The sequence below is a fragment of the Sphaerospermopsis torques-reginae ITEP-024 genome, from assembly GCF_019598945.1.
Lineage (GTDB): Bacteria > Cyanobacteriota > Cyanobacteriia > Cyanobacteriales > Nostocaceae > Sphaerospermopsis.
This window is the reverse complement of the sequence record NZ_CP080598.1, coordinates 5072549-5130219: the sequence shown is the minus strand read 5'-3', so window position 1 is coordinate 5130219 and position 57671 is coordinate 5072549. Positions and strand designations below refer to the sequence as shown.

General features: G+C 36.9%; 56 protein-coding genes, 1 other RNA gene, 2 pseudogenes and 1 CRISPR repeat array (2 of these 60 running past the window's edge). Of the genes and pseudogenes, 33 read left to right on the top strand and 26 right to left on the bottom strand.

All coding sequences use genetic code 11. The features are described 5' to 3' along the window. Positions 1-96: the 3' portion of a type II toxin-antitoxin system tRNA(fMet)-specific endonuclease VapC gene (vapC, locus tag K2F26_RS23860; protein ID WP_220609766.1), read on the top strand. 306 nt of this gene lie to the left of the window's left edge; only the last 96 of its 402 coding nucleotides appear in the window; the start codon falls outside the window, past its left edge; its stop codon occupies positions 94-96. A gap of 131 nt (positions 97-227) precedes the next feature. Here the strand turns inward: vapC and ilvC are convergent, their stop codons facing one another. Then, positions 228-1223, bottom strand: coding sequence for a ketol-acid reductoisomerase (gene ilvC, locus K2F26_RS23855; RefSeq protein ID WP_220609765.1), 996 nt, complete (start codon positions 1221-1223; stop codon positions 228-230). A 279-nt stretch (positions 1224-1502) separates the two neighbouring features. On the opposite strand from ilvC, the gene K2F26_RS23850 reads away from it, so the two are divergent. The 4 genes from K2F26_RS23850 (at position 1503) to K2F26_RS23835 (ending at position 5116) form a co-directional block, all read left to right on the top strand. Continuing rightward, a complete protein-coding gene (locus tag K2F26_RS23850; protein ID WP_220609764.1) occupies positions 1503-2861 on the top strand; it encodes an NAD(P)/FAD-dependent oxidoreductase in 1359 nt (452 codons plus the stop codon). A 602-nt stretch (positions 2862-3463) separates the two neighbouring features. Then, positions 3464-3748, top strand: a complete 285-nt coding sequence (locus K2F26_RS23845) for a UPF0175 family protein (protein ID WP_220609763.1) — start codon at positions 3464-3466, stop codon at positions 3746-3748. Continuing rightward, on the top strand, positions 3749-4234 hold the full coding sequence (locus K2F26_RS23840; protein ID WP_220609762.1) for a PIN domain-containing protein: 486 nt from the start codon (positions 3749-3751) through the stop codon (positions 4232-4234). It begins immediately after the preceding gene. 93 nt (positions 4235-4327) lie between these two features. Continuing rightward, positions 4328-5116, top strand: a complete 789-nt coding sequence (locus tag K2F26_RS23835) for a DUF874 family protein (RefSeq protein WP_220609761.1) — start codon at positions 4328-4330, stop codon at positions 5114-5116. 88 nt (positions 5117-5204) lie between these two features. Here the strand turns inward: K2F26_RS23835 and K2F26_RS23830 are convergent, their stop codons facing one another. After that, positions 5205-6362 (bottom strand): acyltransferase family protein, encoded by a 1158-nt coding sequence (locus K2F26_RS23830; protein WP_220609760.1) that lies wholly within the window; start codon positions 6360-6362, stop codon positions 5205-5207. A 480-nt stretch (positions 6363-6842) separates the two neighbouring features. On the opposite strand from K2F26_RS23830, the gene K2F26_RS23825 reads away from it, so the two are divergent. The 9 genes from K2F26_RS23825 to K2F26_RS23785 all read left to right on the top strand — a co-directional run bounded on the left by K2F26_RS23825 (position 6843) and on the right by K2F26_RS23785 (position 16898). Beyond that, positions 6843-8129: an FAD-binding oxidoreductase gene (locus K2F26_RS23825; protein WP_220609759.1), complete on the top strand. Its 1287-nt coding sequence runs from the start codon at positions 6843-6845 to the stop codon at positions 8127-8129. Positions 8130-8191: 62 nt separating this feature from the next. Next, the gene (locus K2F26_RS23820) at positions 8192-9541 is read left to right on the top strand and encodes a (Fe-S)-binding protein (protein ID WP_220609758.1); all 1350 of its coding nucleotides are present in this window, start codon (positions 8192-8194) and stop codon (positions 9539-9541) included. Between the two features lie 306 nt (positions 9542-9847). After that, complete coding sequence (locus K2F26_RS23815; RefSeq protein WP_220609757.1) at positions 9848-11086, top strand: acetate kinase; 1239 nt, start codon at positions 9848-9850, stop codon at positions 11084-11086. 31 nt (positions 11087-11117) lie between these two features. After that, positions 11118-11903 carry a hypothetical protein gene (locus K2F26_RS23810; RefSeq protein WP_220609756.1) on the top strand — a complete coding sequence of 262 codons (786 nt, stop codon included), beginning with the start codon at positions 11118-11120 and terminating at the stop codon, positions 11901-11903. A gap of 86 nt (positions 11904-11989) precedes the next feature. Then, complete coding sequence (locus K2F26_RS23805; protein ID WP_220609755.1) at positions 11990-12781, top strand: aminotransferase class IV; 792 nt, start codon at positions 11990-11992, stop codon at positions 12779-12781. A gap of 113 nt (positions 12782-12894) precedes the next feature. After that, positions 12895-14736 (top strand): ATP-dependent zinc metalloprotease FtsH3, encoded by a 1842-nt coding sequence (gene ftsH3, locus K2F26_RS23800; RefSeq protein ID WP_220609754.1) that lies wholly within the window; start codon positions 12895-12897, stop codon positions 14734-14736. Between the two features lie 155 nt (positions 14737-14891). Continuing rightward, complete coding sequence (locus tag K2F26_RS23795) at positions 14892-15584, top strand: formylglycine-generating enzyme family protein (protein ID WP_367890318.1); 693 nt, start codon at positions 14892-14894, stop codon at positions 15582-15584. An 86-nt stretch (positions 15585-15670) separates the two neighbouring features. Beyond that, positions 15671-16291, top strand: coding sequence for a tetratricopeptide repeat protein (locus tag K2F26_RS23790; RefSeq protein WP_220609753.1), 621 nt, complete (start codon positions 15671-15673; stop codon positions 16289-16291). A 325-nt stretch (positions 16292-16616) separates the two neighbouring features. Continuing rightward, complete coding sequence (locus tag K2F26_RS23785) at positions 16617-16898, top strand: hypothetical protein (protein ID WP_220609752.1); 282 nt, start codon at positions 16617-16619, stop codon at positions 16896-16898. A 91-nt stretch (positions 16899-16989) separates the two neighbouring features. On the opposite strand, the gene uvrB is transcribed toward K2F26_RS23785, so the two are convergent. Then, positions 16990-18987, bottom strand: a complete 1998-nt coding sequence (gene uvrB, locus K2F26_RS23780; RefSeq protein ID WP_302850074.1) for an excinuclease ABC subunit UvrB — start codon at positions 18985-18987, stop codon at positions 16990-16992. A 299-nt stretch (positions 18988-19286) separates the two neighbouring features. Between uvrB and K2F26_RS23775 the strand changes: the two genes are divergently transcribed. From K2F26_RS23775 to K2F26_RS23760, 4 genes are all read left to right on the top strand, one after another. After that, the gene (locus K2F26_RS23775) at positions 19287-19640 is read left to right on the top strand and encodes a hypothetical protein (protein WP_220609751.1); all 354 of its coding nucleotides are present in this window, start codon (positions 19287-19289) and stop codon (positions 19638-19640) included. A 369-nt stretch (positions 19641-20009) separates the two neighbouring features. Continuing rightward, entirely contained in the window at positions 20010-20192 is a 183-nt protein-coding gene (locus K2F26_RS23770; protein WP_194052781.1) for a CsbD family protein, read from the top strand. Positions 20193-20336: 144 nt separating this feature from the next. Beyond that, positions 20337-20774, top strand: a complete 438-nt coding sequence (locus tag K2F26_RS23765) for a hypothetical protein (protein WP_220609750.1) — start codon at positions 20337-20339, stop codon at positions 20772-20774. A gap of 59 nt (positions 20775-20833) precedes the next feature. Then, on the top strand, positions 20834-21355 hold the full coding sequence (locus K2F26_RS23760; RefSeq protein ID WP_220609749.1) for a hypothetical protein: 522 nt from the start codon (positions 20834-20836) through the stop codon (positions 21353-21355). 100 nt (positions 21356-21455) lie between these two features. Here K2F26_RS23760 and K2F26_RS23755 read toward each other — a convergent pair whose 3' ends face one another. The 4 genes from K2F26_RS23755 to rpe form a co-directional block, all read right to left on the bottom strand. Then, positions 21456-22436, bottom strand: coding sequence for a hypothetical protein (locus tag K2F26_RS23755; protein WP_220609748.1), 981 nt, complete (start codon positions 22434-22436; stop codon positions 21456-21458). Then, positions 22437-24272 carry a DNA methyltransferase gene (locus tag K2F26_RS23750; protein ID WP_220609747.1) on the bottom strand — a complete coding sequence of 612 codons (1836 nt, stop codon included), beginning with the start codon at positions 24270-24272 and terminating at the stop codon, positions 22437-22439. Between the two features lie 220 nt (positions 24273-24492). Beyond that, positions 24493-24654, bottom strand: a complete 162-nt coding sequence (locus K2F26_RS25035; RefSeq protein ID WP_246605475.1) for a ribbon-helix-helix domain-containing protein — start codon at positions 24652-24654, stop codon at positions 24493-24495. A gap of 190 nt (positions 24655-24844) precedes the next feature. After that, complete coding sequence (gene rpe, locus K2F26_RS23740; RefSeq protein ID WP_220609746.1) at positions 24845-25552, bottom strand: ribulose-phosphate 3-epimerase; 708 nt, start codon at positions 25550-25552, stop codon at positions 24845-24847. 173 nt (positions 25553-25725) lie between these two features. Between rpe and K2F26_RS23735 the strand changes: the two genes are divergently transcribed. Further along, the gene (locus K2F26_RS23735; RefSeq protein WP_220609745.1) at positions 25726-27315 is read left to right on the top strand and encodes a S8 family serine peptidase; all 1590 of its coding nucleotides are present in this window, start codon (positions 25726-25728) and stop codon (positions 27313-27315) included. 251 nt (positions 27316-27566) lie between these two features. Here K2F26_RS23735 and K2F26_RS23730 read toward each other — a convergent pair whose 3' ends face one another. Then, positions 27567-28247 carry a Uma2 family endonuclease gene (locus tag K2F26_RS23730; RefSeq protein ID WP_220609744.1) on the bottom strand — a complete coding sequence of 227 codons (681 nt, stop codon included), beginning with the start codon at positions 28245-28247 and terminating at the stop codon, positions 27567-27569. A 330-nt stretch (positions 28248-28577) separates the two neighbouring features. Between K2F26_RS23730 and K2F26_RS23725 the strand changes: the two genes are divergently transcribed. Further along, positions 28578-28790: a proteinase inhibitor I4 serpin gene (locus tag K2F26_RS23725; RefSeq protein WP_220609743.1), complete on the top strand. Its 213-nt coding sequence runs from the start codon at positions 28578-28580 to the stop codon at positions 28788-28790. Positions 28791-28815: 25 nt separating this feature from the next. On the opposite strand, the gene K2F26_RS23720 is transcribed toward K2F26_RS23725, so the two are convergent. From K2F26_RS23720 to K2F26_RS23670, 11 genes are all read right to left on the bottom strand, one after another. Beyond that, entirely contained in the window at positions 28816-29757 is a 942-nt protein-coding gene (locus tag K2F26_RS23720; RefSeq protein WP_220609742.1) for a GNAT family N-acetyltransferase, read from the bottom strand. Positions 29758-30151: 394 nt separating this feature from the next. Then, on the bottom strand, positions 30152-31864 hold the full coding sequence (locus K2F26_RS23715) for a diflavin flavoprotein (protein WP_246605474.1): 1713 nt from the start codon (positions 31862-31864) through the stop codon (positions 30152-30154). Positions 31865-32046: 182 nt separating this feature from the next. Beyond that, on the bottom strand, positions 32047-33765 hold the full coding sequence (locus K2F26_RS23710; protein WP_220609740.1) for a diflavin flavoprotein: 1719 nt from the start codon (positions 33763-33765) through the stop codon (positions 32047-32049). Between the two features lie 331 nt (positions 33766-34096). Further along, positions 34097-34486, bottom strand: a transfer-messenger RNA (tmRNA) gene (gene ssrA, locus K2F26_RS23705). A 174-nt stretch (positions 34487-34660) separates the two neighbouring features. After that, positions 34661-35887: a bifunctional phosphopantothenoylcysteine decarboxylase/phosphopantothenate--cysteine ligase CoaBC gene (gene coaBC / locus K2F26_RS23700; RefSeq protein WP_220609739.1), complete on the bottom strand. Its 1227-nt coding sequence runs from the start codon at positions 35885-35887 to the stop codon at positions 34661-34663. Further along, entirely contained in the window at positions 35887-36675 is a 789-nt protein-coding gene (locus tag K2F26_RS23695) for a hypothetical protein (protein WP_220609738.1), read from the bottom strand. Before K2F26_RS23695 ends, coaBC begins: the two co-directional genes overlap by 1 nt. Then, positions 36676-37776 carry an AAA family ATPase gene (locus K2F26_RS23690; protein WP_220609737.1) on the bottom strand — a complete coding sequence of 367 codons (1101 nt, stop codon included), beginning with the start codon at positions 37774-37776 and terminating at the stop codon, positions 36676-36678. After that, positions 37770-38894, bottom strand: coding sequence for a DUF262 domain-containing protein (locus tag K2F26_RS23685; protein WP_220609736.1), 1125 nt, complete (start codon positions 38892-38894; stop codon positions 37770-37772). The genes K2F26_RS23690 and K2F26_RS23685 overlap by 7 nt, the downstream gene beginning before the upstream one ends. A gap of 253 nt (positions 38895-39147) precedes the next feature. Then, positions 39148-39360 (bottom strand): protein IsiD, encoded by a 213-nt coding sequence (gene isiD / locus K2F26_RS23680; RefSeq protein WP_220609735.1) that lies wholly within the window; start codon positions 39358-39360, stop codon positions 39148-39150. Between the two features lie 160 nt (positions 39361-39520). Continuing rightward, the gene (locus K2F26_RS23675) at positions 39521-40147 is read right to left on the bottom strand and encodes an alpha/beta hydrolase (RefSeq protein ID WP_220609734.1); all 627 of its coding nucleotides are present in this window, start codon (positions 40145-40147) and stop codon (positions 39521-39523) included. A 259-nt stretch (positions 40148-40406) separates the two neighbouring features. Next, positions 40407-41282, bottom strand: a complete 876-nt coding sequence (locus K2F26_RS23670; RefSeq protein ID WP_220609733.1) for a M48 family metallopeptidase — start codon at positions 41280-41282, stop codon at positions 40407-40409. 180 nt (positions 41283-41462) lie between these two features. On the opposite strand from K2F26_RS23670, the pseudogene K2F26_RS25270 reads away from it, so the two are divergent. The 4 genes and pseudogenes from K2F26_RS25270 to K2F26_RS23650 form a co-directional block, all read left to right on the top strand. Beyond that, positions 41463-41609: pseudogene (locus tag K2F26_RS25270) on the top strand (hydantoinase B/oxoprolinase family protein); the annotation flags it as partial. A 200-nt stretch (positions 41610-41809) separates the two neighbouring features. After that, positions 41810-42040 (top strand): annotated as a pseudogene (locus tag K2F26_RS23660) (pentapeptide repeat-containing protein); the annotation flags it as partial. Between the two features lie 396 nt (positions 42041-42436). Beyond that, complete coding sequence (locus tag K2F26_RS23655) at positions 42437-42853, top strand: XisH family protein (RefSeq protein WP_220609731.1); 417 nt, start codon at positions 42437-42439, stop codon at positions 42851-42853. Next, positions 42841-43176, top strand: a complete 336-nt coding sequence (locus K2F26_RS23650) for a XisI protein (protein ID WP_220609730.1) — start codon at positions 42841-42843, stop codon at positions 43174-43176. The genes K2F26_RS23655 and K2F26_RS23650 overlap by 13 nt, the downstream gene beginning before the upstream one ends. A 72-nt stretch (positions 43177-43248) precedes the next feature. Then, a CRISPR array of direct repeats spans positions 43249-44383; the repeat unit is 37 nt; unit sequence GTTTCAATCCCTAATAGGGATTATTTAATGTTGCAAC. Between the two features lie 241 nt (positions 44384-44624). Here the strand turns inward: K2F26_RS23650 and K2F26_RS23645 are convergent. Together K2F26_RS23645 and K2F26_RS23640 are read right to left on the bottom strand one after the other, a co-directional pair. Further along, positions 44625-45440: a DUF1838 domain-containing protein gene (locus tag K2F26_RS23645; RefSeq protein ID WP_220609729.1), complete on the bottom strand. Its 816-nt coding sequence runs from the start codon at positions 45438-45440 to the stop codon at positions 44625-44627. A 154-nt stretch (positions 45441-45594) separates the two neighbouring features. Then, on the bottom strand, positions 45595-46626 hold the full coding sequence (locus tag K2F26_RS23640) for a VOC family protein (protein ID WP_220609728.1): 1032 nt from the start codon (positions 46624-46626) through the stop codon (positions 45595-45597). Positions 46627-47024: 398 nt separating this feature from the next. Here K2F26_RS23640 and K2F26_RS23635 point away from each other — a divergent pair, with 398 nt between their 5' ends. The 6 genes from K2F26_RS23635 (at position 47025) to K2F26_RS23610 (ending at position 50704) form a co-directional block, all read left to right on the top strand. Then, on the top strand, positions 47025-48722 hold the full coding sequence (locus K2F26_RS23635; protein WP_220609727.1) for an NYN domain-containing protein: 1698 nt from the start codon (positions 47025-47027) through the stop codon (positions 48720-48722). Positions 48723-49049: 327 nt separating this feature from the next. Beyond that, a complete protein-coding gene (locus K2F26_RS23630; protein WP_220609726.1) occupies positions 49050-49367 on the top strand; it encodes a hypothetical protein in 318 nt (105 codons plus the stop codon). Positions 49368-49433: 66 nt separating this feature from the next. Then, entirely contained in the window at positions 49434-49766 is a 333-nt protein-coding gene (locus tag K2F26_RS23625; RefSeq protein ID WP_220609725.1) for a DUF433 domain-containing protein, read from the top strand. Further along, complete coding sequence (locus K2F26_RS23620; protein ID WP_220609724.1) at positions 49763-50011, top strand: hypothetical protein; 249 nt, start codon at positions 49763-49765, stop codon at positions 50009-50011. Before K2F26_RS23625 ends, K2F26_RS23620 begins: the two co-directional genes overlap by 4 nt. Before the next feature lie 40 nt (positions 50012-50051). Next, positions 50052-50273 carry a hypothetical protein gene (locus tag K2F26_RS23615; protein WP_220609723.1) on the top strand — a complete coding sequence of 74 codons (222 nt, stop codon included), beginning with the start codon at positions 50052-50054 and terminating at the stop codon, positions 50271-50273. Further along, positions 50270-50704, top strand: a complete 435-nt coding sequence (locus K2F26_RS23610) for a type II toxin-antitoxin system VapC family toxin (protein WP_220609722.1) — start codon at positions 50270-50272, stop codon at positions 50702-50704. The genes K2F26_RS23615 and K2F26_RS23610 overlap by 4 nt, the downstream gene beginning before the upstream one ends. 725 nt (positions 50705-51429) lie before the next feature. Here K2F26_RS23610 and K2F26_RS25030 read toward each other — a convergent pair. Next, positions 51430-53508 carry a protein kinase domain-containing protein gene (locus tag K2F26_RS25030; protein ID WP_246605473.1) on the bottom strand — a complete coding sequence of 693 codons (2079 nt, stop codon included), beginning with the start codon at positions 53506-53508 and terminating at the stop codon, positions 51430-51432. Positions 53509-53701: 193 nt separating this feature from the next. On the opposite strand from K2F26_RS25030, the gene K2F26_RS23600 reads away from it, so the two are divergent. After that, positions 53702-54016, top strand: a complete 315-nt coding sequence (locus K2F26_RS23600) for a hypothetical protein (protein ID WP_220609721.1) — start codon at positions 53702-53704, stop codon at positions 54014-54016. Positions 54017-54147: 131 nt separating this feature from the next. On the opposite strand, the gene K2F26_RS23595 is transcribed toward K2F26_RS23600, so the two are convergent. The 3 genes from K2F26_RS23595 to K2F26_RS23585 all read right to left on the bottom strand — a co-directional run bounded on the left by K2F26_RS23595 (position 54148) and on the right by K2F26_RS23585 (position 56281). Continuing rightward, the gene (locus K2F26_RS23595; RefSeq protein WP_220609720.1) at positions 54148-54378 is read right to left on the bottom strand and encodes a hypothetical protein; all 231 of its coding nucleotides are present in this window, start codon (positions 54376-54378) and stop codon (positions 54148-54150) included. 42 nt (positions 54379-54420) lie between these two features. Then, complete coding sequence (locus tag K2F26_RS23590; RefSeq protein WP_220609719.1) at positions 54421-55005, bottom strand: Uma2 family endonuclease; 585 nt, start codon at positions 55003-55005, stop codon at positions 54421-54423. 73 nt (positions 55006-55078) lie between these two features. Further along, positions 55079-56281, bottom strand: a complete 1203-nt coding sequence (locus K2F26_RS23585; protein WP_220609718.1) for a phosphoglycerate kinase — start codon at positions 56279-56281, stop codon at positions 55079-55081. Between the two features lie 89 nt (positions 56282-56370). Between K2F26_RS23585 and K2F26_RS23580 the strand changes: the two genes are divergently transcribed. Together K2F26_RS23580 and K2F26_RS23575 are read left to right on the top strand one after the other, a co-directional pair. Further along, positions 56371-56778 carry a universal stress protein gene (locus K2F26_RS23580; RefSeq protein WP_220609717.1) on the top strand — a complete coding sequence of 136 codons (408 nt, stop codon included), beginning with the start codon at positions 56371-56373 and terminating at the stop codon, positions 56776-56778. 240 nt (positions 56779-57018) lie between these two features. Next, positions 57019-57342 (top strand): DUF1825 family protein, encoded by a 324-nt coding sequence (locus tag K2F26_RS23575; RefSeq protein ID WP_220609716.1) that lies wholly within the window; start codon positions 57019-57021, stop codon positions 57340-57342. 149 nt (positions 57343-57491) lie between these two features. Here K2F26_RS23575 and K2F26_RS23570 read toward each other — a convergent pair whose 3' ends face one another. After that, positions 57492-57671, bottom strand: partial view of a transglycosylase domain-containing protein gene (locus tag K2F26_RS23570; RefSeq protein WP_220609715.1) — the final stretch only. Its footprint extends 1743 nt past the window's final position; the window shows 180 of its 1923 coding nt (coding positions 1744-1923); its start codon lies beyond the right edge, outside the window; its stop codon occupies positions 57492-57494.

Sequence of the window (57671 nt, the reverse complement as noted above, 5' to 3'; positions counted from 1 at the left end):
GCTATTGCTTTAGCTCATAATTTAATATTAGTCACACACAATACCAGAGAATTTTCACGTATTTCCGAATTACAATTAGAAGACTGGGAAATTTAATATAATCTCTATTTTCATACTTATCATATCTGTTGAGGCTGGTAATTGGTAATTGGTAATTGGTAATTGGTAAACAAGAGGTTATTGGTAATTAAAAAACCACCAATTACCCCTTTAAGAATTACCGAAAATTAAGCTTTCTTCAACCAGCTAAACATAGCGCGTAAATCTTTACCAACTTCCTCAATAGGATGTTCAGCTTCTTGACGACGCATAGCGGTGAAACCAGGTTTACCTGCTTGGTTTTCTAATACAAATTCCCGCGCAAATTGTCCAGATTGAATTTCACTTAAAATCTTCTTCATTTCTGCTTTGGTTTGAGCAGTAACAACGCGGGGACCACGGGTATAATCACCATATTCCGCAGTATTAGAAATACTATCACGCATTGTTGCTAAACCACCTTCAACTACTAAGTCAACGATGAGTTTAACTTCATGCAGACATTCAAAATATGCTAATTCTGGTTGATAACCTGCTTCAATTAAGGTTTCAAAACCGGCTTTAATTAAAGCACTTAAACCACCACACAATACTGCTTGTTCACCAAACAAGTCGGTTTCGGTTTCTTCGCGGAAGGTGGTTTCTAAGATACCTGCGCGTGTACCACCAATACCTTTAGCATAAGCCATTGCGCGATCGCGTGCCTTACCTGTAGCATCTTGATATACTGCAAATAACGCTGGTACACCTTGACCTTGTTCATAAGTACGACGTACTAAATGGCCAGGTCCTTTAGGTGCAACCATGATCACGTCAACATCCGCAGGGGGTACAACTTGCCCAAAGTGAATGTTAAAACCGTGTGCAAACGCTAAAATATTTCCTGCTTCTAAATTAGGTGCTATTTCATTTGTGTAAATAGTTTTCTGAACTTCATCAGGTAACAAAATCATGATCAAGTCAGCAGCTTTAGCAGCATCAGCAACATTTTTCACTGTTAAGCCAGCCGCTTCAGCTTTTGCAATAGATTTACTGCCGGGATATAGACCTACAATTACATTTACACCACTATCTTTTAAATTTAGCGCGTGGGCGTGACCTTGAGAACCGTAACCAATAATCGCAACGGTTTTTCCCGCTAAAAGGTCTAAATTAGCATCTTCATCATAATACATACGCGCCATAGAAGCATCTCCTGTTCACAAAGGTTGTTAAGAAATTGGCAGATTTATGATTGTACCGCAGATTGGTGATTGGTGATTGGGAAAAAAGGGAACAGGGAACAGGAAGAGGCAAAAGTTAATATTCTCCCCCTGCTTCCTCTTCTGTCACCTGTCACCAGTAACCAGCAATACTTTCCATTTTTTATCAAAAGTTCACAATAGCCAGAAAAATTTGTGACAACTTTGATACAAAAATGTTAAGAATAGTTACAGCATCAGTAATACAAGGAAACAATTCTTATGGTTGATTTACATGACAGAAAACCACCTCATCAGGTAGTTATCGTTGGTGGTGGCTTTGGTGGACTATATGCGGCTAAAGCACTGGCTAAGGCTAATGTCAACGTGACACTGATAGATAAACGGAATTTTCACCTGTTTCAACCTTTGTTGTACCAAGTAGCTACTGGTGCTTTGTCTCCGGCGGATATTTCTTCTCCCTTGCGTTCTGTTCTCAGCAAGAGCAAAAATACTACTGTGTTGCTGGGTGAGGTGAATGATATTGACACCACAGAACAAAAAGTGATGGTGGGTAATGAAGCCGTACCTTATGATACTTTGATTGTGGCTACAGGCGCGAAGCATTCTTATTTTGGTAAGGATAACTGGGAAGAGTTTGCACCTGGTTTGAAAACTGTAGAAGATGCCATTGAAATGCGCCGGCGAATTTTTATGGCGTTTGAAGCGGCGGAGAAAGAAACCGATCCTGCTAAACGTCGGGCTTTGTTAACTTTTGTAATTGTTGGTGGTGGTCCAACTGGGGTAGAATTAGCAGGGGCGATCGCCGAATTAGCAACCCAAACCCTGAAAGAAGACTTCCGCAACATTGACACCTCAGAAACCCAGGTTTTATTGTTAGAAGGTTTGGATAGAGTTCTCCCTCCCTTTGCACCAGAATTATCCCAAGAAGCGCAAGCATCTTTAGAAGCTTTGGGTGTAGATGTACAAACCAAAACCCTGGTAACGAATATTGAAAATGATATTGTTACGATTAAGCAAGGTGACGAAGTAAAAACTATTGCTTCTAAAACCGTATTATGGGCGGCTGGTGTGAAAGCCTCTGCAATGGGTAAAGTATTGATGGACAAGACTGGGGCGGAGTGTGATCGCGCTGGGCGTGTGATGGTTGAACCAAACCTCAGTATTAAAGGACACCCTAACATTTTTGTAGTGGGAGACTTAGCGAATTTTTCCCATCAAAATGGAAAACCCCTACCTGGAGTTGCGCCTGTAGCCATGCAAGAAGGGGAATATGTAGCAAAGCTGGTACAGAAACGCCTTAAAGGTGAAACCATGCCTCAATTTAACTATGTGGATAGAGGCAGTTTAGCAATGGTTGGGCAACACGCCGCCGTTGTGGACTTAGGGTTTATCAAACTTAAAGGTTTCCTAGCTTGGTTCTTCTGGTTATTTATTCACATCTACTTCCTGATTGAATTTGATAACAAATTAGTGGTCATGATTCAATGGGTTTGGAATTATTTTACCCGCAATCGTGGCGCGAGATTAATTACCGGGAAAGAAGTTGTTAAACCTGCACCAGTGGAAAGTAATGCACATTATCAGCCGGTGAATACTAGACAGCCATTGAACGTCTAACCCCCTCGCTCTTCGTTCCCAGTCTCCAGACTGGGAATGCGGTTTTACCCGCATTTCTCACAAACAATGCGATCGCAATCTATAGAATCCTTATAGAGAAGCGGTTTCGGGCATTTTTCATAGGGCTAATTTTTGACACAGTGTGAAAACCCAGAATCCAGATGTTATAAGGGTTTGAGGATCTTGGTGAGAAATCCGGGTTTTAGAGTCTCTGCCTCTACTGTAAATGTTTTTTGTCTGAATCAGGATGTTCAGGATGATAGGATTTACAGGATGTGATTTAATATTCTCCCCAGATACCGGACTTCTGGCATATCACAATTATGACAACTGTGAAACTTTTATGTTAAAATAGATAAGTATAACTTAAATTACATCAATCCTCAAATCCTGGTTATCCTGATTCTGACAAAATACAATTTCTGAAAATATCCACTAATCTTCAAATACCATATCATCTTGCTACATAATAGAAATAAAAGTTGTATCTTTAGGACTACCAATAATGTATCAAACAGATCCACCACTTTCCCCGAAAAAACATTATTAAGTTAAGCGGTTTAAAGATTAAAATAAAAATGTAGAATTAGGAGATTTTGGTAGTGGCTTTAACAATTTTAGATGAGCAGTTAGAAAGTATCCAGCTTGCGCCTGAGATTCGGGAAAAGGCTTTACAAAAAGCCAAGGAGGGTTATGTGATGACATTATTAGAGGCAGGAGAAATCACCAGTGGTAGGGCAGGAAAAATTCTTGGTGTTTCTCGTTTACAGGTAATAGAAATGATGAAAAAATGGGGTATTTCTCTTTTTGATGATTCTCAGGATTTGGAGGAATTACGTCAAGAAGTGGAACAGGCAGAGTTAATTTTAAATCAGCAGAATTATTAAATGATTATTGTTTCTGATACTACGCCAATTAGCGAGTTAGCAAAAGTAGATCATCTTGATTTGTTGCCAAAACTTTTTGGTAAAGTTGTGATTCCCCAAGGTGTATTTGATGAATTGCAGGTAGGTACGCATCCAGCAGCAAAACTCGTTCAGGATTTATCTTGGTTAGAGGTTGTAACAGTAAATAATCAGCAATTAGTTAGGGAGTTACAGCAGTCATTTAAGTTAGATTTAGGAGAGTCAGAAGCCATTGCTTTAGCGGAAGAAATAGATGCTTCTCAGTTGTTAATTGATGAAAGGGCTGCTAGGAAGGTGGCTATGACTCGAAAGTTACCTTTAATTGGGACTGTGGGGGTTTTACTGTTAGCAAAACGTCGGGGTTTGTTGGATAGTGTTAAGGATGTTTTAGATGAAATGCAAGCACAGGGAATGAGAATTTCAGATCATCTTTATGTACAGGTTTTGACTCTAGCACAGGAAAAGTAGGGGTAATACTGGATCAGTATTAAACCCACACTCTAAACTAAATCATCTTGCTACATAATAGAAATAATAGTTGTATCTTTAGGACTACCAATAATGTATCAAACAGATCCACCACTTTCCCCTAAAGAAACATTACCAACAATGTATGATCTTCCTAGCGAAGACCCGGAGGAGAAAGGTTTGCCAGATCAATTTCATCTACTACAACCACAATTATTAGCAGACACATTTCGTCCACCTAACTATCCTAGTGACCAAATATTTACAGCTAGTGATATGAATTTATATTATGATGGTCGTCATCCATTGTGGCATAAACGCCCAGATTGGTTTGCGGTTGTTGGTGTTTCTTCTCTGTATGAAGAACGAGATTTACGATTAAGTTATGTAATTTGGCAAGAATTTGTAAATCCTTATGTTGTGGTTGAGTTACTATCACCAGGAACAGAAAAAGAAGATTTAGGGCAAACTTTACGAGATGTGGAAAAACCCCCAACTAAATGGGAAGTTTACGAGCAAATTTTAAGAGTTCCCTATTACGCAATATTTGATCGTTATCAATCTGAATTTAAAATGTTTGAGTTAAAGGGCGATCGCTATACTCAAGTCACTTTATCAAATAACCGTTTTTGGATACCCAGCATAGAATTAGGTTTGGGAGTTTGGCAGGGCAGTTACAAAAATGTGAATATGCCTTGGTTACGTTGGTATGATAAAGATGGTAATTGGGTGTTAACTCCTGTGGAAGAAGAACGCCAAAAAGCTGAACAAGAACGCCAGAAAGCTGAACAGGAACGGCAAAAAGCTGAACAAGAACGACAAAAAACAGAAAAATTAATTACCCAACTCCGTGCGCTTGGTTTTGAACCTGAATTAGATTAAATGACAGAATTTATGATGTTTGTTTACCACATTTTATAAATGTGGTTTTTTTATGTTTTTAGTATTTAATAGCCAAACTCATCAACAACTAAATTTTCAGAAACCAACGCCGACGATACATAAAATAAAGCACCAACCACCATAATAAAAGATTGGTTATAGCAAACAATAAAGAACCATTCATATTTCCCGCCCACGCACTAAACCAATTATCATAAATCCAGGTTTTTGTAGAGATGGCATCTTTTCCACTACCTACAGAAGTTTTCACTAAAATTCTGCCCACAACCCCAGAACCAACAAAGAGAAAAATGGCATTTAAACCCATCACTTCCCAAGGAAAACCCCATTTTTTTAAACCCCGAACTTCCACCAATTCATAACACAAAGCTAATACTAATAAAGCCCAACCAACAGTATAAAATACATAGGAACTTGTCCACAAAGATTTATTAATCGGAAAGACAAAACCCCAAAGTATACCAATAATTAAACACCCCAAACCCCAAATTACTAAATTAACACTTGTCCTACTTTTCACCTGCTGTTTTTGCAACCATGAACCAGTAAAATAACCAATTAAAACCGTTACCACTGCGGGAATGGTGCTAAATAAACCTTCAGGATCAAAAGGTCCACCTTGATAAAGATGCTGACTTCCTAAAATCATCCGATCAATATAACCAGCAAAATTTCCTTCAGCAGATAAATTACCTGCACCAAAACCAGGAACAGGAATTAATTGCATTGCACACCAATAACCTAAAAGCGATATTCCTGAAAATATCCATAAACTACGTTGGGAAAGTTGCAAAACCAAAAAAGCAGCAATTACATAAGCTAAACTGATACGCTGCAACACTCCCATAATTCTGATTTTACCTAAATCAATGGGTATTCCTGTTAAAGTAAAATCGAGAAAAAAAGTAAACAATGCTAAAAATAAACCTAAAGCAAATAACACCAAACCTCTGCGAATTATCCGCAAATAAACTGGACGAGTGGGACGATTTTCTGGTGTGTTTTCTGATGTATATTTAGCAAAAGAAAAAGGCATTGCTACACCAACAATAAATAGAAAGAAAGGGAAAATTAAATCTGTGGGTGTACAACCATGCCATTTTGCGTGTTCTAACGGTGGATAAATGTAGTCCCAACTACCGGGATTATTAACTAAAATCATAGAGGCGATCGCAATTCCCCGAAATACATCCAGAGAAACAAGACGCGGAAACGAATCTTTCATTACTGTTGACACAAAAAATTTCCCATCACCATCACTTAGATATTAAATATAATACAATTTTTTGTAACTTATCAAATAACCAATTTTTCCTTTCATCCATATTTTTAACCCTGAAAATGACAGGTTTTAAACCTTGAATCAAAGGAAGCATCCCAATTTTTAACAAATAACCGTAGCAACACCAAAAACTCTCTTCTTCCTTCTTCCCTTTGTGTCCTTCGTACCTACCCTTCGGGAACTGCTTCGCAGAACGTGGTTCGTTCATTTCACGTCTTGACTTCAAGCAAAAAATAAACTTACACATTTGGGATGCTCCCGAATCAAACAATTATCAATTGTCAATTCTCAATTATCAATTGATCAGTTGGGTATTTGCACAAAATCAAAAATTCCTAAAAATTAAGTTACTAATTTTCCTCTGGTGTATGATTTTTGTTAAATTAACCAGTACATTAATAAGGAAGATAGGAAAACAAACCAATGAATGCGATCGCCTCTACCATAGCATCTATTATCAACACAGAAAACGCTGTCTTCCCTTGGGAAAATCTCGCACCCAGTCAGCAACAACGCATCCAAGCAGCGATAAACCCCAAAACCCATCCCAGTTGTATCGTTTATCCCCACACTCAAGAACAACTGGCCGCAGTCATGTCCGCTGCAAACAGCAATAAATGGTCTGTTCTTCCCTGCGGTAGTGCAAGTAAACTTCATTGGGGCAGTTTAAGTAAAAATATTGATATTGTCATCAGTACAGAACGTATTAACAGACTCATAGAACACGCGGTAGGTGATCTAACTGTCACCGTAGAAGCAGGAATGAAATTTGGCGAAATTCAAGAAATTTTAGCCCAATCTCGGCAAAATTTAGCCCTTGATCCTGCTTTTCCCGCTTCCGCTACCATTGGTGGTATTGTCGCTACTGCTGATACAGGTTCTCTGCGTCAACGCTATGGTGGTGTGCGTGACCAACTTTTAGGTATAACTTTTATCCGCGCTGATGGAAAAATTGCCAAAGCTGGGGGAAGGGTGGTAAAAAATGTTGCCGGTTACGATTTGATGAAATTGTTTACCGGTGCTTACGGTACATTGGGAATTATCAGTCAAGTCACTTTTCGAGTTTATCCTTTACCAGAAACATCGGGAACGGTAATATTAACTGGTAAAGCTGAAGCGATATCCCAAGCTGCTACAATTATTCAAGGTTCTGAGTTAACACCAACTCAAGCAGATTTAATATCCAGTCAATTAGTTTCTGATTTAAGTTTAGGTAGCGGAATTGGTTTAATTGTCCGGTTTCAAAGTATTAGCGAAAGTGTGCAGGAACAGTCTAACAGACTTTTGGCAATTGGTCAAAAATTGGGTTTAAACGGGGCAATTTATTCAGCCGAAAATGAGGCTAATTTATGGCAACAATTACCAGAAACAATACATAATTATGGTAATAATTCAGAAATTACTGCCAAAATAGGATTATTACCAACTGCTGCGGTGGAGGTGATTAATCAAATTAATTTCGGGTTGATTCATCTCAATAGCGGTTTGGGTTTGGTGCGGTTAGAAAATCAAAATCAGGTTTTGAAATTGCGTGATTTATGTCAATCTAATTCTGGGTTTTTAAGTGTTTTATCTGCACCTTTTGAAATAAAAGAAAAGTTGGATATCTGGGGTTATAATGGTAATGGTTTGGATATGATGCGGCGCATTAAGGAACAGTTTGATGGTAATTATATTTTAAGTCCTGGTCGGTTTGTTGGTGGGATTTAAGGTTTAAGAATAACGAACCACGAAGACACGAAGAACACGAAGAAAGAGGGGAAGAAAGAGTCATGCAAGTTTCGGAAAGTTCGGTGAATAAGACTGTTAGTGTTAAGAATTTACAGGGTTTTGATCCCAGTCATCCTCCTGATCCTAAGTTGATTGATAGTTGTGTTCATTGTGGGTTTTGTCTTTCTACTTGTCCTAGTTATCGGGTGATAGGAAAAGAAATGGATTCACCGAGGGGTAGAATCTATTTGATGGATGCTATTAATGAGGGAGAAATTGCTTTAAATACTGCTACTGTTCAACATTTTGATTCTTGTTTGGGTTGTCTTGCTTGTGTGTCAACTTGTCCTTCTGGTGTGCAGTATGATAAGTTGATTTCCGCAACTCGTCATCAGGTGGAAAGAAATTATAACCGCAGTTTCTCTGATAAGTTAATCCGTCAATTGATTTTTTCTCTGTTTCCTAATCCTGATGTTTTAAGAATTTTACTTTTCCCTTTATTTGTTTATCAAAAGTTGGGGGTTTCTCAGTTATTACGCGCTACTGGGTTAATGAAAAAAATCTCTCCCCGGTTAGCTGCTATGGAGTCTATTTTACCGGAAATTACTGTTAAGTCTTTTCAAAATAATTTACCCGATATCATTCCTGCAAAGGGTGAAAAAAGATATCGTGTTGGTGTAATTTTGGGATGTGTGCAACGTTTGTTTTTCTCTCCGGTAAATGAAGCAACAGTGAGGGTTTTAACTGCGAATGGTTGTGAAGTTGTAATTCCTAAATCTCAAGGTTGTTGTGCTGCACTTCCTGAACATCAAGGACAAACTGAACAAGCGAAAGCTTTAGCAAGACAAATGATTGATAGTTTTGCTGATAAAAATGTCGATTTTGTGATTATTAATGCTGCTGGTTGTGGTCATACTTTAAAAGAATATGGTCACATTTTAGCTGATGATCCAGAATATGCCCAAAGAGCTAAAGCATTTGCAGCAAAAGTAAAAGATGCACAGGAATTTTTAGCAAATGTGGGTTTAACTGCTCAACTTTCACCTTTAACAGATAAACCTTTAACTTTAGTTTATCAAGATGCTTGTCATTTATTACATGGTCAAAAAATTAGTGTCCAACCCCGTCAGTTATTAAGAAAAATTCCCGGAGTCACCTTAAAAGAACCCATAGATGCAGCTTTGTGTTGTGGTAGTGCAGGTATTTATAATATGCTGCAACCAGAAGTTGCTGAAGAATTAGGTGAACAAAAAGCCCAGAATTTAATCAATACTGGTGCTGATTTAATTGCTTCTCCTAACCCTGGTTGTAGTTTACAAATTAGTAAATATTTGCAAGGTAAGAAAATTTCTTTAATGCACCCGATGGAATTATTAGATTATTCTATTCGCGGAGAAAAACTAGAATTGTAAAACTTCAGATCCCCGAATCTTGGGGATCTTATTCCTAGATAGGAAAAATAACCGCCGAAAAACTAAAAAATCTCTTAAATTCTCTTACCTTTGTGATCTTTGCGCCCTTTGCGGTTCAATCATATAAAATTTACACATTTAAGATGCTCCCCAAAAATCACTATTTCATCATCTACCCCTACTGACTCCTAAATTTCTCAAATGTGCTTATTTTCAAACACTAATTTCATCTACTCGGTGGCAAACTTGCAAAAGCAATTGTAAAATCATGACAGCATCAGACCAGGTTATGTTTCCCATTATCCTATGAAGATTCTAGTCTTAAATGCCGGATCTAGTAGCCAAAAAAGTTGTCTGTATGACATTACAGATACAACTCTTCCCCAAGAAGCACCAAAACCTCTTTGGGAAGGGAAAGTTAACTGGACTCAAGACCGTGGTGTGGCAGAAATTGAGGTAAAAACCGCCACTGGTGAGACACTGCAAGAATCTATTTATGGTGACTCCCGCAAAGCGCACGTAGCATATATGCTGTATACTCTTACTCGTGGCGCTACTAAGGTACTGAGTAATTTATCAGAAATTGATGTGGTGGGACATCGGGTAGTACATGGTGGTCAAGAATACCGTAATAGTGTAGTAATTACAGAAGATGTAAAAAAGGCGATCGCTAATCTTTCTACCCTCGCTCCAGCCCATAACCCAGCAGCTTTAGAAGGCATAGAAGCCATTGAGCAAAGCTTGGGAGATGTTAAACAAGTCGCAGTTTTTGATACAGGGTTTCATAGCACTTTACCGGATGCAGCAGCCATCTATCCCGGTCCTTATGATTGGGTAGAGAAAGGTATCCGTCGCTACGGCTTTCATGGTATCAGTCACCAATACTGTGCGAACCGTGCAGCGCAAATTCTTGGTAGAGATTTGACCGACCTGCGTTTAATCACTTGCCATTTAGGTAATGGTTGTTCCTTAGCAGCAATTAAAGATGGTCGCAGTATTGATACCACTATGGGATTTACACCTTTAGATGGTTTGATGATGGGAAGTCGTTGCGGTTCACTTGATCCAGGGATTTTAATTTATCTATTGCGTCAGTCTGATTACTCAGCAGAAAGTTTAGATTATGTTTTAAATAAAGCTTCAGGATTACGGGGAATTTCGGGTGTTTCTAGTGATTTACCTCAAGTTCTGGCAGCAATTGAACAAGGTAACTATCGTGCTAAACTAGCTTGGGATATGTACGTACATCGGTTACGGACTGGTATTGGTTCAATGTTGGCTAGTTTAGGTGGTTTAGATGCATTAGTATTTACCGCTGGAGTGGGTGAAAAATCCGCATTAATACGTCAAGCAGCTTGTGAAGCTTGGCAATTTTTAGGATTGAAAATAGACTCTGAGAAAAATAAACAACAACCAGTTGATATAGATATTGCTACACCTGATTCAAATGTGCGAGTATTAGTTATACACACACAAGAAGATTGGGCGATAGCGAAGCTCGCCGCAGGTATCGCTCAACAATGTTGGCAATTATTACATCAATAGCGAATAGGGAATAGAGATTAAATATATGAATATGCTGTTATCTCGTGAATTTATTATTACGCCTTTGGTAGCTATTTTCTGTATTTTAGGAATTAGTTTAAGTCAATATCCCAGACTACAGAAATTGCTAAATAGTAAACAAGATATGTCTGTGGAAGCTTTAGAAAAAGAACAGCAAAAACAAGCTTTAAGTTTGGGTTTACTGCAAAAAATACCCACTTTTGGTTATGATAACCTCATTTCTAATTGGGTATATATTGACTTTTTGCAATACTTTGGTGATGATGAAGTTAGAGACAAAATAGGTTATAGTTTAAGTCCAGAATTTTTTGGAATCATACTTAAACATGATCCGAAATTTAGAGAAGCTTATCTTGCTCTTTCTGTTAGTAGTTCTTTATATGCAGGTATGCCAGAAAGAGCTATTAAATTAATGGATAAAAATTTAAAATCCTTATCACCTAAATTACCAGAAAAATCTTATTATATCTGGCGTTATAAAGGCACAGATGAATTATTATTTTTAGGTGACTCCCAAGCCGCAAGTAAGTCTTTTTTCAAAGCCGCAGAATGGGCTAGTGAATACGATGATCCAGAAAGTAAAAATGTAGTTTCTCTGTCCCAAGCTACTGCTAAATTTTTAGAAAGAAACCCTGATAGTAAGTATGCTAGAATTGCCAGTTGGAGCATGGTTTTACAAAATAATGTAGATGAAAAAACTCGCAACCGTGCTATTAAAGAAATTGAAAATTTAGGTGGTAAAATAGCTATTGATAACCAAGGAATACCTACTGTTACTTTCCGGGAAAAAGATTAAGGTAATTGATAATTGATTATTGATTATTGATTATTGTTCAATAAACTTCCCCTGCTTCCCCTGGTTACTGTCACCTGTCACCTGTCATGTACTGGTATTGTGGTAAATTAATAGAATCGCAAACGCTGGAATTAAATATTAATGATCCAGGTTTGATTTATGGAGCTACAGTTTTTACAACCTTGAGAGTTTATGATCATTCCCTTGATCATAGTTTAACTAACTGGAAAGCCCATTGTTCGCGTTTGCAATTAAGTTTACAAACCTTTGGTTGGCTAGAACCAGATTGGAATTTTGTGCGCCGTGGCGCACAAACTCTTTTACAGCATTTTCCCGTGATCAGAATTACTATTTTTCCTGATGGGAGAGAATGGATCACAGGTAGATTTTTACCGAAAACCTTGACAGAAAAACAAAATAATGGTATAATTGCTAGGCTTGCTAAACCAGAATTTGCTCGTTCTCTCCCCAACCATAAAACGGGCAATTATTTGAGTCCTTGGTTAGCGAAAAATAATGTCCAAGCTGTAAACGCCGAAGAAGCGATTTTAATAAATAGTGAGGGAAATTGGTTAGAAACCAGTACAGGTAATCTTTGGGGTTGGAAAGATGGCTGTTGGTGGACACCACCATTAGAAGTGGGAATATTGCCAGGAATAGAGCGATCGCACATTATCCAACATTTACAAAAGCTGGGAACTACCATCCACCAACAACCTTGGACACCACAGCTAGTAAAAGAATTTGCAGCGATCGCCTACACTAACAGCGTTGTCGAGATAATTCCCATTCATACCGTACATCAGCCCACCGGATCGTTAGAATATAATCCTAAGCATCCTTGCTTTTTAGAACTTAAAGGATTATTTCTACCATGACAGGAACGCCATTTTGGTATATCTTAAGATAAGTTAACATAATTCTCATAAAGCCCTCTCTTATTTTAGAGACCTTACACTAACGCCCAAAAAATACAGGAGGATAGACCTCAGTGAATAAAAGATGGAGAAATGCGGGGCTATATGCGCTGCTGTTTATTGTAGTAATCGCTTTAGGGACTGCGTTTTTTGACAACCAACCCCCCCAAGTAGAAACATGGCGCTATAGTCAATTTATTCAAGAAGTTGATCAAGGCAAAGTAGAAAGAGTCAGTCTCAGTTCAGATCGTTCTACAGCAATTGTTACACCTAAATACGACCCCAATAAAAAGCGCGTCACTTTAGTTAACGATCCAGAGTTAATCAATACTCTGACAGATAAAGGTGTTGATATTGCCGTATTACCCCAAACCGACGAAGGCTTTTGGTTTAAAGCACTGAGCAGCTTATTTTTCCCTGTATTGCTGTTGGTGGGTTTATTTTTCTTACTCCGTCGCGCTCAAACTGGTCCTGGTAGCCAAGCAATGAACTTTGGTAAGTCCAAAGCTAGGGTACAAATGGAACCCCAAACCCAAGTGACCTTTGGCGATGTGGCAGGTATTGACCAAGCTAAACTGGAATTAAACGAAGTTGTAGACTTTTTGAAAAACGCCGATCGCTTTACCGCTGTTGGTGCAAAAATTCCTAAAGGTGTATTATTAGTCGGACCTCCAGGAACAGGTAAAACCCTCCTCGCCCGTGCGGTAGCTGGGGAAGCTGGTGTACCCTTCTTTAGTATTTCCGGTTCTGAATTTGTGGAAATGTTCGTTGGTGTGGGTGCTTCCCGCGTCCGCGACTTATTTGAACAAGCCAAAACCAACGCTCCTTGTATCGTCTTCATTGATGAAATTGACGCAGTAGGTCGTCAACGGGGTGCGGGTTTAGGTGGTGGTAACGATGAACGGGAACAAACCCTTAACCAGCTATTAACAGAAATGGATGGTTTTGAAGGTAACACCGGCATCATCATCATTGCAGCTACCAACCGTCCTGATGTACTCGACGCTGCTTTATTGCGTCCTGGTCGTTTTGACCGTCAAGTGGTGGTAGACCGTCCCGACTACGGTGGCCGTAGCGAAATTCTCAAAGTTCACGCACGGGGTAAAACCTTATCTAAAGATGTGGACTTGGATAAAATCGCTCGTCGTACCCCAGGATTCACCGGTGCAGACTTATCTAACCTGTTAAACGAAGCCGCAATTTTAGCAGCACGTCGCAACTTAACCGAAATTGCGATGGATGAAATTAACGATGCTATTGACCGGGTGTTAGCAGGTCCAGAGAAGAAAGACCGGGTAATGAGCGAAAAGCGCAAAACCTTGGTTGCTTATCATGAAGCTGGTCACGCTTTAGTTGGTGCATTGATGCCTGACTATGACCCTGTACAGAAAATTAGCATTATTCCCCGTGGTCGTGCTGGTGGTTTGACTTGGTTTACTCCTAGCGAAGACCGCATGGATACAGGTTTATACAGCCGTGCATATCTGGAAAATCAGATGGCCGTGGCTTTGGGTGGTCGTTTAGCTGAAGAAATTATCTTTGGTGAAGAGGAAGTTACTACCGGTGCTTCTAATGACTTGCAACAAGTAGCGCGAGTTGCTAGACAAATGATTACTCGTTTTGGCATGAGCGATCGCTTGGGTCCTGTGGCTTTAGGTCGTCAACAAGGTAATATGTTCTTGGGTCGAGATATCATGTCTGAGCGTGATTTCTCCGAAGAAACTGCTGCTGCCATTGATGAAGAAGTGCGTAAATTAGTGGATGTTGCTTACGCACGGGCTAAGGAAGTTTTAGTAAGTAACCGTCACATTTTGGATCAAATTGCCCAAATGTTGATTGATAAGGAAACTGTTGACGCTGATGAATTGCAAGAAATTCTCGCTAATAATGATGTGAGAACTGCTGCTTTTGCATAGTAGTTAATCAGTTTAATCAGTTTTTTAGATTTAGATGGGGGTATTTCTGGGTGTTCTAGAAATACCCCGATTTTTTTGATAGGGAAGAGGGAAGAGGAAGATGGGGAAAAATTTTACCTTCTGACTCCTGACTCCTGTACGGGCGTTCGCGTAGCGTGCCGAAGGCTGAAATAGAAAGCGGAGATAGGGGCAGTCCTCAACATCAAGTTACTATTCAACCTTTTTTACTAGGCAAATATCCTATCACTCAAGCACAATGGCAAGCTGTTGCTAGTTTACCAAAAATTAAATTTGATTTGCATTCTAGCCCATCTCATTTTAAAGGTGCTAACCGGCCAGTAGAACAAGTATCATGGCATGAAGCTCAGGAATTTGGCGCAAAATTATCACGAAAAACAGGTAAATTATATCGTTTACCAAGCGAATCTGAATGGGAATATGCTTGTCGTGCAGCTACAACTACACCGTTTTATTTTGGCAATACTATTAGCACTGATTTAGCAAATTACAATGGTGAATATGTATATGCTAATGGACAAAAAGGTATTTACCGCAAAGAAACAACGAATGTCGGAACTTTTCCCGCTAATGCTTTTGGTTTATATGATATGCACGGGTTAGTTTGGGAATGGTGCGAAGATGGCTGGTATGATAATTATATAGGAGCGCCCACAGATGGTAGCGCGTGGTTAACAGGTAGTGATAATCACCCTCGTCGTGTATTGCGTGGTGGTTCTTGGTCCTATCGTCCAGTTTATTGCCGTTCTGCTTATCGAATCAATTATCCCGCAGTTAGTAAAGATAACAATCGTGGTTTTCGTGTTGCTTGTTCTGCTCAATGGAATTAATAATAATTTAGGAGTAGGGGTTTAGCACTAAGAAAACCATACAGAGATCAAAAGTCATTTTATGATAATTTTTCATCACAAAATCTATGTTTTTTATCAACTCTTTAGAAAGTCAACTGCAACGCTGGAACGAAACAATTATTAAGCAACCAAATAACCCTAATGTGTACATTCGTCGGGGAATGGTTTATTTTCAACTGAGTAAAATTGAGGAGTCAATTACAGATTTTGATACTGCTGAAAAATTAGATGATCGAATTACTCCTTATTTGTGGCAAAGGGGTTTATCTTATTATTACGCGGAAAGATTAGCCGAAGGTGCAAAACAATTTGAAATTGATTTAACTGTCAATGCACAGGATGTAGAAGAAACTGTGTGGAGATATCTTTGTATTGCTAGGTTATCGGGTGTGGAAGAAGCGAGAAATTATTTATTACCTGTGAAAAATGATCCGCGAAAAATCATGAGATGTGTATATGATTTATTTGCAGGTAATTGTACAACTGATGATGTTTTGATTGTGGGTAAATTAGAAGGTGTAAAGGGTAATTTTTACAGTCATCTTTATTTAGGTTTGTATTATGAAGCGGAGGGGAATGAAGAATTAGCAAAAGATTATATTGTTAAAGCTGCGGATAAATATAAAATTGATGATTATATGTGGTATTTATCACAAGTTCATAAAAACCTGAGAAAATGGTTTTGATAAAAAAAATACTGCAATTATAAACTTAACTCTGCATATCCTGTACTAAATACCGATATTTTAACATCATTAAACAGGAGGAAAAAAAGTGAATAGTACACAAAAATTCTCTCTGAAATTAGCTGAACCTTGTTATGAAAATTGGTTTCTACCTCCTGAAGATCCATTGGGATAACTTTCTCATTTAGAAATAGGATTAAGACGTTTTTGTTTTGAGCATAATCAAAAAGTATTACTAGAAATAGGAGACAAAAAACAAGAGCTTTTCTTAGATCCTGATATTATTCTAATTTTAGATGAACTACCAGATAAAATCTATCAACTTTTGGAAAATGAAAGAATTGAAGTAAGTTTTCCTGAAAGTTCGCTGGTGTTATATCTAGAAACCATAGACTTCATAAATGTGAAATGTATTTGGAAAAATTACGGGTTATTAGTGTCAGAAGAGACATTTATGTTAGAAAAATATGATGTTATTCAAATTTTCAAACATTTGCTACGAGAAATTTTAAATCAAGCAGTGCAAACAGGTTATATTACAGATAGTGAAAAGAAAGAATTCTGTAACAGAATAGTAATTGATGACAAAGAAGTATTAACTTCCTAACACTCACTAAAATTCCCTCATTCTCTCCGTATCCTCTGTGCTTCTGTGGTATGCTTTACGGCACGCTACGCGAAGGTTAAAAAAACCATAATTACCTACCCAACATTTTATCCCTTAAACTCTTAATCCTATCTCGTAACTTAGCAGCTTCTTCAAACTCCATCTTTTTCGCTGCTTCTTTCATCTGTTTTTCCAACACAGTAATTAACTCAGGAATATCCTCCAAAGCAAATTCATCAATATGTTCATCAACCACCTGTAAATCACTAGCATTCAACCTGCGGGAAGCATCCAAAAATGATAAAATTGCATTACTTGATTTCTTAACAATGGGTTGCGGTGTAATCCCGTGCATTTTATTATAAGCCATTTGAATACCCCTTCTTCTATCAGTTTCCTCAATGGCTTTAATCATACTATCTGTTAACTTATCAGCATACATAATTGCCTTTCCGTTGATATGACGCGCTGCACGTCCAATAGTTTGAATTAACGAACGTTCTGCACGCAAGAAACCCTCTTTATCTGCATCCATAATAGCAACTAACGAAACTTCCGGTAAATCCAAACCTTCCCGCAATAAATTCACCCCTACCAAAACATCAAACTTCCCATTTCTTAAATCTTGTAAAATTTCAATTCTTTCAATAGAATTAATCTCAGAATGTAAATATCTAACCTTTATTCCTCTCTCTTCCAAATATTCTGTTAAATCTTCCGCCATGCGTTTAGTTAACGTGGTAATTAACACCCGTTCTTTTTTATCAACTCTATCTTTAATTTCTCCTAATAAATCATCAACTTGACCTTCTGTGGGACGAACAAAAATTTCTGGATCAACTACTCCCGTCGGTCTAATAATTTGTTCTACAATATTATCTTCAGAAACTTCAACTTCCCAAATTCCCGGAGTTGCAGAAACGAAAATACATTGATTGACTTTTTGCCAAAATTCTTCAGCTTTTAAAGGACGATTATCAGCCGCACTAGGAAGACGAAAACCATGATCAATTAACACTTTCTTCCGTGCTTGATCACCGTTGTACATTCCGCGAATTTGGGGTACAGTCACATGAGATTCATCAATTACTAATAACCAATCTTTAGGAAAATAATCAATTAAACATTCTGGTGGTTCTCCCGCTTGTCTCCCTGCTAAATGACGAGAATAATTTTCTACACCGTTACAATATCCTACTTCTCTTAACATTTCAATATCATAACGAGTGCGTTGATCTATTCTTTGTGCTTCTACTAATTTTCCTAATTCTTCTAATTTTAATTTCTGTGATTTTAATTCCGCAGCGATATCTGCACAAGCAATTTCTAAACGTTCTTCTGGGGTGACAAAGTGACGTGCAGGATAGATATTCACTTTTTCTAAACTGCTGAGAATTTCTCCTGTTACCGGATCAATATAACGTATTGCGTCAATTTCATCGCCGAAAAATTCAATTCTAATTATTCTATCTTCGTAAGCTGGTCCAATTTCTACAACATCACCACGAACTCTAAATTTACCCCGTCCCATTTCTACATCATTGCGGCTATATTGCACAGATGTTAATTCTCTTAAAACTTGTCTTTGGTCAACTTCCATACCTATTTCTAGTTTAATTGCGGCTTTAAGGTATTCTGCGGGCATACCTAAACCGTAAATACAACTAATGGAAGCAACAACTATGACATCACGCCTTTCAAATAGAGAACGAGTTGCAGAATGTCGCAGCATATCTATTTCATCATTAATTGCTGCGGTTTTTTCTATATATGTATCGGTAACGGGAATGTATGCTTCTGGTTGGTAATAGTCGTAATAACTGACGAAATACTCAACAGCGTTATGGGGGAAAAATTCCCGTAACTCGTTACATAACTGCGCTGCTAGGGTTTTATTATGTGCCAGAACTAGGGTAGGTTTACCAACTTTTTCAATAACTGCGGCGATAGAAAACGTCTTACCCGTTCCCGTCGCACCGAGTAAAGTTTGATAACGATTACTCGCTTGGATGGTTTTCAAAAGTTGAGCGATCGCCTGTGGTTGATCACCTGTGGGAGTAAAAGGCGCTTTGAGACTAAATTCCATAATCACCGTTTTGTTAAATATACCTTTCTTATAGTAGCGACATCCTCTAAGGTCGAGATCCCCGACTTCTTCAAGAAGTCGGGGATCTGAAGAAAACATTTAGCAATACTTGTTTACATAAATTAATAGTTTAAGTTTACTTATGTATCACTTTTGCAGAAACTTATATATGTCGGTCGTTTTTTAGAGTTAAACTCTACATATATTAGGAAAAAATACCTTTCCTTAATTATTGTAAAATTCACGTAACCAGCTAGATGCGTTAGTTGACAAGGCATCTTAGCAGCAAAGGAGATCAAAAAGTGGAAGAAAATAACCAAGGTAATACAGAACAGGGTTCTCAAGGAACAATTGTAGTTGCTGGTGAGCGTCCCATTGGTAGCAGTGGCCTACAAGTTGCAGGAACAGTATCCATTGCGGGGTTACGTCCTATCAGTACCAGTAGCTTACAAGTAGTTGAAACATACAATGCAATGGGTATTCGTCCCATTGGTGCTAATACCTTCAGCGTTGTCAGCAGTATCAACTTATCTGGAAATCGTCCCATCGGTTCTAGTGCGTTGGTAGTTTCCGAAAACTATTCAATTTTTGGTAGTCGTCCAGTAGCATCAAATACCATTGATGATTCTGATATTTTGATGGGTTTTCTAGACTAATTTACCAAAATTATCCTCATACTTTTATCAATTGATAATTGACAATTGACAATTGATAATTGTTTCATTCAAGCTTTAAAAGCTCCCCTTTCCAGGGGAAAAAACCAAAAAAATCCGCTTTTTCAATCCTCTTCCTTTAAGAGAGAGGTCATTGTCAATTTTTCATTGTTAATTGTCCATTATTGAACAACCCAGTTTTATTCATAAACTGGGATTTTTTATGGGAAAAATGCCAAAATCAAGAATCAGAATATTTGCTTAAATATTCCTTTTTATATAGATATTTTATATCAACTGTCTACCTGATGATGGAAGTAATCAGCCTATATTTCCGTTAATTTAGGATAGTAATTGCAAAAAGGAAAACAAATGAGTTTAGAAGAAAGAGCAAAGGCTACAGCAAAAAATATTGAAGGTAAAGCACAAGAAGCATTAGGAAACGTTACTGGAGATCCAGAAGATAAAACAGAAGGTAAAGCTAAACAAGCAGAAAGCGAAGTGCGTCATGCTGTGGAAGATGTCAAAGATAATGTGAAGAAAAAGCTTGATTAAAAGTGACGACAAGATTAATTAAATAATACAAGTTCGTAGTTGCGATTTATCGCTAAATTACCAGGTTTTTTAGGGCTAAAGCCCTAACTACGAACCTTCATGAAAATAGGACTTAAATTTTGATTTATCTGAGGAGGTTGGATTATGATTATAATTCAGCAAAGTCGCAAAATATTGATGGCTTTTGTGTTGATTTTAATCTTAACTTTCACTACTGCTTGTGGTGGGGGAAGAGTTGCAGAGGTTGATCGCTCAACGACTCCAGCAGTGGGTAGAGATGTGACTTATGCTGAATTAGAACGTGGTAATACTCCCGCAGGGCAAAATTTTGGTGACTGGGTGGTACAAACTTCTAAAGGATTAGTCACAGATGCTTATGTGCGAGATAATAATAAACTAGGTGTGGTTATTTCGCCTCAAGTTAATCCTAATGAAGTGCGACCTTTAGCAAGTGCTTTGGTACAAGGTTTTAGAAAGAATTTTCCTAATCAGGATGTGAAGGTTTTGGTATATGGTCCTGATAAAAAACTAATTTTGACTGCTGATTATGTTGCTCAGACTAATCAAATTATGTATAGCTAGGAGGATTGTTTTTCAAAGATTAGGAAATTAACAACCCTAAAATATAGGAGATAATTAAAGTGAGAAGTAGTGAAGAATATAGACGTAATATTTTACAAGATTTGGCGCAGGGAAATGTGGAATCTTTGGATAATCCCAACGCCATGACAACGGATGAGTACGAAACTTTTGATGATTTTGCTCAACGCACAACCACAGATCAAAGACGACATTTATTTAATCAATCTTTGCATCCAGAGCGTATTCCTCCTAGTCAAATGGAGCCAGAATTACAAAAGGCAATTTCTCAAATTAAACCCAATGAACGGGATGATGTGGCAAAGGCATTTTTCAAACAATTAAAGGAACGAGGACTAGATGAGAAAAGGTTAGAACAACAGTTAAACCTTTCTACTCACCACCCTAACCGCATGACTGCTGATGATGTGAGTAAACTTGCATCTTTTACTTATCATAATCATCCTGATGTTTTCCGTGAGGTGTTAGCAGAACAACCAGGAATTATTAAGTTTTTAAGTAATCCTATTGTGGCGGGAATTATTGGTATTGCGGCGGCTAAATGGTTGGGTAATCGGAAGTGATAAGCTGTAGTTTTGTAGGGTGGGTAATGCTCACTCTACACTCAGATTAATCTATTTAGTAGTCGAGCATAAATGACGATAGCTAATCTTTTTTCTCTGTTTATTCATTTTGATGCTGCAAATATTGACTTAACAATCTAAAGCAATGTTCATCATTGACACCAGGTAATTTTTCTTGTAATGCAGCATAGGCTTCACTGGTTATAAGTAAAGAGTAACCAGTTTCAAAATTATCAAATTCAGCAGGTGATATTTCAGAAAGTTCAGCAACTACATCCAAAATGGTTTCACTAACCACTGTTATCTCAAGTGAACCAATTAGTCGCTCTAATTCTCTCTTAGTCCCTTCTGTTAACCAAACTCTAATCAAACCAGTATCTACAACTTCTCCAATTACAGTGAATAGATATATGTTGGGATCGGTTGGAGATGGAATATCAAAATATGGTTGAATTTTAGCACCTGCTGAAGTTGTTACAGAATATCGCTTTTTACCTGTTTCTGTTTCATAAATCCACAAATTTTTGCTCTCTTTTCTTGAACCTCCACCAGAAGGTTTCCATACAGCATAATAATCATCTGGATTAGGAATAAGCATTTCTTCTTCAAAATATAAAAACTGTCTTAAACTTTCCTGCCACAGTAACCATCCGACTCGCATATCAACATCTCCCAGAGAATTTGCCTGTTGACGAACTTTCTCTTTTCTTAGATTAATAAGTTCACCATATTGATTGAGAACATCACGCATTACTTCATTAGGGTCTGTATCATTTATGGGTATACGGATTGATCTTGTAGCTGCTGGGTGCATCAATGTTGTACCACAGGCATCTCTTAAGTCAGGCTTTGAACGATAGCAAAGCATTTTATGTTCTAAACCTAACAAACCATACATAACATCAATATTTAAATTTGACCAACCAACTTTTGGAATTCCCTTCGCTCGACAGTAAACATCAGACCAATCTCCTTCTTCAAATTTGCGACCCATCATATAAGCTACTTTAATAGCTAGAAATTTATGTACTTGCTCATATTCTTCTGTGGTAAAAGCTGGCATTGTTAGGGGGCGGCGCATTTATTTTTTCTCCAATTGTTGAGCAACTATTTCTTTAAACGTTGCAAAATCTATAGAAACTAAACTTTCTTGTACAGTTTTAGCCAGCCAAGCTGAATATAAACGTCGGTAATCAAATTCAGGCTGACGCTCAACGTGCAAAAAGTCTTTTATCAAAAAATTACCATTGGCTAAATATTCCTTAATAAACTCTTTTGCCTGATTTATCAATTTGTCAATAGGTTGATCAATAACTTTAAATGACTGCGATTTTTGGCAATGAATAATTAAATCATAGCCAACAGCATTATCAGAAACAAACATCTTAAAAGTACCATGTTTCTTGTCGAAAATCTGAGTTCCTTGAATTTTAAACCCAGCATCAGCTAAAGCTTCTTGCATCACAATCCATGCTTTTTCAGAGGAATTATGAAAAGCAACTGTTAACCAACTACCATCTTTCAAGACTCGCTTAATTTCAGAAAATGCTTTGGTAAGTAAATTTTTATATTCTGGATAACCTTTACCTTGAACGGAATTAACTATTGCTTCTTCTGTATTATTTGTCCAATGCTGAAGCCAACTTTCCCAAAGTAGATTCATTTCCGAGTAGTTGATATTAGCTCCGAAAGGCGGATCAGTGAAAACATAATCAACTGATTTATCAGGAATTTGCTTTAAGTTACACGCAGATTGTGTACTGATTTGAACTGTACGAGGAATATGAGCAGCTTCACGAAAGTACCAACTAATAGTTTGAGCTTTTCTTTTAAAGACCTGAAATACATTTTGCTCATTCATTAAAGTTGGTACATTAAAATTAGCAGTATTCCCACTGCCTCCCCAAAAACGAAATTCACTAAATACGGTAATCCTTTGGTATAAAGATGTAAGTGTGAATAAAAGTTTATCTCTGATTTCTTTATCAGGCCAATTTGATGCTTCATGCCAGAGAAATGATATAGCATATAAAGCACGACGAGTATAACATTGATCAATCGTTTTAATTCCTGCTCTAATTGGTTGGCGTGTATTTACTCCTTCAGGAATATTGTTTTGTGGATACCATAAATTTTGAGGTATTGGCGATTTTTCTATGGAGTTAATTAATTCACAATCAAAGTTATTTAAAGGTACGCAACTTTCTTTGAGTCTACTACCACAACATTTATAACCAACTGCTACAGGATAACGTTTTGTGCGCTTGAGATTACGTTTTTTAAGCAAGACATTACAGTGAGGACAGTTCACTTCTTTTTTGATTTTGCTTTCTTTAACTGATGCTTTTTCATCACGTCCAACTTCCCAAAATACAAACTCTTGCTGACAATTTTGGCATATTAAACCGTAGCTCCAAACTGTATATAAAACTTTGGCTGGTGAACCACAATCTCTACAGTAGGTTGTATAAAGTCTCTTTTCCAAAGATGCCGCACGATGTAAAATCTCATTGATTGCATTTAGATATAAATCCGCATCTATTGGAGTATTTAAGTTATAAGCTATAAACGCTGCTGCGGGAGACAAATCTGATAATAGGGCTTTACGTCCTAACTCTGTTGCTGCTACTCCTGTCATCCCTGAACCGCAAAATGGATCTAAAACAACATCACCAGGATTTGTATAATACTCAATTAGTGGTTTAATTCCTTGTGGTGGAACTTTAGTATGGTATGTATGAGCATCATAAACATACGTATTTTTTCCAGCAATAATATCTTTAGCAAAGGGTAATTTTACTTGTTTAGAAGATATATTACTATCAATTATATCTCCAAAGCGAGGATTCAAATCAAAGCTAAAACAGGCATCGTGATGAGTTTTATTAAACTCTAGCTTCATCTGATAGTTATCCATATATTTACAAAAATTTAGTTGTTGTATTTTTTGAGAAAAAATATTGAGATTGCTTTTTATAGAAAATTTCTATATTTCATAAATCACAAATATTTTTAGAGTGTAATAAAAGCGGAATCAACTAACTCCTTTATCACTAGAGTCTACACCCTGAAATATGTTGGAATTTTCAGTTTTCAGGGTTTGTCGTCTTTCAGATGTTGTGCTGGTTAAGCGATATCTAACTTTGTTTTTGATTTTCTTTGTTTTTCTCCTTAATAGCTTTGGTAACAATGTACGCCGCCAGGTTAGCTGGTGTACGCTCCTGTTCTTCAGCTATGTTTGTAAGCTCTTTATATATTTCTTCATCCAGTGTAATTGTCACTCTTGGTCTGATAGCCATAGGGGTAATGTTTAGCAGTAATACTATTACAGTGACACTATTTTAGACTCCTGTTGATCAAAAAATACTAAGCTGACTGATGACTCGATTAGCATCACAGGTCTACTATAGCATCATCAGCGGCAAAAATAAATCCCCGACTTCCCAAAGAAATCGAGGATTTAAGTATTATTCAGTTAACAGTATTCAATTACACAGCCGCTAATTCCTTAGTAGGACGCTTGCTGTTGCGAATATTATTGATTGCTTCCGCATAGTCAGGAGCGTTAAACACAGCAGAACCAGCTACAATAGCATTAGCTCCTGCTTCCAAAACTTGCCAGGTGTTATTAGCTTTGAGTCCACCATCAACTTCAATCCAAGGATCTAAACCGCGTTCATCACACATTTGACGCAGTTTGCGAATTTTGGGAACTACGCTAGGAATAAAGCTTTGTCCACCGAAACCGGGGTTAACGCTCATAATTAGCACTAAATCACACAGTTCCAGTACGTGTTCAATTAATTCTAAAGGTGTACCGGGGTTGAGTACAACACCAGCTTGTTTACCGAGTTCTTTGATTTGTCCCAAAGTCCGGTGTAGGTGAGGTGAAGCGTTATGTTCTGCGTGTACAGAAATGATGTCCGCACCAGCTTTAGCAAAACCTTCTACATACTTCTCTGGTTCCACGATCATTAAATGGACATCCAGGGGTTTGGTTGTTACAGGACGAATCGCCTCCACAACCAGAGGACCAATTGTAATATTAGGTACAAAACGTCCGTCCATTACATCAACGTGAATCCAATCTGCACCGGCTTTATCTACGGCGCGGATGTCATCACCTAAACGGCTAAAATCGGCTGATAGAATGGATGGAGCGATAACTATGGGCTTTTGAGATGGGTTCTGGGTCATGGCTAGTGGATTATTAATCGTCCTTGTCTGTAGGCATTGTAACAAAATATGGATTTTTTGGAAATTGGAAATTAGTCATTAGCCATTGGTCATTAGTTATTGGTTGTTGGTGGAAATATATTCTCCCGACTTTCGACTCCTGACTCCTGACTCCTCACTCCTGATAACTAACTATGAAAAAACTCTGGATCATCTGCGGTTTGGCTGTTTCCTGTTTAACTGTGCCAGTATTGGCTTCTGTAAAGTTGAGCAGTTCTTTAGGTAGTAGTGGTATTGATGCACTTAAATTACATCAACCACCATACAATTTAACTGGGCGCAAAATAGCCATCGGTCAGGTAGAAATCGGTCGTCCTGGTATGTTTGGGTTAGATAAAGCAGTCTCTAAAAATCGCGCTATTGCTCCTGTAGCAGTTTTTTTACGCACTACACCAGCTAAATCAAATTCTGGTGTTGACCCTCATGCTTATAATGTGGCTACGGTGATGATCAGTAAGGATAAAGCTTGGCCGGGAGTTGCACCAGACGCCAAATTATATTCTTCGGCGGTGGGATCTACCAGAAATATGGGTCAAGCGGAAGAGTGTTTATCAGCACAACATATAGCATTACAAAATGGTGGTGATGTTCGCGCTATTAACTTTAGTTTTGGTGAACCTTTGCACCGTGATCCTCGACCCAACGCTGTTTTAGATGGTCAAGCTTTGCTGACTTTATGTATTGACTGGTCAAGTCGGGTGCATAATGTTGTTTATGCGATCGCCGGTAATCAAGGCAAAGGCGGGATTCCCATTCCTACAGATAATTTTAACGCAATTAACGTGGCTTTTTCATCTGCCAGGGAGGGAATTTTTGATAAAGTTCATGTTTCTAATTTAGCAGGAAATAATCAAGGAGTAGGCGATCGCCTCGCAGGTAAAGAATTTAATATTGGTGGACGCAGATCCATCGGTTTAGTTGCTCCTGGTACTAACATTCCTGTGATTAATCCCGATGGTAAATTAAATAAAGCTACAGGTTCAAGTTTTGCCGCACCTCACCTAACAGCTACCATTGCATTATTACAAGAATTTGCCGATAGACAGTTAAGAATTAACCAGCCAAATTGGACTATTGATGCGAGAAATCATCAAGTTATGAAAGCTGTATTATTAAATTCAGCAGAGAAAATTCAAGATAGTGGTGATGGTTTGCGGTTGGGAATGACCAGGACTTTAGTTGATAAGCAAAATCGAGATTGGTTTATTTCCGATGCTTACAAAAATCCCAAAATTCCCTTAGATGATCAAATGGGTGCTGGACATTTAAATGCTTTTCGTGCCTATCAACAATTTATGTTTGGTCAATGGCAACCTACCGCACCTGTTCGGGCTATTGGTTGGGATTATAACACAATTAATGCTAATTCTGCTTTAGAATATAGATTAGAAAAACCATTAAAACAAAATAGTTTTGTAGCTATCACCTTAACTTGGGATCGATTAGTAGCATTAAATGATAAAAACCAAAATCAATTATATGATGAAGATGAAACTTTTATAGATAAAGGTTTAAATAATCTGGATTTATTCCTGGTATCAGCAGATTCACAAAAAACGGAAATTGCTACTTGTGCTTCTGTGAGTGAAATTGATAATGTAGAGCATATTTTTTGTCCTGTTACTACTAATGGTAAATATAAAATTCGTGTGCAGTTTAAACAACAAGTCAACGAACCAACTCAAGCTTATTCCTTAGCATGGTGGACTGTTCCCGGAAATTAGTTATAGAAAAGGGAACAGGGAACAGGTAACGGGAGCGTCCCAAATATGTAAGTTTATTTTTATCTAACAACAGCAAATTATCCCAGACTTAATTTGATTGAACCGCAAAGGACGCAAAGTACACAAAGGTAAGAGAGTTGGAGAGAGTTTCTGGTGTTGCTGCATTTATTTTTTCAAAATTGGGATGCTCTCCAGGGAACAGGGAACAGTGATAACCGATAACTGATAACTGATAACTGATAGCTGAATGCTTACATCAAACTTTCAGGATCAACTCCTAAATTCTTCAACATTTCAGCTAATTTTCTCGCTTTTTCTTCACTTTGTTGAATCCTTTCCTCTGGTGTTAAAAATCTTTTGCCATTTTCATCAAACCAATATAACCATTCTCTGGTTATTCCTTGATAAGTTCCCTTTTCTTTACCGATTCCTAAACCAATTTCTGGCAACCAAACGGGATTTCCAGGAATTAAAATATATTCCCCATCAACTAATTTATAAACCTCTAAAGTTTCTTTGATTTTCCGTTGGGGATTATATACCACATAATATAAAATCCCTAACTCATGGGCATAAGATTCTTTTTTAGTGCTATATTCATTTCTGTAGGTTTGGGAAACTACTTCTAACACTAAACTGGGTAGTTTTTGTTCTTCCCACAAGACATAACTAGAACGTAATTTTTCATGAATTACCCTGGGAATGCCAATACTTAAAAACCCATCTGGTACTATTGCAGGTTCATTTGGATCATAATATATTCCCATGTCCACACCAAAAAACCAATCCCATCTTTGAGACCAAATTAAGGCTAAAATACTTTCTAATAATCCGGGTATGAGATGCTGTAATTGATTATCCACTGGTGTTTCGTCGGAGTCGGGTAGTTCTTCTGATGAAGGTAAGCAATGCAAAGGATTGTAATTTAGCATAATTGATGCTACCAGTTCTATTTTTAGTATATATTAGGTAGGTGACTGGTGACTGGTGATTGGTGACTGGGGAAGAAAATTTGAGATTTTAGATTCTAGGTTTTAGATTTTAGATTGAAGTTGAAAAAATCCAAAATCCAAAATCCAAAATCCAAAATCCAAAATTAATAACTCCTGACTCTTGAATTAAGTTATGAAAACATAACGTAAAAATCCGTTACCAAAACTGTAACCAGCAAAGATTTATGTATTTTGTATGCGATAGTGAACATCTGACACATCATTAGCGTCTAACTTGATAGAAAGCTGAAACAACAAATGAGGTAGCAGATGAACCGACACAAGTTTATTGCTGTGCAAGGAAATTTCTTACAAAGACGGTACGGAGTTAGTTTGGGTAGACGCTACGTTTTAGCAGCAGCTAGTATTATGATGTTGAGTGTACTGGGATATTCACCAGTAGATAACAATACAAATTTAATCAGTAAATCTTCTCCAACTAACCCTGAATCTCTCTTAGCTGGAGATAATGATTATTTGTGATAGATTTTGGTTGTGTATTGGTGTCTTAACGCCAATCATCTATTACAAAAACATCACTACAGTTATATCCTGGTTGGTTAGGTCTGTGCATCGCTACACCTATCGTCTGACTGCGAAAACCACGGGATAGCATCTGCAAATAAGCGGTTTCTCTGCTGGTATTCACCCCAGCAACTAAGCTTGACATTCCCATAGTTACAGTCAAAACTTCACATAAATCTAACAACTGATCAAAATGTTTTTGTGCATGAGTGTCTGAACGCACAGCGCCAAACTTTACAAAGCAATTATTATCACCTGCTTCTGTACCAGCACCAATATGACAAACTGCAAATCCCGCTAAACCTGCATCTTCCCATAAAAAAATTGTATCACCTAAATTTTGTGATTCAACAGTTTGAATTTGTTGGGAAACATCTAAACCGGGAAAGATAGAATCAGTAAGTTGCATACTAGCTTTGAGACTTTCATAACGTTCATTTTCTGTCATCTGGGAGTATCTACTATTTTCTGGTAATAAGGAAGCTTTTTTTACAGACTTATTTAAAATGGTCGTTAAAAATCGCAGGTGAAAACCAAATTTTTGATACAGTAAATGATGTTTAGAACTGTTTGCAAAAGTATGGATTCCTGCTAGTTGAGTATTCCATTCATCAAAACAAGAAATAGCAGGTTCTATCAAACGTTTTGCTATTCCTTGATTCCAAAAGTCAGGATGAACACTCAATGGACCAAAAGATGCAAAACTTCCCCACTGTGTCACCAAGTTAGAACCAATTAATTTTCCGTCAACTTCCGCTGCAAAAGCTGATTGAGGATTAGTATACCATCTATGCTTAATATAATCAGCATCACCAGCAAAGTCTGTAGGTTTAGGTAGTCCGATAAAAGTACCAAAAGCTAACCTAAATATGTGATCAGCTAATTTTAATTCGGTTTCTTTTAGTAAACGGATCGCAAGATTCATATTTTTGAGATTTTAAATTACTTATTATATCTTTTATGTCATGTCACGAAAAAGCTGTTAAATAAAATAAGTGAAATAAAATAAAACCGCCTTGGTTATTACTAAAAGCGGTCGGAAATTTTAGAGGATTTTAGATCATCTATTAATTATATTAACTCAGAGGCACAGCATCTTTATAGCATTCCCAGTCTGAGACTGGGAACGAGTTCAACAATGGAAAATTAACAATGGACAATTGACAATTTCCTCTGGCTCATTTGTGAGAGGATTGGGAAATAGGAATTTTTGCTTTTCTTTCTCAGAGAAAGGAGAGGTTTTAAACCGTTCGGCTGACGCTCACGGCGGAAGCCTTGAATGAAATAATTGTCAATTATCAATACTCCTTGATATCCTTTTAATAATGTGTTCCTGTTTTGCGATGGTTAACCGCAGTTACAGTATCGGGTTTGAGTAATTTACCATTATCTACAGTGGCATATACTACCCAATGATCACCACATTCTAGACGTTGGTTAACGGAACATTCTAAATATGCAGCAGCATCAGTCAGGACTGCACAACCATTATCAGCTTCTACCGTTTGGAAATTAGTAAACCTGTCTTCTCCGGGGGCGAAATTTTTACGGAAATGTCTTATGTAGTCTACATGAACACCATTCGGAAGAATATTCAGGACAAACTTACCACCCGGATACATCAATGATTCAACTGCTCTTTCCTTGGCGATCGCCACTGTAATTCCTGGAGGATTAAAGGTAGCTTGAGATACCCACGTCCCCAGCATTGCTGTGGAAACTTCTCCTTGTTTCGCTGCAACTACACATACAGAACCAACTATTCTTCCTACCGCTTGTTCTACAGGGGTTGCAGGTTGTTGTGGTACACGAATTTTCTTGGCTTTTTTCAAACTTTGTGCAAAGTCTGTACCTATTTCTTCGCACATTTTCAGGGTGACTTCATCGGGTTTAAATTTGACTTTTAAAGTGTCAAAACCAAACCGATATCCTGCATCTCGCAGTTTTCCTTCTACCAAGTCTAAAGCTTCTCCACTCCAACCATAAGAACCAAACACACCTGCTAATTTACTATTATCACCAATAGCTAACACAATACCTAAAGCAGTGTGAATAGGTGTGGGAGCATGACCACCGATGGTAGGAGTACCAATAATAAACGCATCTGCTTGTTCTACAGTACCACGAATTTCTCCAGGGGTGGCAAATTCACAGTTAATTGATTTTACCGCAACTCCTCCTTTAGTTAATCCCCAAGCGATCGCCTGTGCTAAAGTGGCAGTGTTACCATAAGCGGAAGCATAAAGTAACGCTACGGAAATTTCCCGATCTTTTTGAGCGCGACTCCATTCAGAATATGCTTTAGTTAATTCTATCAACCTAGTGCGGATCAATGGACCATGACCCACTGCATACATCCTCACCTGCAAATCAGAAATTTTCTCTAATGCAGCTTCGACATGAGTTGCATGGGGAGCCATTAAGCAGTTAAAGTAATAACGCTGATCTTCTTTAAAAGCTTCTGAATTATCATCAAAAACTTCATCACCGCAGATATGCGACCCAAATAATTTATCAGTATAGAGAATTTGGGTTTGTTGATCATAGGTGCAAAGTGCTTCTGGCCAACGGGGACTAGGAGTAGGTAAGAATTTCAAAACATGACCTTTACCTAAATCTAAAGTTTCTTTCCCCCGCATAATCAAAACTTTAATATCTTGATCTGGGAAAGATGCACGCAAATTATTTGCACCAACCATAGAACAAACAAAAGTAATTTGCGGTGCAAGTTCTAACAGTGCTTTTAAAGTTGGTATACGATTAGGGCTAAAATGACCCAAAATCACATAATCCAACTTTCTCAAATTAACTGTATTCTGCAATGCTGCAAAATAAATATTAGTAAATCCTTCTCCCGGAGGATCAATTAATGCAGTTTTATCCGCTTCTATTAAATAGCAATTGGCGGTAGTTCCTCGACAAAGTGCATATTCAACTTCAAACCTTAGACGTGACCAACTCCTAGCTCTGAGAACTTTGGTATTGGTGGCGATCGGTAAAATTTGTACGTCCCGTGGTTTGGAATCTGTCATAGATTTTTCTGGTGAATAAAAAACTTGAGAAACCCAATGTTTAGCTGAGTTGAAAGCATTAGAAACAGAATCAGAAAAAGGCATACTATTTATCAAATATTCTTGCTAGATAAATATCTGTGTAGATAATTGACAATTGACAATTAACAATTAATTATCAATTATCAATTATCCATTATCAATTAGTAATAGTTTCCTACTTTGCGATGACGTACTGCTGTCAGTGCATCAGGTTTGGAAACTTTGCCATCTTCAACGATGCAATATAAAATCCAATGATCGCTACATTCAATGTTGCTGACTACTTGACATTCCATGTATGCAAGTGCATCGGTTAAAATTGGTGAACCGTTTTTAGCAGTTTGGGTTTTCACACCTGCAAATCTATCTGCACCGGGAAGTAAACGTTTGAGGAAGTGTTTTTTCAGGTCTTGATAATTACCTTCTTCTAACACATTTATCACAAAGCGATCGCCTATTTGTAATAAGTTATCAATCGCTCGATCTTTAGCAACAGCAATGGTAAATCCTAATGGTTGAAAACTAGCTTGTGCTACCCAAGAAGCCATCATAGCACCGCTAACTTCACCTTTTTTAGCAGTAACAATATATAATCCACTGCTAATTCTCCCTAACGCTTTTTCCATGTTTACGTCGAGAGATTTGATTTGTTTGATGTTGCGTTCTCGCACCACCTTTTGTCCCAAATCTGTACCCGCTTCTGTACAAAGTTGATAAGTTGCTTCGTTGGGAATTGATTTAATTCTAATTGCGGGAAATGCTTCTTTAATTCCTAAGTCAATAAACTTCCGTCTTAGAGTATCAATCGGTTCATCATCACCACCATAGCATTCAAATAAACCTACAACTTGTTTATTTTTAGCTACAGCTAATAAAGAACTAATACCAGCCTGTGCTACAATTGAAGAAGTAGGTGGCATTCCAATAATTAAACCTGCTGCTCTACCAGCTAATTCTTGAATTTCTTGAAAATCTGCTGTGTGTAAATCAACTACTTCTGAACCCACACCAGCTTTTTGTAAACCATCACCAATTGCATGAGCTAATTGCTCACTATAACCATAACCGGAAACATAAAACAACCCAACAGTAGTTTCTGTTTTCGCTTGTCTTTGACTCCAATTTTGATAATATTCGGTTAAAACATCGAGGTGATGATATAATAATGGTCCATGTCCATTGGCAATAATTTGAATGTTACCTAGTTCACCCATTCTCTTCATTGCATTCAATAAAGAGCGAGCATTGGGACCCATTAAGCAATCATAATAAAACCGGAAATCAGCTTCTATTGCTTCTAAATCTTCGTCAAATGTGCGATGATCACAAAAGTGCATCCCAAACGCATCACAAGTGTAAAGGATTTGGGTTTTGCGATCAAAACTAAAAATTGTATCAGGCCAGTGTAAATTTGGGGCGCTGACAAATTCTATTTCATGTCCTTTTCCGATGTTAATGCGATCGCCACTTTTAACGATTCTTTTGGAAAAAGGATCATGTACCAAACCTTCTAAAAATTGCAATGCTACTTTAGAAGCTAAAACAGTCGCTCTCGGTGCTAATTGTAGTACATCTTCTACTAAACCACTATGATCAGGTTCTGTATGACTAACAATTATATAATCAATTGTTTTCGGATTAACTAAACCTTTGAGAGTGTCTAAATATAATTGGCGAAACTTCTGATGAGAAGTATCAATTAAAACTGTTTGTTCACCCCTAATTAAATATGAATTATAGGTTGTACCGTTTTGCAATCCAAATTCAATATCAAAGCGATCGCGATCCCAATCCAGAGAACGAATCGCTGTAGTATTAGGAGCAATTTCTACAGTTTGTATAGTTAACCTTGGTTCAATTTTCTCTGATATTGCTACCATGATTTGTATCCAATTCTAAATAATATTCTTTTCTCCCCACCATTTTCTTCCTAAATTCTTTTTAAAGCTGTAATTAAGAATATATTTTGTAAAATTAAAGTTGTATCAAACAATGCTATTTTTCAGCATATTTTTTGACACGAAAATCTACGAACTCTGAACTATCTTCCAGATAATGAAACATAAACGACTTACAATTAATTGAAAGTGGATAGATCCCCGACTTCTCTGAGAAGTCGGGGATATGGGTAATACGTTTTTTAACATTGATTTACTTATAAACAAAATCCACCCACACATAATAGTGTCAGGTGGACTTGTTCAATATTTAAAGTGGAGCTTATGGGAATTGAACCCATGTCCAAACTGGGTATTAACCCCCCGCTCATTCACAGGTTTAGCCTTTCTGACCCTCAAGGCGGGAATCGTTCATTGTCCCGAACGTAGGATGCTCTGATTTAGTCTTAGCCAGCAAACCAACCAGAGAACGCTTACTGGAGCATCCGTTGGGGTTAGGTCTCTAGTCCTTAACGGAGTCAAACCAGAGACGCTCGGACCTATAAGAGGCTATTAGGCAGCAACTAGGGCTTCCTTACGAGCAAAGCTTACGATATTGTTCGCATTTACTTTTTGTTTGAGCCTTTGATTTGCGAGAGGAGACTCACTCTCGACCTGAATCACAGAGCAGCTTTCGCCAACCTGTCGAAACCGTTAAAGCCCCATGCGCTTTATATTTTTATTATAGTATACAATTTTGGGATTGTGTGGAGTTGATCAAAAAAATTTTATTGTCTTTGGGCATTGGGTTATTAATCTCCCCCTGCCTCCCCTGCCTCCCCTACTTCCCCTGGTTCCTGACTCCTGCCTCAAGAGGGCAACCACAGGGGGTTTGCCCCTACTGACTCCTGTTGTAAACAATAAAATCAAATAAATAATGCGCCATTTCCAATTTAGAACAAGGGGGAATTTCTATTTCTCTTCCTTCTTTATCTAAAAACACCGCTTGATTATGATCACTCCCAAAACCACTATCAACTTTATCAATAGGGTTCGCTACAATTGCATCTAATTTTTTCCTCTGTAATTTCTCTTTCGCAGGTGTGACAATATCCCCGGTTTGTGCTGCAAAACCGATTAATAATTGCTGGGGTTGTTTGATTTTTCCTAATTCAGCAACTATATCCGGTACTGGTGCAAGGGGTAAATTTTCGGGAAGCGATCGCTTGGGTAATTTCTCTGAACTATAATCTCTTGGTTTTACATCCGCAACCGCAGCAGACATAATAATAATATCTGCATTTAGTAACTTTTCTAACATCACGTGCTGCATTTGTTCCGCACTAACTACAGAAATTGCTTCTACTCCTAAAGGTGCATCCCAACTTGCTGGACAATGCACTAATGTAACTTCTGCGCCTCTGTGCAATGCTGCCTGTGCTAATGCTAATCCCATTTTACCAGTTGAAGGATTGCCTATAAACCGCACGGGGTCTAAATATTCTCGGGTTCCCCCAGCACTGATTAAAACCCGCTTCCCGCTTAAATCTTGAATTCCTTGGGTGTGTAATAAAGATTGAATATTAACAAATATTTCTTCCGGTTCGGCCATTCTTCCTGCACCGATGCGATCGCACGCTAATAACCCAGAACCTGTTTGCATACCATAAAATCTTTTATCTGTCAATAGTTGCTGCCAATTTCTTTGTACTGCTACCTGTTCCCACATATCCGTATTCATAGCGGGTGCTAACAACACAGGACAGGTAGAAGCCAAGACAGTATTTGTTAACAAATTATCTGCCATTCCATAAGCTAACTTAGCCAAAGTATTAGCAGTTAAAGGCGCAATGACAATTAAATCAGCCCATTCCCCCAACTCTATATGTAAAGGGCGAGAATAAATAGGTTGCCAAAAATGCTCATCTGTATAAGCCTGATGACGGGATAAAGTGGCAAAAGTCAAAGGTTTGATAAATTCCTGAGCAGAATTTGTGAGAATCACTCGTACTTCTACCCCAGATTTGAACAAACTAGAAACCAATTCACAAACTTTATAGGCGGCGATACCACCGCATATAGCAACAATAACTTTTTTGGATGGGAGATTTACAGATGATGGCATTATCTCTTTATTTTATTTAATACTTCTTTAGGGACTTGATCTTCAGAAATTGGAAATCCATGATAGGTTGGATAACCTTGTTCATCAAAAGTATTATCTGAATGAAATACATAGAATTTAACACTTTCCTTGTGATATCCATAACGTTTTTCACTATTGTTATTACTGCTACATATAGAACTATTTAAAATTTTTTGAGCTTCTTCATCTGTTAAATCCATAGGAGTAGCATTTTTCCAATATCCTTGAGGATCATGTTTAGAATGAAGTTGATAACGAGGACATATTTTTTTAGTCTGTTTAATAGTAGTCAAATTTGTGATAGTTATATTTTTTTGCGGAGAATTTATAGATTCTTGAAATTCAACTTCTATATTTTCGTGAATAAAATCAGGGTTATTTTGTAAACTAATTAATATACCTTCCAATTTAGCAGCACCAGCTAACGAACTCGATGAAACATCTTGTTTTTGATAGTGACATTTACAATCATTAAAAAAATCCTGTACATCTATAAAAGGTCCCTTGCTTAAAAGCCTCAGTAGAATCATAGCGATTTTTTGTTGTTCAGAATTTTTTGAAGTCTTATGTTTAAAAATCCATTGACTTACGGTGAAATCAGAAGATAGCTTTTGAGCAGCAAAACTACTGTGAGTCTGAATCGGAACACCATTTTGAAGAACACTGATTTCCTCTATAATTTCCAAGATATGTTTCATTAATTCATCAGCTTCATAATTATTAGATGCTTGTCCAATAAAAGAAAGCTCATTAATCAAAAAGTGCATTTATAGTAACTCCATTAAATCTTTTTCAGCTTGATCGAAAAAACCATCAGGCCATTTATCAATTCCTCCATCTGGATAAATTCGAGGAGTAATAATTTCTGTTGTTGGTTGTCCTTTTTTTAAATATCTTTCAAAGTAGTTAATTTGCACTTTTTGAGAATCAAGTTTCTGATGACGTACTGTTTTACGAATACCATTTAAAACATGATCGCTATGAGTTTCTAATATTATTTGAATACCACAACTTGCTGCTAAGGCAATTAATTCTCCCATCTTAGATTGTCCTCTAGGATGAAGATGAGCTTCTGGGTTCTCTAATAAAATTAATGTATCTGAAGTAGCAGATAATATAGCAACAATGATCGGTAAAGTATAGGTAATTCCAAAACCTACATTAGTTGAACGATAAGAATTATTATCTTCATAGGAATATTGTAAATTCGCTACATCCATTGCTGAATGTAATTTTATATCAATTCTTGTTCCAGGGCTAATTTCTCCTAACCAGGCTTCAACTTGACTTTTTAAAATATCAGACTGTGCTGATGGATGCGATAGTTGACTATGTGGAATTTTTTTATATTCATTTATGGATAGGAAATGGGGAGTAAATTCACCTTGACTGCCAATTTGCTGATGTTGTCTGACTTTAAAATCGGACATTTGGAAATAATTTCTCGGTGCAATTCTTTCTGCTTTTAAGTAATGAAATTTATCGTTAAAAAGACATGATTTATAAATTGCTACATCAGCACTTGACAATGGAGATATTTGCATTATATCTGATTCACGATCACAATCAAAAATCCAAGTACCTTTAATATCATTATTCATGCCAATTTCTAAAGTTATTAAATCCTCTTTGGCTCTTTTAAAAAGAGCATCTTGTCCAGTACCTATAGATACTAAATCACCGTTTAATACTAAACCTACCCTATCTAATAAATCATCCTGCTGAGAAGATTGACGTAATAGTAATAGAGATTGCAATACAGACGATTTACCAGTGCTATTTAATCCAGAAAGTAGAGTTAATGGTTTTAAAGAAAAAGATTGATTTTCAAATGGTTTGAAATTTTTTAAAGTTAAAGAACTTAACATGATAAAACCTCTTGAATTATTTGATTAATTTGTTCAAACCGATATTGAACTTTACTAGATGCTTGAGATACGGATTTCAGAAAATCAGCATCTTCTATCATTTTTTGTTTAAATATATTATTCAATTTCTCTTTATGATTGATTAATTTTTCAATTTCTTGAGAAGTTAATTTGCTTAAAGTAACTGACCAAACTTCAAACAGAGACTTATTAACTGGTGATTTTTGTGATTTACGAAAAGCCGAATTTCCAAATATTTTCTCAGATGCATTCATAGCTGTAATAAATTTATTCTCTACTTTCTCTATGTAATTAGTATCTATTTTATTTAATTGCTGCATTACTTCATTCAAGAAATAATTACGACCTTTATTGACAGGATAATATTCATAATCATTTAAAGTAAATGCTAGAAAACCAAGTATAAATTCATGGTCATCCATACGTTTCTTTTTTTTTGGACTCAAATTTGTGACTCTTTCAAATTCTGGTAATTTAGCGAATCTCTTCAGAATTTCTATTGCTGGTCCAGGGTTAATTGCTTGTCTAAGTTCTTGCTTATTAAGAGGTAATCCTCCTGTATTAACTCTTTCAAAAATATTATACTTAACTTCAGTAGGAGTTCCAGGTTCAATTAAATAAACTGTTAATTCTGTTTCATCTATACGTCTTTGATAATGACGAGGTAAATCATCATATTTATTCTTTTCTAAATCGCTTAAAAATTGTAATCCTGTTAATTTAAGAGATTTATCTAAAATAAAACTTTTGAATGTATTAATTCTTTGTAAACCATCTATAATAATCCATTTATCATCATCCGTCGCATCTATATAAAATGCTGGCAGCGGAATCCGAATCAAAAGAGATTCAATTAAGCGACTCTTGGCTTTAGTAGTCCAAATACCAGATTGTCGCTGAAAATCAGGAGCTAAGTCAATTTCATCATGTTTAATTCTTTTTAGTAGTAAATCCATTGTCATGGGTTTCGTTTTAACCCTAATTTTTGTAGGATCAAATGGTTCTAAGTTTTCATCCTCATCTTGTTCAAAATTAAAATCATCATCTAATTCATTTTCTTGATCTAATAATTCCGCCTGTTGATTATTTGTGATCATTATGACAACCGTTCCTAATTACTTAGATACAAAAAACTGTATATCATTCTCTAATGATACCAAATAATTCATCTACACAAATCATTTAGGTGTTGACTGATAGCATGGCTACCTTGGCATAAGCCTATATTGTTATTGCATCCATTTGTATGCTTCTATTTGAATCATGTAATGATTGTTCGCTTAAAATGATTTTTATAAGGGTTTAGCAAGGCCAAACCCTTACATAATTCTGAATTGTGAGGTAAAATCTCTATGCTTCGTCGTAGGGTTCTAAATCTAACAAGTAGATGTAAGGCTCAACTAATTCTGGACGCTGAAAGGCGATCGCTCGCAGTAGATGCCAATCATTTAAACCCTCAAAAGCATTGCTATAATTATCCAATTCCAGACGAGTAGCCAAATCTTTTACATCTGTTGCTGTCATGGCAGCAATTTCTTTCTTGGAAATGCTTAGAGTTGTCATAATGCTTGCCCCTCCCTTTTGCAGCACTCGCATTCAGCCGTGGGTGGAGTTGAGCTAAATGAGCTAGAATATTCCACCCAATCTATATTACTAATTAGTGGGCATGAAATATGTAAACATTTAGCTGATTTTTATCCTAAAATTGTAAAAAATTGATAACTTAACCCTCCGCAATTGTCTTGATCACAAATTTTCGCAATACCTCCAACATTTCTAAATTGATTTCATGTCCCATCACAAATTCATGATATTCCACTACCACTCCTAATGCTTCTGCCACTTCCTGAGCTTTGGTAGCGGCTGACAATGGTACAACTTGATCCTGTGTGCCGTGCATAATTAATGTGGGTGGAAAATTGCCTTTTTGTAAGTTAGCAAGTTGAGGATGTGGATACCCACTCATCACTACCAAACCAGCGAGAGGTAAAGTTAACCCCACATCCAACGTCATTGCACCACCTTGAGAAAACCCACTCAAAAAGGTGCGAGACAAAGGCACTCCTGTCATACTTTCTAAAGACTGCAACCAATCTATCAATAATTGACGACTTTCTGGCAATCCTTGATACATATTCTCATCCCGCAAATCATACCACTCCCTACCAACAGGGGAATAGGGATAGGGATAAGGAGCATTAGGAAACAAAAATTCACAATCAGGTAAATTGAAATAAGAGGATAAAGATTCAACATCCTCCGCATTTGCACCCCACCCGTGTAACGTAACGATTAAAGCGGATGGTGTTTTTTCTGTTTTTGGCGAAATTCTAATGAAATCTAATGTCATGATCAATTATGTTGTTAGTTATTTAGTTAGGGCTGGTAATTGGTAATTGGTAATTCAATACTGTTCGGTTAAGGATTTTTGTAGGTTGGGTTGAACGAAGTGAAACCCAACAAACCCTTGTAAATGTTGGGTTTCGTTCCTCAACCCAACCTACGTTATTTCGTTGTTTTGGGCTTAACCGAAAAGTATTGATTGGTAATTGGTAATTGCTAAAAACTCTTAACTGTCACCTGTCACCTGTCACCTGTCACCTAAACATTTACCAATTTCTCCATCCTCCCTTGGGTGCGGTTTCAGTTTCTCCTTTAAAACCGTGATTTTGCATAAGTTTATGGTATTCCGTACTACTTGCCCAACGGTCAATTTCCCTAGCTCGCAATACGGGTACTGGGTGGCTTAACTGGGCGGTGCGGGCTTCTTTCACCATTACACCCAGTTCCGTTTTACTAATGTCATCATAAGCACGGGCTTGGGCAACAAAAGCATCAAGATTTAATTGAGGTGCTAAGGTGGGAGAACCACCGGCTAACTTCATTAAAACTGACATGACAACTCTGGGGTTTTGGGTAGCTAACAAAGCAGCGCGATCGCAAGTAAACTCTGCACAACGTACCCATTCTAATAACTGTGCTTGTAATGTTTGAGCTAAAACCGCACCCACATTAGGTAAAATTGCAGCCGCTAAAATGAGTAAGTTCACAGGTGTTAAATAAACACTATGATCGCATTTGAGATGTCCTAACTCATGGGCAATAACCGCTTGTATTTCTTCTGGTGTGAGCATATCAATTAAAGAAGTATGCAACACCACAAATGGCTGTTTACCCCGCATGGCAAAAGTATAAGCATTAGGGGCGGGATGTTGACGCACGTATAATTGAGGTGGTTCAATATCTAAGATGTTGCAAGCATCTAATAATAATTTGTGTAAATCTGGTAATTGTTTTTCACCCACCAATACACTAGCAGCAATATTTTCTACATAAAAAACCTGTTCTGCCATTGGACCTAGCCAATTTCTGACCATCATATCTATACCAGGAATTTGCTTGAGAGTTCTTGTAGCTTCCAAGTCCAGAGGATGACGGAAAGAGTCAGCTTTTAAACCAATTAGAGAAGTTTTAACTAAAGACATAATGATGGCAATCAATAAAAAATATAATTCCCACAGCTAGTATAGCGATTTCAGACCCGTGATACTTGTGGGTACAGGCGATCGCCTCAAACTCACTCCTGGGAGTTTTACTCCTGACTCCTGAAGTGCGAAGCGTGGTGAAGCCGTACTCCTGAACTCCTGACTCCTGACTCCTATACGGGCAACCACGGGGGGTTTGCCCCTACTGCTGTATCTAAAAAAAGGCAAAATGGCACTGAGGAAATTTTAGGTAGTACCGCTACTGTAGAGATGCAACCAGGCGATATTTTTGTGATCGAAACTCCAGGAGGAGGAGGTTTTAGTTAAATAGTGCTAAAAACCAAGGTAGCTTTTTTCTAGTTGTGGTTTGTAGTGTGGATAACTTCTTACTTAAATGCTATTTGGTAATTAGTCATAGTTAATAGTTGATTGGGAAACCTAAAATTGATTACCCAGTCACCAGTCACCAGTCCCCAACTTTAGACTTTTTATACTAGTGCTATAAAATGTTTACTGTTTACCTTTGTCTGGCTAAGGCTAAACTGTGGGGTGCTAATTTGAGTAGGTCTAATTTAGCTAATGCTAATTTGACTAGGGCTAATTTGTGCGGTGTTAATCTCTCTGAAGCTAATCTTCGGGGTGCGAGGCTGCACTATACTAAGTTATATGGTGCGAATTTGAAGGGCGCTTGTTATGATGACAGCACGCGCTTTTCTAAGGGTTTTGATCCCGTTAGTCATGGTATGCGGAAATTTTGACGTTTTGGTTTTGTTGCTGGTTATGGGGATAAATTTGGCGATCGCTCTTGTTTTTATCTATAGCAGGAGTCAGAAGTAAAACCCTCTTTTAGTAACAGTTTCATTATCAATTAATGTCTTAACCAACCTGTCCAGGGCTATAAAATTTTAACCTATAGCTGTAGCCATTAAGATTGGGACATAAACCATAGGAATTACCAAATATAACAGGAGTCTGTAGGGGTTTAGCATTGCTAAACCTCTACAATATTCCGGTTTAGAACCTGAATTTTAGTACAAGTTTCCATCCCTAATAGGGATTATTCAATGTTGCAATAATTTGTTCTAAGATTGTAATTGACATACTACTCACCCTAAAAGGGCAGAGATTCTGGGCTAAACATTAAAAAGACAACAATGGCAGCTAAAGATAAATTTCATACTGTGGTGAGAAGAGCTTTAGAAAAGGAGGAGTGGAAGATCACTGATGATTCCCTACGACTGGAAGTTGGCGGAACCAAGTTTGAAATTGATTTAGGTGCAGAGCAACTTTTGGCCGCAGAGCGGGGTAAAGAAAAAATTGCAGTTGAGGTTAAAACGTTCCTAAGTGATTCACCACTAACCGATTATCATGCCGCATTAGGACAATTTTTGAATTATAGACTTGCTTTAGAAATCAGTGATCCAACTCGTATTCTCTATTTGGCAGTACCAATAGGTGTTTATGAATCTTTTTTTAAGCGGGAATTTGCCCAAATTTCAATAGAGAGATATCAGATTAAACAAATTATTTATGACCCAATTGAAGAGGTAATTTTACAATGGATACCATAGCATCTTATCGCAATATCATTCAGTCTTTGTTGACTGCTTATGCTGCCATCCCGATAGCCAATGGTAAGATTGATTGTTACACTGTTTTTGATACTAAACAAGATCATTACCAAGTCATGAATGTTGGATGGGATGGCCATCGGCGTGTCTATGGTTGTGTTTTACATTTGGATATTAAAGAGGGAAAAATCTGGATTGAGCAAAATATGACGGAAATGATGGTGGCTCAAGAACTTGTAGCGCGAGGGGTTGCAAAGGAAGATATTATTTTAGGTTTTCAAGCTCCTGAAATGCGGGAATATACAGGCTATGGAGTTGGTTGATTGTATTTTAATCATAATTATTTCATGTTGCAACTTTGCAATTTTATAGATTGATTTTGGGTACTATCTCCAGTTTCAATCCCTAATAGGGATTATTTAATGTTGCAACACCCAAATAATCAGGCTGATAATAATTTCAATTGCGGTTTCAATCCCTAATAGGGATTATTTAATGTTGCAACATAATTTAAATAGCCCTAAGTGGCAGAAAGAATTTCAGTTTCAATCCCTAATAGGGATTATTTAATGTTGCAACAAGAGATATTCTAAAGGAAGCTGGTCTATCGTATGTTTCAATCCCTAATAGGGATTATTTAATGTTGCAACCTTCAACTTTAATCCTCAATAGCACTGTCAGGAAAATGGTTTCAATCCCTAATAGGGATTATTTAATGTTGCAACTTATGTGTGGGATTGAGGTTAGAAACAGCAAGTTTCAATCCCTAATAGGGATTATTTAATGTTGCAACAAATTTTTTAGTGCAGATGATCATTTTTCTTATAGGGGTTTCAATCCCTAATAGGGATTATTTAATGTTGCAACAGAATTATGGTGGTGTTATAGAAAATTTGGTTTTGTTTCAATCCCTAATAGGGATTATTTAATGTTGCAACCTGTGACAGCTAATTGATTGAATGGTCCACCTATTTGGACTATAAAGTTTCAATCCCTAATAGGGATTATTTAATGTTGCAACACAGAATAATCATCAACTTTGTTAAATTCTGCTGATAAATGGTTTCAATCCCTAATAGGGATTATTTAATGTTGCAACTACTTATGGGCTATGGATGCCCACACTAGAGGTTAGTTTCAATCCCTAATAGGGATTATTTAATGTTGCAACATGAATATTTTTATTATTCTTATATATAATGAATTTACCTGTTTCAATCCCTAATAGGGATTATTTAATGTTGCAACCTGAATTAAGAAAATTTGTAAGCGATTTAAAAGAGTTTCAATCCCTAATAGGGATTATTTAATGTTGCAACCGTAAAAGCAATAAATTTTGGAGAATTGTTAGAGGTTTCAATCCCTAATAGGGATTATTTAATGTTGCAACAAAATAGGTCGTCTTCACTTGGTATCCACCGATGTTTCAATCCCTAATAGGGATTATTTAATGTTGCAACGTCATTTTCAGATTGAATATGCAGGTAGTTGAGGTTTCAATCCCTAATAGGGATTATTTAATGTTGCAACAGCGGCATCCTGGAAGCCTAGATATATGTAGTTTTCAAGGTTCGGTTGCGCGGATGTTCTAATGATAGTCCATTTCAGGAATTGCGTCAAGAGGGAAAAACGCTGAAACCAGGACAGCGTAAGGTGCGCGGGTGGTTGTTCTACACAAATAACTCCCAACCCTTGCATAGAGAGAGATCCAGGCATTTTTTTCAACACCTCAAAAATTACACCCACCCATCCGCGCATTTCGGACTAAAAACTAACCTTCCTCCGTTGCTGGTAAAGGAAAAACTTCCCCAGCCAAATAATCAGAAAAATGCTTCTGAAAATATAACCAAGAAGTCATATCTTCCCCTTCCATAAAAGCATTCGGCGCTTGCTTATACAAAGGCACACGGTTATTAATTTCCGCTTGTAACAGTGGGGGTAACTCTGTAAAACCGCCCACCTTGCCACCGGTAGCACTATATATAAGTTGTCCTGGTTGTTCACCCATCTTCATCCAAGGCAACCATTGACCAATTCTATCCCAACTTAATTTTAATTCTGTGACGGAATTAAGTTCTGAGTTGAGCAAATCTGCACTCTTGACAGAGATTTTAAATAACTCAGCCGCTTGATAAGTTGGAGATGGACAGTAGGAAGCAAACTGGGGATCTTCTGCCAAAGGGTTGGGATAATGGGGAAACAGATCAAAGACAAAGGTAGTATTTTCACCTTCCACCTGTACAGGCAGTTTACCTTTAAACTTACCTTGTACGGGATTATTAGCCACGTGCATCACCGTCACAGTTTCCCCAGTCCAAGGATTTTCCCATTTTCGCAAAATTTCATCAGTTTCTGGGTTGAGGTAATAAGTCAGTTCTCTAGAAGTAAAATCCCAACGACCTTCAGCAGTGGGAATACACCGACTTACGCTCATACCGATGATTTTAAATAAAAGTTGTCGCTTTTCCCCAGGGACAAAGCTATAAATTTTACCTGTCCAAACTAAAAAAGTCGATTCATTAGGATCTAAGGAAGAACGAGTTTTCACCCATTGTTGGGCATCAACTTCTTGGATGTGGGCTACCATATTCTGTATATTTTCTCCTTATGATTATAGTAGGGACTGGTGATACAATTTTGGATTTTGGATTTTGGATTTTGGATTTTGGATTGTATTTCATGAATCCAATCTAAAATCTAAAATCTAAAATCTAAAATTCTCCTGACTCCTGACTCCTGACTTAATTTTTTGCTACTAAAGTCCAGAAATAACCATCTGGGGCAACAAAAGAAAAACTCATTTCTCCAAATTCATTATTTACAATATTAGTAAACTTCTGTACATTACTTGCCCGAATTTTATCAAAATAATTGTGTATTCCCTGCACACGATAAGTGTAAAGACACATTCCTAAACTTCCTGGTTGAGCAAATGTAAAATGTGATTCTAAGGGGATATTTTCTGAAAAGCGTACAATATAAAGTCTACCGCTGCGAGCTTCCATTAAGTTGGTTTGAGAAGAACGGGGATCATCAAACGCTGTCACAATAAACTTTTCCCCTGGATGGAGGTCAAAAAAATCTCGTCCTGCAAAAGAAGATTCATAGCTGGTTTCTACATCATCTCGCACACGCAACAAACCCAAAACTTCTTCATAAAACCGCAGGGTTTCTTTGCTGTCGTCTTGAACTACTAACCCCAAATGGGTAAACTGACTGGTGCTAAAAGGTGCATTGTGATTTATTTTGCCATAGTAGGGCATGACATAACCAAAGCGTTGAAATAACACCTGTCGCGTCAAAGGTTGCAGCAGTAGCATTTCTCTGACTCCTACGGCTGGATCAACAAAGGGACGGTTTTTGTATTCTTTTTGATAAATGACTTCCCAGTAAGGGTAAGTATATCTAATTGTATGACCGGCGGCTCTGGCATTTTCCGCATGGTTTAAAATCCCTAATAAATCAGCGGTTAAAGTCGTAGTCCAGCGATTACCCTTGATTTTCATGGAACTGATACCCAAACCTTGATTTATGGGATTTTCCCAAGTCATCAATCTGATTAAACCATGATCTGCATCTTGGTGATTAAGACGAATTGCTTTTAAAGGGGAGTTTACCCCATATAATTGATACGCTGTTTCTGCGTTTAATTCTCCCACTGATCCAATGCGATAACCAAATTGTTGCCAATATTGAATTGCTAAAATCGGCTCTGTAACGCCAATACAAACTTCATAGATACCTTCAATTGTCGTAGTTTTTACTTGAGTCATGGCCAAATAAATTTGGGTGTAAACTGTTACTTATTGTATAAATTCCGTTAGAATAACAAACAAATCTGTTCAACTGGAAATGATATCAGAGATATGTAAGCGTTCAGCTATCAGCAGTCAGCTAAAACCGCTTTTTAGGCTAATTTTCCAGGAATTTTAGGAGAGACTGACACCAAAGATCAATTCCTAGCTCCTCGCTGAAAATGCTTATAAATCACAGATAATAGCTGATTACTGACGGCTGAATACTTACAGAGATATTTTGCATCAGTCCTCATACAGCTAGAGAGATGTTCCCACATCCAAAACCGCAAATTGGTATAAATTAGTATATTGTAGGATATTGAACAAAATTTTCAGTATTTTTAGTCAGGATGCTTTACTGTATTGTATAAGTTATGTCAAATCATGAGCGATCGCTTACTACCTCTGATTCTGCTTTATTAAATCAAATAGTCTCTCAGGTCTGCCAAGCCCTAATTACTATTCAACAACAGCAGCCAGAATTATTAATGGAAAAGTACAGAAAAGTCCAATGGCAAAAAACAGCTAATCAATCTGCTTTGAGTGCTAAATTTACAGAATTACTCAGTCAAACTCGCAGTAAGGAAGAACTAATAAATAAGCTACAACTATATTTAAAAGCTTTCCTAGTTCCCGCAGCTTTAAATGTACCAATTATATCAGAATTAATTGCTGAAATTAGAAATCACAATCCTGTTATATCTGATTTAGATAGATGTTTAAATTCTACATTGTTTCCGGCTTTAGTAACAGTAGGAATAGGGGTTTTACTTTTAGATGCGGAAAATTTACAACTTAATATCAATACAGAAAAATTTTTAGGAACTATTTGTCAATGTCCGATTCAAGTGAAAATTGCCTTTGCTAATTGGAGTAATCGAGGTAAACTAGATGTAGAATTACATGAACGTGGTTATGATTTGATTCATGTTCCTGCTGGTAGGGATAATGCAGATGGAAAAATGATTGCTTTTGGGTCTTCTATTCATGAACTTTATCCCAAAGCTAAAGAAGTTTTCGTTTGTTCATCTGATAAGGTAATGACGAATTTATGTAACAATTTACAGCAGCATGGATTAACTGTATATCAAGTCAGTCAGCACGGGGAAAATATCAATATCTTAAATAATACCACAGGTGAAACTATTATCCATAGCATTAAACCCTTACCAGAAATACCATCTATTGATCAATTTGTTCTGCAAGTCAAACATTTAATTAAAGAAGAACAAAAGCAAACAGCTAATTATTGGATTAAACTGTCTCAAATTTCTAAATTATATAAAACTCAATATCAAGTAAATATTAGTAATATCGTTGCTAAATATTTACCAGGTAAAAGGGCTAAAGATATTTTTATTAGCTATCCAGCAGATTTTGTGATTCATCAAGTTGATGATGTAGGAGAATTATACATCACGCTTTTTGAACAACAACATTTTTCCCAAAAAGAAGATATTAATCCAGCAGAAAATAATAAAAACTCTCAGGTTAAAAATAACTCATTAGTGAATAGTTTAACCACCAAATTAGATTTAGAAAAGGCTATAAAAAATATTTGGGCAGAGTTAAGCAAACAATCTAAAAATGAAAGTTTTGATATTAGTATTCTAGCCAGTAAATTTAAGCAAAAATATGGTAAACCGATTACTGAACAAATGAAAGAGTTACAGATAGGTGGTACATTTGCCAAGTTTTTACAATCTTGCAGTGATTTTCAAGTTCAACTCAAAGATAATAAATGGCAAGTAATTAAACTTAATTCTCCTAGCTCTGGATCTGTATTATCATCTGTTTCATCAACTAATATCAATTCTGCTGCTGACTTAGAAAAAGCACTAAAAATGATTCTTACAGAGTTAACGAAAACAGCAAACAACAACTATGTTGATATTGGAATTTTAGGAATTAAATTTCATCAACAATATGATAAACCTATTACTAAGCAAATGAAAGAGTTACAGATTAATGGTAGTTTTCTCAAATTTTTACAGTCTTGTAATTCTTTCCAGATCCAGCAGAAAGGGAATAAATATAAAATATTACCATCAGTCACTATGACATCAGGATAAGTATATGAGAACTCTCTGAAAAAGATGTAGGGACAATTCATGAATTGTCCCTACCAAGGGTTTCAAATTACGCATATTTAATTTTCGGAGATATCTAATAAGTTTTTGAATACTACTAGAACGTCGATTCAGTAATGCTAGGTAATCTGTTTTTACCTTGTAGGGGCGAAGCATTCGGGTGATAACCTATCACTGAAACCATTGATATTCTGTCCTAATGCTTCGCCCTTACGATTAATGAATCGGTGTTCTAGAGGGTTTAGGCTTTTGTAAGGATGTATGCTAAAATAAAGCCAAGTTTAGTTGCTTTTTTCACAAATACTATTTATGGAGATTGAAAAAATGCTAAACAATCAATCTATTACCGAAATTACTTTACAAGATTTAGAATCATTGATTGATAGAATTGTTGATCAAAAAATTAATCAGATTAATGTTGCTAAAAACAACATGGAGAAAAATATTGTCGCATCATTGACAACTGATGCTGCTATAAGTGTCGGTGAAGAAATTTTAAAAGATTTTCATCCATTAGTTCAATCTGATGGTATTTTTAAAGACGATCCTTTCTTTGATGATTTTGTTGAAGAAATGGCTAAAAATCGCCGTGAATTAGATGGAGAAATAGGTGAAAATGACGAATAAAACTGATATTCTTGATTTTGAAAATCAAATGTCCACTAAACTAATCTCAAGTATAAAGGTGAAATTATGCAACTAGAGGATTATTTTGAATTTTTAGATCCAGACGATATCCGTATTAAGGGGCATAGAATTGGTATTGATGATGTGATTGATTATTACTTCCAAGGGTTTACACCTGAACAAATTCTGGAAGAGTTGCCATCACTGAATTTAGAAAAAATTCATGCTACGATTACCTACTATCTCCATAATCGTGCGGAAATAGATGCTTATATGTTGCGTTTGGCTAGGTGGCGAGAACAGCGTTATCAAGAAGCTGCGGCTAATCCTTCACCTATGATACAGCGTTTGAGAGCAATAAAGGCACAACGAGAACAGGAGCGGCTTAATCTTGTATGAAGATCCGTTTCTTACTCGATGAAAATTTGTCACCAAAGATAAAGTTTGCTGTTTTGCGTCTTAACCCAGCAATAGATATAGTTCGTGTGGGTGATCCAGATGCTCCCCCTCTAGGAACACTAGATCCAGAACTCCTGCGTTATCTGGAAGTATTTCAACGGTTATTGGTAACATACCAAACATTTTATGAATTTTTCCTAATACGAATGTATGCTACAATAAAGCTCAGTTTAGTTCAATTCTAGCTTAAAAGAAATTGATATTACTACTGGAGGTAGATCAAATATGCTAAACCAGTCTATTACCGAAATGACTTTACAGGATTTAGAATCCTTAATTAATAGAATTGTTGATGAAAAAATTAATCAAATAAATTTCGCTAAACATAACAAAATAGAACAGTCTGAACTTGTTAAAAACATACATATTTTTCAAGAAAGCTTAAAGCAAAAATATGGTGAATTTTCTGATTTGACAGAATTATTACAAGAAGATAGAGACAGATGATCACAGATAAAGTTGTCATTGATAGTAGTGTAGCCATTAAATGGTTTATTGCTCAAGATTATTCATTAGAGGCAAATAAAATTCTTGATGCTTATCAATCACAACAAATTACCTTGATTGCTCCAGACTTAATTTATGCAGAAATTGGTAATATTGTCTGGAAAATACAGCGATTTCAAGGTTTAACAAATCAGGACGCTGAGATAATAATTGATTTATTTCAACAAATACAATTAAAAATATTTCCTGCCGATGAATTATTAAAAGATGCCTATCAGTTTGCAGTGAATTATCAAAGAACTGTCTACGATAGCCTTTACCTAGCTTTAAGCATTAGAGAAAACTGTAAATTTATCACTGCTGATGCAAAATTGTACAATGCTATTTATCCAAAAATACAAAATATTCAACTGATAAAAGATTGGATTTAAATATGAGCGATCGCTCAAAACAATTTATTTTCTCATCAAAGATCCACTCTACTTGTTGATTCTTTTGATTAAATGAAGGTCCTTTGATCATCTTATACGAAGTTGAATATTCAGTTCTCGCAGATATTGGTATATTTTTTAATTGAGCGCATTTATTTCGGAAGTTGTAAATTCCCTATGAAAAAACATTCTAAATGTAGGGTGCGTCAGTATGAATAATTTCTTGCTGTAGCCAGAGTTCATAGCACTGACGCACCCTACTAACTACCGACAGTGAAGAATGGATTGATAAATTAGATTGGATTCCGTTTTAGGAATTTCACAAAAATAAATATTACAGGTTTTCAGCATATAAGATATGAAGTTACGAACAATCGTAGTTGCGCCAGTTTTGCCGATTTCTGCTAGAGTATGATCGCACAAAGTTCTGCAATTCCTTGAGGATGGAAATATTTACTTAATATCAAGAGACATGAGACTATTTTTATATTCTACAATTATGCTTGAATTAGAAAGTTGAATAAGAAAATCAGCACTTTTATCTCAACTTGGAGTGTGTCAGTGCTATAAACCCCAACCATACCGATAAATTACTCATACTGACACACCCTACTAACTAAGAAAAGTAAACTAATCGCCATTAATTGTGAAACTCTGATTAACATAATCTCGTTGGATTACCTCCAAAATTCGAGTAATTTTGCTACAACTCTATATAAACAGTCTCACCAGTCTCTGACAACTTTTACCACAGCTACTTTTGACCATTTTTCCCAAATACTATTGGGAACTCTCAAAGTATATCGTCTTCTGTAGCCTCCTTGACCTTCTTTATCAAGGTTTTTCGCTCCTAAAAACACACCAGAACTATCTATAAATTCAGCCCTAAAGCCATGTTGCAATAATTCAAGTTTTAAGTAAGCCTCTCTCAGTGCAGGGCTTCTTTCTGCTTCTGGAGGAATTGAAAATTCAACAATCCACTCTACTTGTTGATTCTGTTGATTAAATGCAGGTTCTTCGATCATCCTATACGAAAATGCTGCATAATCTCCTACAGAACCAGAATTAAAAACACTATAATCCCATTTTGTATCTGATAAACTTGGAGTCCGTTCAGAAGGAGTTGATGGGAGAGTTACTGTAGGTGATGGTGTAGGTGATGGTGTTGGTGTTGGCTTCACCTCCCGAATTTTAGCATCTACTTTTTCCCTTTTTGATTGATAGCTTTCTTTGAGATTAGTAACCCTTGCTGAGATAAAAGTATCAGATGGAATATCATTTAAAATCGCCAGTGCCTTATCCCATTTCTCCTTAACCGCTTCATATTCACTAACCGTTTGCGCCTTTCCTATCTGTTTATCTGCATCTTTAGCCTGTTGTTCGGCTTCGTTAATGGAGTCAATCGCTTGATTTTCTTTATCTAAACGACGTTGTATCTTGGTTAATTGACTTTGATAATCGGAAAGTTCATTTTTGGCAGTATCATATACCTTAGCAGATGGTGGTATAGTTTTTAATTGAGCGATCGCATCTTGTAACTGCTGTTGAGATGCTCGTAATTCTTCCACATTCTTGGCATTTTCTGACAACTTTTGAGATGTAACAGCTATATCTTTTGCTTGTTGATATTGCGAACTAAACTTTTCATCAACAGCACAGTTATCCAGTGGCTTACAAATAATTGGAATATGAGCCGATTGAGTTCCTAAAAAAACTGTTCCCAGCAGGAAAATACCTATGGAACTCCACATAATTATCCGAGGTGAGTTATTTGGCTGAGAAATGCGGCTCTTTTGAACAACTGAATTTTGCTTTGATTTAATTTGAGTAGATGATGTTTGTGATGGTGACTTTTGTTGCTGAGATGTTACCTGAGAAGATTTGCTTGAAGACTGATAAGCTTTTTTAGTTGTTAATTGTGAAGTTTTTAAATCTTTTAAAACTTCTTCAGCAGATTGATAACGATCTTGATATTCCACTTCTAATAACTTATCTAAAATCTCACCTAATTCTTTACTAATAGGTTGGTTTAAATATCCTCGCCAAATTTTCACCCAACCGTATCCATATTTTTTCCAAAGATCCCAAGGATGAACTTCTGTTAGCAAATGAAGACAAGTCGCACCCAAACTATATAAATCACTGGCAGGATATACTTTCCCATCCTGCATTTGTTCTAAAGGTGCATAACCAAAAGTACCAATTGATGTTCCTGTTCTAACTGTTCCCTGGAGTTGTTTTGACGCACCAAAATCAATTAATATTAATTTGCCATCACTACGACGACGCATAATATTTTCTGGTTTAATATCTCGGTGAATTACGCCATACTCGTGAACTACCTTCAAGGTTGTTAATAAATCTTGTAATAAGGCGCGGATTTTTGATTCTGAGAATATTCCCTGGTTTTCTAATTCTTGTAATAAATTTTCACCGTCAATGAATTGTTGTACTAAATACAGACGGCTATTTTCTTCAAAATAAGCTAACAGAGTAGGGATTTGTGAATGTTCGCCGAGTTGTTGTAATTGTTGCGCTTCTTGTAAAAATAATTCTGTGGCTCTTTGTAGTCCTGCTGTTCCTTGGATTTGAGGTGCAAATTGTTTAATAACACACTTTTCATTTAGTTTGTCAATGTCTTCCGCTAAATAGGTTTTGCCAAATCCGCCACTACCTAATGATTTAATCGGACGATAGCGGTTTTTCAATATGACTATATCAACGTTGCAGTTAGGACAGAATTGGGTATGTTCGGGAACTGAGGGGTTATGACACCCTGGGTTGAGACAACATATCTGATTCATGGTTGTGCAGTGCTAGATACGTTTATGATTAAATATCTACTAATATATACGAAATACACTTAAATTGACAATTGACTGATTTTTTCCCCAGTAAGTATGCTAGAATTAAACCTGTTTAGTTAACAGACAATTTTGATATTATATAAACTGTAGTTAAAACAAACCTGATATTACCACTGGAGGTAAATCATAAATGCTAAATAATCAGTCTATTACCGAACTGACTTTACAGGATTTAGAATCCTTGATTAATAGAATTGTTGATGAAAAAATTAATCAGATTAATCTTGATCAAGATCACAAAATAGAACAAACTGAGATTGTTCAAAACATACACATTTTATCCGAAGATTTTGAAAAATCTAATCCTTTTGTTCAGTTTGATGGTATTTTCAAAGACGATCCGCTTTTTGATGAATTTTTAGAAGAAATGGCTAAAAATCGCCGTGAATTAGATGCAGAAATAGCTGCTTATGAATCTTCTTTAGAGGAGAATAAAACAGCGTGAGCAGATATATTCTTGATACTAATATTGTGACTTTTTCTCAACAAAGTTCCTGATTTAAAAATGGAATATTGGACGGTAAATCTATAGTTAAACTTTGATGGAATGAAGGACAAAGCCAAAAACTTCATCCTTCATATTTTTGACCAACTATTGCCATTTTCTATAATGTCCGCTTCTGTGTATTCGGGAAGATGATCATTTTCTAAACCTCTCATGGCCTGTTCAAGAGAAAATTGATTCCATTCTTGATTTTCTGTATTATTCCTAGATGAGAACAGAGTATTACAAAGTGTTAGTCTTTTTTCTTGCAATACTTCTCTAACCATCTTCTTAATCAAAGCTTTTAATTCTTGGGTTTCCATGATTTGACCTTTTATATTCTAAGTAATTATCCGAACTTAATATTATTCTTTATCATCAAAATTAACATCTTGATAAATGTCAACTAAACTAATTTCAAAATCAAGATGTTGCAACTTGACAATATCATCTTCAGATTTATACTCTCTAAAAATCCATTCTCCCTCATTAGTTTTGCTGTAGTGCATTACCAAATATTGATTTTGTTCCACTAAAACATATTCCTTAAATTGGGGAATGGAACGATAAAAATTAAATTTATCACCTTGATCATAATTTTTCGTAGACTTAGATAAAACCTCAACAATTAATAAAGGATTAGTCACAGTAGTATTATTTTTACTTGTATAACTAGCTTGACCATCAGTTACAATTACATCAGGATATGTATATTGTCTTAGTTGTGGAATCCATAAACGCATATCTGCCATAAAAACTTCATATTTTTTGCGTCTCAGGGCATATAATAAAATAGCAGCAATAGCTAGTGTAATTTTATTGTGATTACCACTTCCTCCAGTCATAGGTATAATTTCTCCATTGCGATATTCGCTTTTATAAAGTGCTTTTTCCTCTAATTCTAAATATTCTTCAGGTGTATAAGTATGTATGCGAGTTTGTACTTCCATATTGTTTTCCTTAATTCGGTTAATTGCAGAGGATGAAGGACAAAGCCAAAAACTTCATCCTTCATACTTTTAATTACGCTTCATCCAAAGCTGCAATACCAGGTAAAACCTTACCTTCCAACAACTCCAAACTAGCACCACCACCAGTAGAAATGTGGCTCATTTGATCAGCCAAACCTACTTTTTCCACAGCGGCCACGGAATCACCACCACCGATAATGGTAATTGCGCCGGTTTTGCCAATTTCTGCTAGAGTATGAGCGATCGCCTCAGTACCCACAGCAAATTTATCAAACTCAAACACACCCATAGGACCATTCCAGATTACAGTCTTACAATCAGCCAAAGCTGCTTGGAAAACCTTCACAGAGTCAGGACCAATATCCAAACCCATACCATCAGCAGGGATATTTTCAATGCTGACAGTAGTAGCATTAGCATCAGGCGCAAACTTATCAGCCGCTACAATATCAGTAGGCAACAAGAAAGTAACACCACGTTCCTTAGCTTTAGCTTCCAAAGACTTCGCCAACTCTAACTTATCTTCTTCCACCAAAGACTTACCAACATCCAAACCACGCGCTTTGTAGAATGTGAAAATCATTCCACCACCGATGATCAACTTATCGCACTTTTCCAACAAAGTTTCAATCACACCAATTTTGCTAGAAACCTTAGAACCACCGATAATAGCAGCTAAAGGACGTTGAGGAACTTCAATTGCACTTTGTAAATATTGCAATTCCTTCTCAACCAAATAACCAGCTACAGAAGGGCTTAAAAACTTAGTTACACCTTCAGTAGAAGCGTGAGCGCGGTGTGCAGTTCCAAAAGCATCGTTTACATAAAAATCAGCGTTTGCTGCCAATTTTTGAGCAAATTCCGGTTCATTCTTTTCTTCTTCCTTGTAGAAGCGCACATTTTCTAACAGCAACACTTGGCCATTGTCCAAAGCTGCAACTTTAGCAGCAACATCATCACCAATACAGTCATCAGTTTTGATAACTTCCTGTCCCAACAACTCAGAAAGACGTTTAGCAACCGGAGTTAAACGCAATTTTTCATCTACACCCTTGGGACGACCGAAATGGCTTGTTAAAATCACCTTAGCACCCTTTTGGGTCAAATCTTGGATAGTTGGTAGCGCCGCCCGAATCCGAGTATCATCAGTAATATTGCCTTGATCATCCACAGGCACATTAAAATCAACCCGTACTAAAGCGCGTTTTCCAGAAATATCAGCAGCAGATAAACTTGCTAAACTTTTTTTCGACACAGCCAAATTCTCCTGATTATCTTTTTGTTATTGTTTTGAAAGTATCACCATCCAGATTTTACCGGAGTAAGGGGTGTGAAGATTAATTTATGTTTAAAACAGTTCTATTTCCCATTGACCAAAGTCGTGAAGCACGGGAAGCTGCTGACCTAGTATCTAAGGTTGTGCAGCAGTGCAGCAGTCGTTTAGTATTGCTCTCAGTAGTGGAAGAACCAGCACCAGAAGCACCAGGAGGCGATCCTATGGTGTCACCAGAAGCGGTAGCTAAACTACTGGAAAATGCCCAAGCTTTATTTTCTCAGCAAGGTATCACTGCTGAAGTCATAGAAATACAAGGTAAACCAGCTTTTACTATCTGTGATGTTGCTGACGAGATAGGAGCAGATTTAATTATTATGGGTTGTCGCGGTTTAGGACTAACTGATGAAGGCGCAAATGATAGTGTCACAACCAGGGTGATCAATCTTTCACCTTGTCCTGTTTTGATTGTGCCTTAGATCAAGAAACAGGTAATGGGTAATGGGTAATGGGTAATATTATTCCCAGTCACCAGTCACCAGTCACCAGTCACCAGTCACCAGTCACCAGTCCCCAGTCCCCAGTCAAGTAGTGAAATTTCGGTAAAAAACCGTACTTCCAGCGAATTTTTTTCTCTAGATTAGTCCTCTAGACTAAAATAAGACTAGAGACAAAACTTGAAGCTACTGAGTACAAGCACTCAGTTAAATATAAGCAAAATGGGATTCTTTGACTCTGAAATAGTTCAACACGAAGCCAAACAGCTTTTTGAAGATTACCAAGCACTGATTCAACTTGGCAACAACTACGGCAAATTTGACCGCGAGGGCAAAAAGCTGTTTATTGAGCAGATGGAAGCGATGATGGATCGATATCGCGTCTTTATGAAGCGGTTCGAGCTATCAGAAGATTTTATGGCGCAAATGACCATACAGCAACTAAAAACTCAGCTAAATCAGTTTGGTGTTACACCACAACAAATGTTTGAGCAGATGAATATTACTCTGCAAAGAATGAAAGCTGAGTTGGAAAAACAGGTATGATTGGGGAATGGGGACTGGGGACTGGGGAAAAAAATTTTAGATTTTAGATTTTAGATTTTAGATTGGAGCTAACAAAAACAATCCAAAATCCAAAATCCAAAATCCAAAATCCAAAATAAAAAACTCCTGTCACCTGTCACCTGTCACCTCTAATTTGACTTAGGACGTGGAAACTGAGAAGTTGGTTTAAATTTCTCAACTGGTACGCCTTTGAGAGCTTGCTGCATAAAATCACGCCAAATAGGAGCAACCATACCCCCACCAGTTGCACCGCTGGATAATTGTCGGTTGTCATCTCTTCCCACCCAGACAGCGGTTGTGAGTTGTGG

Coding starts and splice junctions, on each gene's coding strand:
- K2F26_RS23820 (WP_220609758.1), top strand. CDS start 8,192: ATGCAAGTTTCGGAAAGTTCGGTGAATAAGACTGTTAGTGTTAAGAAT.
- K2F26_RS23675 (WP_220609734.1), bottom strand. CDS start 40,147: ATGACATTAGATTTCATTAGAATTTCGCCAAAAACAGAAAAAACACCA.
- K2F26_RS23850 (WP_220609764.1), top strand. CDS start 1,503: ATGGTTGATTTACATGACAGAAAACCACCTCATCAGGTAGTTATCGTT.
- K2F26_RS23770 (WP_194052781.1), top strand. CDS start 20,010: ATGAGTTTAGAAGAAAGAGCAAAGGCTACAGCAAAAAATATTGAAGGT.
- K2F26_RS23715 (WP_246605474.1), bottom strand. CDS start 31,864: ATGACAGATTCCAAACCACGGGACGTACAAATTTTACCGATCGCCACC.
- K2F26_RS23755 (WP_220609748.1), bottom strand. CDS start 22,436: ATGCGCCGCCCCCTAACAATGCCAGCTTTTACCACAGAAGAATATGAG.
- K2F26_RS25030 (WP_246605473.1), bottom strand. CDS start 53,508: ATGAATCAGATATGTTGTCTCAACCCAGGGTGTCATAACCCCTCAGTT.
- K2F26_RS23685 (WP_220609736.1), bottom strand. CDS start 38,894: ATGATCACAAATAATCAACAGGCGGAATTATTAGATCAAGAAAATGAA.
- K2F26_RS23825 (WP_220609759.1), top strand. CDS start 6,843: ATGAATGCGATCGCCTCTACCATAGCATCTATTATCAACACAGAAAAC.
- K2F26_RS23835 (WP_220609761.1), top strand. CDS start 4,328: ATGTATCAAACAGATCCACCACTTTCCCCTAAAGAAACATTACCAACA.
- K2F26_RS23725 (WP_220609743.1), top strand. CDS start 28,578: ATGAACCGACACAAGTTTATTGCTGTGCAAGGAAATTTCTTACAAAGA.
- K2F26_RS23635 (WP_220609727.1), top strand. CDS start 47,025: ATGTCAAATCATGAGCGATCGCTTACTACCTCTGATTCTGCTTTATTA.
- K2F26_RS23655 (WP_220609731.1), top strand. CDS start 42,437: ATGGCAGCTAAAGATAAATTTCATACTGTGGTGAGAAGAGCTTTAGAA.
- K2F26_RS23600 (WP_220609721.1), top strand. CDS start 53,702: ATGCTAAATAATCAGTCTATTACCGAACTGACTTTACAGGATTTAGAA.
- K2F26_RS23750 (WP_220609747.1), bottom strand. CDS start 24,272: ATGGATAACTATCAGATGAAGCTAGAGTTTAATAAAACTCATCACGAT.
- rpe (WP_220609746.1), bottom strand. CDS start 25,552: ATGACCCAGAACCCATCTCAAAAGCCCATAGTTATCGCTCCATCCATT.
- ilvC (WP_220609765.1), bottom strand. CDS start 1,223: ATGGCGCGTATGTATTATGATGAAGATGCTAATTTAGACCTTTTAGCG.
- K2F26_RS23630 (WP_220609726.1), top strand. CDS start 49,050: ATGGAGATTGAAAAAATGCTAAACAATCAATCTATTACCGAAATTACT.
- K2F26_RS23640 (WP_220609728.1), bottom strand. CDS start 46,626: ATGACTCAAGTAAAAACTACGACAATTGAAGGTATCTATGAAGTTTGT.
- K2F26_RS23695 (WP_220609738.1), bottom strand. CDS start 36,675: ATGCACTTTTTGATTAATGAGCTTTCTTTTATTGGACAAGCATCTAAT.
- K2F26_RS23805 (WP_220609755.1), top strand. CDS start 11,990: ATGTACTGGTATTGTGGTAAATTAATAGAATCGCAAACGCTGGAATTA.
- K2F26_RS23830 (WP_220609760.1), bottom strand. CDS start 6,362: ATGAAAGATTCGTTTCCGCGTCTTGTTTCTCTGGATGTATTTCGGGGA.
- K2F26_RS23840 (WP_220609762.1), top strand. CDS start 3,749: ATGATTATTGTTTCTGATACTACGCCAATTAGCGAGTTAGCAAAAGTA.
- K2F26_RS23765 (WP_220609750.1), top strand. CDS start 20,337: ATGATTATAATTCAGCAAAGTCGCAAAATATTGATGGCTTTTGTGTTG.
- K2F26_RS23575 (WP_220609716.1), top strand. CDS start 57,019: ATGGGATTCTTTGACTCTGAAATAGTTCAACACGAAGCCAAACAGCTT.
- K2F26_RS23595 (WP_220609720.1), bottom strand. CDS start 54,378: ATGGAAACCCAAGAATTAAAAGCTTTGATTAAGAAGATGGTTAGAGAA.
- K2F26_RS23615 (WP_220609723.1), top strand. CDS start 50,052: ATGCTAAACCAGTCTATTACCGAAATGACTTTACAGGATTTAGAATCC.
- K2F26_RS23730 (WP_220609744.1), bottom strand. CDS start 28,247: ATGCTAAATTACAATCCTTTGCATTGCTTACCTTCATCAGAAGAACTA.
- coaBC (WP_220609739.1), bottom strand. CDS start 35,887: ATGCCATCATCTGTAAATCTCCCATCCAAAAAAGTTATTGTTGCTATA.
- K2F26_RS23810 (WP_220609756.1), top strand. CDS start 11,118: ATGCTGTTATCTCGTGAATTTATTATTACGCCTTTGGTAGCTATTTTC.
- K2F26_RS23815 (WP_220609757.1), top strand. CDS start 9,848: ATGAAGATTCTAGTCTTAAATGCCGGATCTAGTAGCCAAAAAAGTTGT.
- K2F26_RS25035 (WP_246605475.1), bottom strand. CDS start 24,654: ATGGCTATCAGACCAAGAGTGACAATTACACTGGATGAAGAAATATAT.
- K2F26_RS23670 (WP_220609733.1), bottom strand. CDS start 41,282: ATGTCTTTAGTTAAAACTTCTCTAATTGGTTTAAAAGCTGACTCTTTC.
- K2F26_RS23610 (WP_220609722.1), top strand. CDS start 50,270: ATGATCACAGATAAAGTTGTCATTGATAGTAGTGTAGCCATTAAATGG.
- K2F26_RS23720 (WP_220609742.1), bottom strand. CDS start 29,757: ATGAATCTTGCGATCCGTTTACTAAAAGAAACCGAATTAAAATTAGCT.
- K2F26_RS23645 (WP_220609729.1), bottom strand. CDS start 45,440: ATGGTAGCCCACATCCAAGAAGTTGATGCCCAACAATGGGTGAAAACT.
- K2F26_RS23690 (WP_220609737.1), bottom strand. CDS start 37,776: ATGTTAAGTTCTTTAACTTTAAAAAATTTCAAACCATTTGAAAATCAA.
- K2F26_RS23650 (WP_220609730.1), top strand. CDS start 42,841: ATGGATACCATAGCATCTTATCGCAATATCATTCAGTCTTTGTTGACT.
- K2F26_RS23710 (WP_220609740.1), bottom strand. CDS start 33,765: ATGGTAGCAATATCAGAGAAAATTGAACCAAGGTTAACTATACAAACT.
- K2F26_RS23590 (WP_220609719.1), bottom strand. CDS start 55,005: ATGGAAGTACAAACTCGCATACATACTTATACACCTGAAGAATATTTA.
- K2F26_RS23625 (WP_220609725.1), top strand. CDS start 49,434: ATGCAACTAGAGGATTATTTTGAATTTTTAGATCCAGACGATATCCGT.
- K2F26_RS23580 (WP_220609717.1), top strand. CDS start 56,371: ATGTTTAAAACAGTTCTATTTCCCATTGACCAAAGTCGTGAAGCACGG.
- isiD (WP_220609735.1), bottom strand. CDS start 39,360: ATGACAACTCTAAGCATTTCCAAGAAAGAAATTGCTGCCATGACAGCA.
- K2F26_RS23620 (WP_220609724.1), top strand. CDS start 49,763: ATGAAGATCCGTTTCTTACTCGATGAAAATTTGTCACCAAAGATAAAG.
- K2F26_RS23790 (WP_220609753.1), top strand. CDS start 15,671: ATGTTTTTTATCAACTCTTTAGAAAGTCAACTGCAACGCTGGAACGAA.
- K2F26_RS23735 (WP_220609745.1), top strand. CDS start 25,726: ATGAAAAAACTCTGGATCATCTGCGGTTTGGCTGTTTCCTGTTTAACT.